Source organism: Gordonia sp. (in: high G+C Gram-positive bacteria) (genome assembly GCF_049647785.1).
GTDB lineage: Bacteria > Actinomycetota > Actinomycetes > Mycobacteriales > Mycobacteriaceae > Gordonia.
In genome coordinates, this window is sequence record NZ_JBARYI010000101.1 from 1 (window position 1) to 41979 (window position 41979).

Annotated in this window: 32 protein-coding genes, 1 tRNA gene and 2 pseudogenes; 15 read left to right on the forward strand and 20 right to left on the reverse strand. The window is 64.1% G+C overall.

All coding sequences use genetic code 11. From position 1 onward, the window contains the following. From WBA38_RS18220 to WBA38_RS18255, 8 genes and pseudogenes are all read right to left on the reverse strand, one after another. The coding region (locus WBA38_RS18220) for a hypothetical protein (RefSeq protein ID WP_424323262.1) at positions 1-398 on the reverse strand (398 nt) is incomplete at its 3' end. Further along, positions 395-1819 (reverse strand): Rep family protein, encoded by a 1425-nt coding sequence (locus tag WBA38_RS18225; RefSeq protein ID WP_077350339.1) that lies wholly within the window; start codon positions 1817-1819, stop codon positions 395-397. The genes WBA38_RS18225 and WBA38_RS18220, both read right to left, overlap by 4 nt. Further along, positions 1803-2150, reverse strand: a complete 348-nt coding sequence (locus WBA38_RS18230; RefSeq protein ID WP_424323263.1) for a hypothetical protein — start codon at positions 2148-2150, stop codon at positions 1803-1805. The genes WBA38_RS18225 and WBA38_RS18230 overlap by 17 nt, the downstream gene beginning before the upstream one ends. Continuing rightward, positions 2147-2395 carry a hypothetical protein gene (locus tag WBA38_RS18235; protein ID WP_077350343.1) on the reverse strand — a complete coding sequence of 83 codons (249 nt, stop codon included), beginning with the start codon at positions 2393-2395 and terminating at the stop codon, positions 2147-2149. The genes WBA38_RS18230 and WBA38_RS18235 overlap by 4 nt, the downstream gene beginning before the upstream one ends. After that, positions 2395-2607 (reverse strand): hypothetical protein, encoded by a 213-nt coding sequence (locus tag WBA38_RS18240; RefSeq protein ID WP_077350345.1) that lies wholly within the window; start codon positions 2605-2607, stop codon positions 2395-2397. The genes WBA38_RS18235 and WBA38_RS18240 overlap by 1 nt, the downstream gene beginning before the upstream one ends. Positions 2608-2788: 181 nt before the next feature. Then, positions 2789-4225, reverse strand: coding sequence for a recombinase family protein (locus tag WBA38_RS18245; protein WP_138572852.1), 1437 nt, complete (start codon positions 4223-4225; stop codon positions 2789-2791). A gap of 46 nt (positions 4226-4271) precedes the next feature. Further along, a pseudogene (locus WBA38_RS18250) lies at positions 4272-4520 on the reverse strand (LLM class flavin-dependent oxidoreductase); the annotation flags it as partial. Positions 4521-4560: 40 nt separating this feature from the next. Further along, a complete protein-coding gene (locus tag WBA38_RS18255) occupies positions 4561-5478 on the reverse strand; it encodes an alpha/beta fold hydrolase (protein ID WP_424293806.1) in 918 nt (305 codons plus the stop codon). Between the two features lie 126 nt (positions 5479-5604). Between WBA38_RS18255 and WBA38_RS18260 the strand changes: the two genes are divergently transcribed. Beyond that, positions 5605-6375 (forward strand): YggS family pyridoxal phosphate-dependent enzyme, encoded by a 771-nt coding sequence (locus WBA38_RS18260; RefSeq protein WP_424323264.1) that lies wholly within the window; start codon positions 5605-5607, stop codon positions 6373-6375. Positions 6376-6536: 161 nt separating this feature from the next. Here the strand turns inward: WBA38_RS18260 and WBA38_RS18265 are convergent, their stop codons facing one another. The 4 genes from WBA38_RS18265 to WBA38_RS18280 form a co-directional block, all read right to left on the reverse strand. Continuing rightward, on the reverse strand, positions 6537-7913 hold the full coding sequence (locus tag WBA38_RS18265) for a wax ester/triacylglycerol synthase domain-containing protein (RefSeq protein WP_424323271.1): 1377 nt from the start codon (positions 7911-7913) through the stop codon (positions 6537-6539). Positions 7914-7956: 43 nt separating this feature from the next. Further along, complete coding sequence (locus WBA38_RS18270; RefSeq protein ID WP_424293745.1) at positions 7957-9465, reverse strand: HAD-IB family hydrolase; 1509 nt, start codon at positions 9463-9465, stop codon at positions 7957-7959. Next, the gene (locus WBA38_RS18275) at positions 9465-11756 is read right to left on the reverse strand and encodes a glycerol-3-phosphate 1-O-acyltransferase (protein WP_424323265.1); all 2292 of its coding nucleotides are present in this window, start codon (positions 11754-11756) and stop codon (positions 9465-9467) included. Before WBA38_RS18275 ends, WBA38_RS18270 begins: the two co-directional genes overlap by 1 nt. Positions 11757-11854: 98 nt before the next feature. Then, positions 11855-12532: a hypothetical protein gene (locus tag WBA38_RS18280; protein WP_424293743.1), complete on the reverse strand. Its 678-nt coding sequence runs from the start codon at positions 12530-12532 to the stop codon at positions 11855-11857. Positions 12533-12642: 110 nt separating this feature from the next. Between WBA38_RS18280 and WBA38_RS18285 the strand changes: the two genes are divergently transcribed. Both WBA38_RS18285 and WBA38_RS18290 read left to right on the forward strand, forming a co-directional pair. Further along, complete coding sequence (locus WBA38_RS18285; RefSeq protein WP_424323266.1) at positions 12643-13971, forward strand: MFS transporter; 1329 nt, start codon at positions 12643-12645, stop codon at positions 13969-13971. Then, positions 13968-15479, forward strand: a complete 1512-nt coding sequence (locus WBA38_RS18290) for a pyridoxal phosphate-dependent decarboxylase family protein (protein WP_424293741.1) — start codon at positions 13968-13970, stop codon at positions 15477-15479. The genes WBA38_RS18285 and WBA38_RS18290 overlap by 4 nt, the downstream gene beginning before the upstream one ends. Before the next feature lie 120 nt (positions 15480-15599). On the opposite strand, the gene WBA38_RS18295 is transcribed toward WBA38_RS18290, so the two are convergent. The 3 genes from WBA38_RS18295 to WBA38_RS18305 form a co-directional block, all read right to left on the reverse strand. After that, positions 15600-16739, reverse strand: coding sequence for an acyl-CoA dehydrogenase family protein (locus WBA38_RS18295; protein WP_424293740.1), 1140 nt, complete (start codon positions 16737-16739; stop codon positions 15600-15602). A 203-nt stretch (positions 16740-16942) separates the two neighbouring features. After that, positions 16943-18151 (reverse strand): L,D-transpeptidase, encoded by a 1209-nt coding sequence (locus WBA38_RS18300; protein WP_424293739.1) that lies wholly within the window; start codon positions 18149-18151, stop codon positions 16943-16945. Positions 18152-18334: 183 nt separating this feature from the next. After that, positions 18335-19651, reverse strand: coding sequence for an NAD(P)/FAD-dependent oxidoreductase (locus WBA38_RS18305; protein ID WP_424293738.1), 1317 nt, complete (start codon positions 19649-19651; stop codon positions 18335-18337). A gap of 152 nt (positions 19652-19803) precedes the next feature. Between WBA38_RS18305 and WBA38_RS18310 the strand changes: the two genes are divergently transcribed. After that, positions 19804-20685: a LysR family transcriptional regulator gene (locus WBA38_RS18310; protein WP_424323267.1), complete on the forward strand. Its 882-nt coding sequence runs from the start codon at positions 19804-19806 to the stop codon at positions 20683-20685. A gap of 131 nt (positions 20686-20816) precedes the next feature. Beyond that, on the forward strand, positions 20817-21080 hold the full coding sequence (locus WBA38_RS18315) for a GlsB/YeaQ/YmgE family stress response membrane protein (RefSeq protein WP_424293736.1): 264 nt from the start codon (positions 20817-20819) through the stop codon (positions 21078-21080). Positions 21081-21192: 112 nt separating this feature from the next. Here WBA38_RS18315 and WBA38_RS18320 read toward each other — a convergent pair. Beyond that, a tRNA-Lys gene (locus WBA38_RS18320) sits at positions 21193-21265 on the reverse strand. Between the two features lie 134 nt (positions 21266-21399). Beyond that, entirely contained in the window at positions 21400-21621 is a 222-nt protein-coding gene (locus WBA38_RS18325) for a DUF3618 domain-containing protein (RefSeq protein ID WP_424294310.1), read from the reverse strand. Between the two features lie 137 nt (positions 21622-21758). On the opposite strand from WBA38_RS18325, the gene bcp reads away from it, so the two are divergent. Beyond that, entirely contained in the window at positions 21759-22232 is a 474-nt protein-coding gene (gene bcp / locus WBA38_RS18330) for a thioredoxin-dependent thiol peroxidase (RefSeq protein ID WP_424294311.1), read from the forward strand. A 23-nt stretch (positions 22233-22255) separates the two neighbouring features. After that, positions 22256-22909, forward strand: coding sequence for a TetR family transcriptional regulator (locus WBA38_RS18335; protein WP_424294312.1), 654 nt, complete (start codon positions 22256-22258; stop codon positions 22907-22909). A 161-nt stretch (positions 22910-23070) separates the two neighbouring features. Here the strand turns inward: WBA38_RS18335 and WBA38_RS18340 are convergent, their stop codons facing one another. Further along, positions 23071-23466: a holo-ACP synthase gene (locus tag WBA38_RS18340; RefSeq protein ID WP_424295117.1), complete on the reverse strand. Its 396-nt coding sequence runs from the start codon at positions 23464-23466 to the stop codon at positions 23071-23073. After that, the gene (locus WBA38_RS18345) at positions 23463-32708 is read right to left on the reverse strand and encodes a fatty acid synthase subunit beta domain-containing protein (protein WP_424323272.1); all 9246 of its coding nucleotides are present in this window, start codon (positions 32706-32708) and stop codon (positions 23463-23465) included. The genes WBA38_RS18340 and WBA38_RS18345 overlap by 4 nt, the downstream gene beginning before the upstream one ends. A 332-nt stretch (positions 32709-33040) precedes the next feature. Between WBA38_RS18345 and WBA38_RS18350 the strand changes: the two genes are divergently transcribed. From WBA38_RS18350 to WBA38_RS18365, 4 genes are all read left to right on the forward strand, one after another. Further along, positions 33041-33835 carry an LppX_LprAFG lipoprotein gene (locus WBA38_RS18350; RefSeq protein WP_424323268.1) on the forward strand — a complete coding sequence of 265 codons (795 nt, stop codon included), beginning with the start codon at positions 33041-33043 and terminating at the stop codon, positions 33833-33835. Positions 33836-33863: 28 nt separating this feature from the next. Continuing rightward, the gene (locus WBA38_RS18355; RefSeq protein ID WP_424293707.1) at positions 33864-34283 is read left to right on the forward strand and encodes a DUF4189 domain-containing protein; all 420 of its coding nucleotides are present in this window, start codon (positions 33864-33866) and stop codon (positions 34281-34283) included. Between the two features lie 84 nt (positions 34284-34367). Further along, the gene (locus WBA38_RS18360) at positions 34368-34793 is read left to right on the forward strand and encodes an HIT family protein (protein WP_424295305.1); all 426 of its coding nucleotides are present in this window, start codon (positions 34368-34370) and stop codon (positions 34791-34793) included. Then, complete coding sequence (locus WBA38_RS18365) at positions 34790-35539, forward strand: SIR2 family NAD-dependent protein deacylase (RefSeq protein ID WP_424295303.1); 750 nt, start codon at positions 34790-34792, stop codon at positions 35537-35539. The genes WBA38_RS18360 and WBA38_RS18365 overlap by 4 nt, the downstream gene beginning before the upstream one ends. Before the next feature lie 144 nt (positions 35540-35683). Here WBA38_RS18365 and WBA38_RS18370 read toward each other — a convergent pair whose 3' ends face one another. Beyond that, a complete protein-coding gene (locus WBA38_RS18370; protein WP_424295301.1) occupies positions 35684-37465 on the reverse strand; it encodes a DEAD/DEAH box helicase in 1782 nt (593 codons plus the stop codon). Positions 37466-37604: 139 nt separating this feature from the next. Here WBA38_RS18370 and WBA38_RS18375 point away from each other — a divergent pair, with 139 nt between their 5' ends. From WBA38_RS18375 to WBA38_RS18390, 4 genes and pseudogenes are all read left to right on the forward strand, one after another. Next, positions 37605-39392 carry an AMP-dependent synthetase/ligase gene (locus tag WBA38_RS18375; protein WP_424323269.1) on the forward strand — a complete coding sequence of 596 codons (1788 nt, stop codon included), beginning with the start codon at positions 37605-37607 and terminating at the stop codon, positions 39390-39392. 172 nt (positions 39393-39564) lie between these two features. Further along, a pseudogene (gene opgC, locus WBA38_RS18380) lies at positions 39565-39759 on the forward strand (OpgC domain-containing protein); the annotation flags it as partial. A gap of 49 nt (positions 39760-39808) precedes the next feature. Continuing rightward, positions 39809-40762 (forward strand): OpgC domain-containing protein, encoded by a 954-nt coding sequence (gene opgC, locus WBA38_RS18385; protein ID WP_424323270.1) that lies wholly within the window; start codon positions 39809-39811, stop codon positions 40760-40762. Further along, a complete protein-coding gene (locus WBA38_RS18390; protein WP_424323273.1) occupies positions 40680-41900 on the forward strand; it encodes a trans-sulfuration enzyme family protein in 1221 nt (406 codons plus the stop codon). Before opgC (WBA38_RS18385) ends, WBA38_RS18390 begins: the two co-directional genes overlap by 83 nt. Positions 41901-41979: the final 79 nt, after the last annotated feature.

Below are 41979 nucleotides of genomic sequence, written 5' to 3' on the forward strand. Positions count from 1 at the left end.
ACGCCGAGCAGGTGCGCGGCCACGGCGGCGTCCAGCTCCTCGCTCCGGGAGGCGTGCAGAGCATCGCGCACGACGCTCCGCACCCAGGTGCTCGGAGCCAGCCCGAGCCGCTCCGCACGAGTGCGCAGCGCCCCGAGCGTGGCCTCATCGAAGCGCGTATCAAGCCGCCCGCCGCCCCCACGACGACGCTTCGCGCCGCCGTGACTCTGGCGCACAGCCTCCGCATCAGCCCGACCGGTTTTCACCTGGGAGTCGGCCTGCTGCTCCACCTGTACGCCAGAGTGGCAAGCAGTAGGCCTGTCGGACACATCGCTGACGCTCGTGTCCTCCAGCCCTGCTTGCGAGGGGGCTCCGCCCCCTTCGATCCCCTGGAAGAGCGGGTGCTGATCGGCGCTCATGCCGCACCTCCGATCAGCGCCAGCGGCACGTCCGGGCTGCGCACCGCGAGCCCGCTCAGCAGTTCGACAACCGCGCTCTCGGCGTCGTGCTCCGCGGAGGTCTCCGGACCGTAGGTGAGCTCGCGCGACGGAGCCACCTGCTGGTGGTACGAGTTGCCGTTGACGCCCGGCGTGTGCGCGGCCGCCGGAAGGCTGCACTGATGCCACTCGTAGGGCTCGATCTTCCCGATGTGCTGCACGAGGTAGCGGTTGATATCGTCGGCGCGGAACACCTTCACGACCGATGCCAGGCGACGGATGAACTGGTCCAGCGCCTCGTCCACGTTGCCCTTCTGGCGGGCGTAGAAGAAGAACTCGACCGGCTCGATGGTGGCCGTGATGACGATCAGTCGCGGAGCCACCTCGCCCTTGTTCTTGTAACGCGCCTTCGCCGGGGAGGCGTTGTACGGATCGAGCAGCAACAGCCAGTCGTTCGCATCCATCGCCGAAGCCCGCAGATCGTCGAGCAGCAGAACCTCCTCCCCGCGCCAGTCATCGAGCGGGTTGCCCGTCGCGGCCCGGTAGACCTGCCACCGCTCGCCGTTCGCGTTCGCCGCGTCAATCGCCGCCATGATGAAGTCCGTTGCGAACCGCGTCTTGCCGATCCCGGCATCCCCGTGGACGAACACCACATGCGTTGAGAAATCACCGGCGCGGAGCTTCGCTGCCGCCCGATACGCGCGGCGCTGACCATAGGCCGACAGTGCGTCGTCGATCTCCCGCTGATGCCGCGAGTAGATGTCGAACAGGCCATCGGTGAGCATGATCTGATCGCGCGTGATCTCGCCCTGGAGCACCCGCTCGCGCATGTCCTCGAAGTTCTCGGCGACGACCTTCTTCTTCACGTGGGCGCGGCCCTTGAGCCACGTCTCCCGGCGCAGGGCGTCGATGCCGAGGTAGTCCGGCCCGCGCACCGTGGCGACCTCCGAAGGGGCGTACTGGTGCTTGTCCGCGTACTTCACGTGCGTCAGGTACGACAGCATGTTGTCGAAGGCGTAGCGTCCGCGACCGGGCTTCTCGACGTACTGCGGCTCGACGCCGATGCCGAACGCGAGCCGATCCAGCGGCGCGCTCTTCGAACGACTGGCGAACTTGATCACCGCGTGCAGGTGATCCGGCTTCGGCTCGACCACGAGTGCCTTCTCCGTGTCGCTCCAGACCTCGCGCTCGTCCTTGTCGTGCACGATGCCGTAGGCCTCGACGACTTCGCAGCCGACCGCCTCGAGCCGCTGCACGATGTAGGTGAGGATCGGCCCGGCCCCCTGCTGGAGCAGCGCGGCCCCGTTCGCATCCTCGGCAGCCCAGGTCCAGTACGACGGATCGAGGTACTGCGTGAGTCCGATGCTCGTGGGGTTGTTCTCCTGCTTAGCCACGGCGACCACCGCCCGCGACATCGTAAGGAGCGTGCGGCGCCTTAAATGACCCCCTATTGACCCCCAAATGAGACCCCAAATGATCCCGCGAGGTCACGCGGCGGTGCGAGGGCGGAACCGGCTCCTGACCAGGCATGTTGGTGCATGGCGCGGCAATCGACAAGCCCTTGCCGCGCCCGTAGGAACGAATGAAGCTCCCGAAACTCTTGGAGTGCGGAACACGGCTTCCGGCGGTCATCACGACGACGGGCAGCCCGCCTCCGGCGGGTGCCGGGGCAGGCCCTCCGGGCGGGGTCAGGTCGGCGGACACGAGGGCGCTGGTGCAGTCGGTGGTGCTCATCGGGCACCGCCCTTGCGGTAGCGCTTGATGACGGCCTGATGCGTGACGCCGAGGGCATCGCCGATCCTCGCCCAGGTCACCCCATCGGCGCGGGCGTCGGCGACGGCGATCTCGACGGCTTCTTCCAGCACGGAGCGGAGCACGCCGAGGTCGTAGAGATGCGCTTCCGCGTCGGCGAGAGTGGGATCGCCCAGACGCCAGCGGAAGCCGTTCACGTGGTCGAAGGCAGCGGAGTTGGCGCTCATCAGCGACCACCACCCATCACGGCGGCGACGGCGGCGCGCTGGCGCGGGGTCAGCGGCGTGCTGGTCAGGCGCTCACCGGCACGACGACCGGCGGCGAGGGCAACGGCGATGACGGGATCGAGCCCATCAGCTTGCGAAACGGGGATCAGGTCCTGGTCGAGCCCAGGACGGTCCAGCGCGGAGGCGCGGGGAGCGTCGATAACGACAGACATCGGAAGTCCTCAAACATGAGTGTGCTTCCGGTTCCCCGCCACGGTAGTTGGGCTGTTTGACCGGCTACTCATCCGGGAGTAGAACCCGCGCTTCTAAGTCGCGGCCCCGGTGGGATCTTCTTGTCTGCAACCATTCTCCCATGACTCGACTCACCAGTCCACTGACGAGTCGACTCGCGTGTCAGTCGCGACGCGGCTCTATTCGAATGAGGTCGGGGTCGAACTTCACGTGACCCGGCGCGATGGGTTCGATGGTCACCGTTACCAGCTCGTCCACGAGCATCCGGCGGCGGTCCATGTCCAAGGCCTTCCACTTCGACTCGACGACCTCCCGGCGCTCCATGGTGCCGAGCGACTCGTCCACGTCCCCCAGCAGCTTCGCCGCCACCGACACCGAGCGGTCGAGTATCTCCGCGTCGATCTGGTCGATGCGGGCCTTTCCGCCCCTGATCGCCTCCGTGATCTCCAGGACGGGCTGGCGCACGTCCAGCAGCAGCGGGCTCAGCTCCTTGACGCGCTCGACCAGAGCGTTCCGCTCGGTCAGCAGCGCCTCGCGGTCCGGCCCGTCGTCCTCCTGCGGCATCACGAGGTCGTGCACGTCCACCGACGACAGGCGGGTGAGCACCGCCTCGGTGACCATCGCATCGACGGGCTCGCGCTGGCGGGTGAGGTGGAACTGCTCGCCGCAGCGGTACGTCGGCTGCTTGCGGCTGTTGGTCCCCGAGACGAGCGTCGCGCCGCACTTCCCGCACAGGCCAATCGTGGACAGGAGGTACTTCGGCTGGTTGCCCTGCCTCGCCGACCTCCGCACGTTGTCCTCCAGCTTTGCCACCGCGGCCCGCCACGTCTGCTCGCCAACGATGGGCGGGAACGCGTCGCCCTGCACCGGGTACAGCTCGCCCGAGGCGTAGTGCTTGATGTAGCCAGCGTAGAGCGGGTTCGCCAGCAGGTACCGCACGGCATCGACGGAGAACGCCGACCCGCGCGCGGTCAGATGACCGGCGCTGTTCAGGTCCTCGCGGATGCGACGGATCGACAGCGACGGCTCGCCGAGGAACGCATCGAAGGCCCGCCGTACGGCGTCGGCCTCCGCCTCGATCAGCTCACCCTCCCTCGTCCAGCCGAACGCCTTCCAGGAGGACGCCGGGATGCCCTCGGCGCGGCGGCGCTCGTTCGACCTGATCTGACGCTCCGCCTTGCGGCGCGCCTCGAACCGCGCGAGAGCGGCGAGCATCGTCGCCCGGAACTCGCCGTCCGCCGTCGAGAGGTCGATCTCGCCGTCCACGGTGACGACGCGCAGGCCGAGGTCGATCAGCGTGTTCAGGTCCTTCGTGCTGCGCAGGAGGCGGTCCATGTCCACGGCGACGACCATCGAGAACCTGCCCGCGCGGGCGTCGTCCAGCATCTCGGCCCACCGGGTGCCAGCGCGGCGCTTCTTCGTCGCCGACACAGCGTTGTCGTCGTAGACCTCGACGACCTCCCAGTCCTTGGCCTCGGCGAGAGCCCTGATCTTCCGCAACTGGGTCTCGACCGTCCACCGGTCGCCCTTGCGATCCATCGAGGCGCGGACGTACGCGGCGACCTCGTTCGTCTTCCTCAGCGATACCAGTTCAACCATGCAACCAAGCTTACGTGAACGAGTGTTGCAACCGCGATATAAGCTAGCGCATGTCGATCACCCCGGTGCCGATCTCGATGCGAGAAGTCTTCGCGCCAATCGCGGATAGCAGCGGGAATGGCGACGCTAGTTGTTGTGCGAAGTGATGCACCCGAAAGTACGCGCCGTCGGCGCCCAGTTCTTCTGCGGCGACCGCCAGATCGATCGATTGCAAGAGCGCATCCGACGCTGAATTCACTTGGGAGCCAGGCGCATCAGACCAATGACCAAAGGATAGAAAGCCAATCTTCTTCATAGTCAGTCCAGCCCCCTTCGCTCCTGAAGTATTCCGCCGGTCACGAGTGCCTGCCCAAATGCTTGAGCATTTCATCGGCGACGACCGCCGGCTTCTCGGCATGCAAGAAGTGCCCGCATCCGGGCAAAAGCACGGCGTCGATCTGCGGATGCAGCTGATTCATTGCCGTATGGAACGCCGCGCTCATGCACCCGTCGTTCTCGCCCGCGAGTGACAAAGTCGGCACCTGCACCGGATAGTCGGCTTGCGCTAGGCGCATGAACTCACGCGTATAGGCACGGTTCGGGGTAAAGATCGATCGGTAGTAACGGGTCGTAGCCCAGCCACGTTCTTTGTCGACGAAAACTTCCCGCGTGGGCGCGAAGTCCGCGTCAGTGAAATCCCAAGTCGGCGACCATCGTCGCCATAGCCACCGCACAAACGCCGCATCGTTGCGGGCGAGGAGTCGCGGAGACAGGCCCGACTGCATCACCAACATGTACGACGACATCACCAGTTGACGCGGCACTGCCCGCAGGATGGCAGCGCTCATCGCTCGCCCACCCATCGGCGGCACGGCGAGCAAACTGACCGATCGCCAACGCTCGGGCGACTTCTTGACCGCGATAGTCGCCGCGACCGAACCCCAGTCGTGCCCGATCAAGTGCACCGGTTCTCCACCAGCCCACTCCTGCCAGGCGATGAGATCGCTGGCCACGGTCGGAATGTCGTAGCGAGCGTTGGGATTCACAGACTCAGCGGTGTAGCCCCGGAGCCACGGAACCACCACGCGATAGCCGCCAGCGACAAGCCTCGGCACGACGGCGTCCCAACTGTGCGGGGTGTCGGGAAAGCCGTGCACGAGCAGCGCGACCGGTGCTGCGGAGTCGCCGTAGACCCCTGCCCGCAAGATCAGGCCATCGCGTTCGAGGACCGCTTCGCTAACCGGACTGCCGTTGTTTTTCGCGGGACTACTCATCAAGGGCTCTCCACTCTCGGAATCTCACGGGCCTCACCCCACCCTAGGCAGTCGACGAAGGGGCGGACTGAAGTTCGCGGCCAGGCATCGCAGCTTTCCAATTTGCCAGCGCGGGATAATCGATACATGACCGATCCTGCTGCACCGTCGCATCCTGAATTCCGGACCGCCGTGGAGGTCGCCGACTTCCGCCGAAACATCGACGCCGTCCAGGCCAAGATTGATGCTGCGGCGCGTAAGGCTGGACGTGACCCGGCAGAGGTACGACTGCTGCCCGTCAGCAAGACGGTCCCGGAAGAACGGATCGTCAACGCCATTGCTGCGGGGTGTCATCAGTTGGGTGAGAACAAGGTTCAAGAAGCCAAGCGTAAGCACGGCAACCTCGCCGACCTCGACGTGTCGTGGTCGGTGATCGGCCACCTGCAGACCAACAAGGCCAAGGATGTCGCTGCTTTTGCCGACGAGTTCCAGGCCCTCGATAGTCTCCGCGTGGCCGAGGCGCTCGACCGTCGACTGCAGGCCGCCGGCCGCAGCATCGACGTCTACGTGCAGGTCAACACGTCTGATGAGGACAGCAAGTACGGTCTTGAGCCCAGCGAAGTGCGTGCACTGCTGGCCCAGCTGCCGAACTATTCATCGCTTCGCGTGCGCGGCCTCATGACATTGGCGCTCTTCTCCGACGACGTCGACCGCGTCCGCCCCTGCTTCCAACAACTCCGTACGCTGCGCGACCAGATCCGCGATGAGACTCCCGACCTGATTGGTGACGGCGGCCTGTCGATGGGCATGTCTGGCGACTACGAACTCGCCATCGAAGAGGGCTCCACCTGTGTCCGCGTGGGACAGGCCATCTTTGGTGCGCGAGCGACGCCGGACAGCATGTACTGGCCGGGTTAGAGCCAGATTGCGGACTTGGTGCGCACCTTCACAATGCTGGCGGTCGTGGCCACGCAAACCGCAGAACTGTGTGACCGCAGGTGGACGTCGATCGGATCACGCGGACCAATACGGTCCGAAACCGCGAGAAACTCACCCGCACCGCCCGTTGAGCGACGGCGTTAGATCACCCGCTCCAACCGTCCCGCACTCTCCCCCAATTCCAGCACTTCGTTGAACCCGTCGACGATGCAGTCGGCAAACAACTCGGATTCGGTGATGGCGGCGGCGTCGAAGTTGAGACCGAGGCAGGCCGTTTCGTTGTGGGTGATCATTGTCGCCATTACCGCGCAGCCCGGCAGCGGACCGAACGGGTACATGCGTTCCACCTTGGCACCGGCAACAAAGGTTTCCCACGGGATACCGGGCACGTTGCTGGCCTGCAGGTCGTTCTGCGAGGTAGTCGCGCTGAACTGGGTGAGAACCGGTCCCGGGATCCACGCAAGTACCGGGCCGATGGTGTTGAAAATGTCGACGGCCGGTTCTGATCGAGCCGCGCGAACCTGCTCGCGGATCGTCAGGACCCGCTCAAACGGATCGCGGATTCCCGTCGGACCTGACAGTCGTCCGACGGCGATCCGGTTGCCGCCCTCCGGGTCGTCGGGTTGGCGCACCGAAATGGGGATGGCGACCGGGATCGCTTCAACGGGTTGCCCCATCCGCTCGTGATACAGCCGGAACCCACCAATAAGCCCACCCAAGTAGACGTCGTTCACCGAAGCACCAGAGGCTTTACTGGCCGCGCGGATCGCGTCGAATGGCACTTCGAAGGCACTGAACCGCCACGAAACACTCCGCCCCGCCAGCAACGGCGACCCGGGCGGGCTGATCATTCCGGCAACCCGCGGAACCGAACGACCGTAGCGAAGTACCCTGCTCAACGCCTTCTTCGGATCGGTAAGCGCCTTGACGCCATCGAACGCCATGCCCGCGAGTCGAGGAATCCGCGCAATCTCTTCTTCTACCTGACGCGTCAGCACCCCCAGTGCCGACAGATCTTTCACCGGCGGGGCCGGTGGCTGCGGCTTACCCGGAATCGGATCCCGACTCTTGGAATGCAGCTGCGCCAGCACCAAAATGGCACCCATTCCATCGGTGAGCGCGTGGTGCGCCTTCAAGAAATACGCCGTTTTGCCATTGGCCAGACCATCAATGAGATAGCCCTCCCACGGCGGTCGTGCCGGATCGAGCGGAGTCATCGCGAGCTGCTCACACAGGGTAAACACCTCCCGCATCGAGCCGTCGCCAGCAACACGCACCCGGCGCACGTGATAGTGCAGGTCGAAGTCTGGATCCACCTGCCAGCTCGGTGTACCCGTACGCAACGGAGATTCGACGACCCGCTGCCGGAACCGCGGGGCCATCCGACTCCCCCAGTCGTGGGCCGCGATCAACCGGTTCCAATCGGGTTCGGTGTCGTACACCTCAAGCACACAGATCGTCGACCGCAGCCGCCGGTCGGAGTCACCGCGCCACATCACGGTGTCGACGGGACTCATTTCCAAGTCGCTGCCCCAGGCCAGCGGTTGATCCGCATCATTCTCATTCGTCACGAGCCGACTCCTGCCATTCAAAGATCCCCATCGTTCGCGTCATCTGACCGTCGGCGAAGGCAGTGACCGGCCAACTCTCCAGGGCCACAAGAAACTGCTGCCGCACTTGTTCGGCGTACTCTCCGGCACGTTCGGGCACCCACTCCGACGTGTCGATCGGGGGTAGGACCCGAACTTCGACGGTGCCCGGCTTCACCAATTGCGCACCGCGCCACATCAACTCGCCCACATTGCGGAGAACTACCGGAACGACGGGCACCCCGGCGGCCATCGCGATGTGGAAGGGCCCCTTCTTGAAAGTCCCAATCCGCGGCGTCGACGACCTCGTTCCCTCCGGTGCCACAACCAACGAATAGCCTTCCTCGTTGATCTTGCGGACAACGGGTCCAAGCTGTTCAATCGCGCGGTCGGAATTGCCGCGATCAATAAAGACCAGGCCGCCAGCATCGAGGATCTGACCCAACACCGGGAGCTGGCCGATTTCCTTCTTCGCCACCCCCGTCGCATGGTCGCGAATCAAATGAATAAGTACCGGGAGGTCAAGCTTGGATTGGTGATTGAAGACGAAAACGCACGGCCTTGCCGAGGTCAGGTACTCTTTCCCGTCAAGAACGGCCACGTCGATCCCGGCGAGCGATAGTCCCGCATCAACACCCGACGAGATCGCGTCCTGCATGGTCATCGTGTTGTCGTCACTCCACAGTGACCGCGCAAAGCCGGACGCTGCGCCACCCAAGAAGCTGCCGTACATGGCACTCGTGCGGACGATCATTCCGAGCTTGTTGTACGACGGATTGGTCATGTCGAGAATCGGCCAACCGCGCGACTCGGCGACAGCCCGCAGGCCGCGTTGCGGAGACACCGCCGCGGGGTTACCCACGGACTCCAAGTACGGGACGTCTTCATTGCCATCGCTATAGGCAAACGACCCCGCCAAGTCCATATCGTGCTCGGCCGCCAACCGTCGGACTGCGGCTGCCTTGCCCGGTCCCCACAGCGGACGCCCCAAGGTGCGGCCGGTAACGATCCCGTCAATCACTTCCACATCGGTCGCCAAGGCGTGATCGGCGTCGATCTCCTTCGCGATCGGCTCAATCTGAAAACGCGTGGCCGACGAGGCGATCACGATCCGGTGCCCACGAGCCCGATGGGCACGCAGGATCTGCCACATTTGGGGCCGCAATTTCGCAGCGGTGTCTTGCTTGAACAGTTGCTCGCCCATGGCCAGCAGTTCCACATAGGTCTTGCCTGCGAACGCTGGCCGGGTCGCTTCGAGCACCTCCGCATAGTCCTGCTCGGACTCGCACCCGCGCAGACCGATCATCAGCCCGTCCAGCAGCTCACCGGCCGTGAATTCCAGACTCTTTAGCCTGGCCCGAAGAATAGCCGTGGCCGAGAATCCCTCCAGCAACGTGCCGTCGTAGTCGAAAAACGCACCGATCTGTTTACCTTCGGGTGCCGATCTAATCTGCTGCAGTCGGTCGGTCAACGCGCCCATTACTTGCCGTCCCCCACTTGTGTGTCCATCTGATGGGCCGCAACCTGTTCGGCTTCAATAGCCGCCAGACGAATCAAGCGAGAACGCAGTTGCTGCACCTCGCCCAACCATCGCTGACGGTTCAGCGTCACCTGATCGGAAGAGTCCCCGTGAACCGCGCCGCGATTGTCGGCCAACTGGTAGGCAGCGTCGTAAAGCTCCCTCGATACCGAGTCCTTACTTTGGATCACGCCCTGCATCGACAGTTGTTTGCCCAAGCCAAGGCATTCGGTCAGCACGACGTCCTTATCCGGATTGTCGGACTCCGTGGAGACAAGGCACTGCGCGACAACGAGTTGAGCGTCGAAGAACGCTTGCAAAGTGCGGCGAGCCAGCAGCATCCCGGCACTCGAAAGAAGTGTCTGGTGAACCCATTCTTGGGTGTACTTCGTGGTACGCCAGTCGGGCGCAATCAGGTCTAACTCCCCACCCAAGCGATGAAGGAACTCAACCTTGGCGGGGAAAAAGAACTCAAACTTCAGCAGGTCACGGATGCGCAATGCTTCCTGTTGGGCCGGGCCCAGCAAGCCGTCGCCCTCCGAGGCAACCGCATCGGGGGCCGGAGCCCCTTGCACCACATCACCGTCGGAGATCGCCAGCATCCCAAGTTCAACGATCGCCCGATCCACGAAATGATGAATCGCCCCATTGCGGTAGTAGGCCGCGACCGCATGGTTGTCGGGGGCGATGGTCCACACCTGGTCCGGACCACCGTCGAAGGTCTCCAGCACGCCGGCATCGGTGAGTTCCCGCAAAGTTGTCAGCAAACCGGCACCGCGGCAAAGTGCCGGATCAGGTCCAGGGAGTTCCCGGGCCGCGATATACGTGAGCAGCGGCGCCAAAATAACTTCCACCTCGTGCGCCGTGTACGCGCGATCCTCAGCACCCAACAGCGCAAAACTCGCGAGCGAGGTGGCCGAAATCGGCGTCGCCGCATTGATCTCATCCATCACCTGGAAGGCGACTTTGTCGAGCCGCGAACGGCCGTCACCCGCTTTCGCCAGCGCCTCACGCAGCGAGAACGGCGCACCAAAGCGCACGCGCGCCTCTCCGCGGTATTCGCGCTGGCCCCGGGCGTATCCGAGCAGCCATTTCAGGTCCTCGGGCGTCTTGGTTCCGCTCGCCGACTCCCGCGCCATCGTCGTGATTTCGGGGAGTTGGTCGTACACGATAGACGTCGGTACCACCATCACATCGGCACCGTCGAGCGCCTCCACCGCATCGGCGACGTACGCCAGCAAACCCAGCATCGGCGGTCGCAGCTTTCCCGTGCGGCTGCGCCCGCCCTCGATATACCACTCGAGGTTGAATCGCTTGTCGACGATAAACGCCAAATACGCGCGCATCGCATACTTATAGACAGGATCGGAACCGAACTTCCGGCGAATAAAGATGGTGCCCGCACGTCGGGCAATTGGCCCCATCGGCCAGAAGGCCAGGTTCTCCCCGCCGAGCACCAAGTTGGGGGGAAAGTCGTGCTGATGCAACACGCTGGCCAGGATCAAGGAATCGACATACGACCGGTGTGACGGCAAAAAGACCAGGGAGCTGGACTTGTTGAGGGCCCGCAACTCGCCGAGGGTGTCGAGGTCGACGGATACCGACCATGCGCGCTCATACAGGCCACTGAAAGTGGAGGTAAAAATATCGCGCATCAACCGGCTCTGCGTGGCGACAAATGAACCCAGCTTGTCCGTCGCCTCCTGCAACACCGACGATGTGGTGCGGCCCAACTCCCCCGCCAATTGGGCGGCACCTGCTTGGAATCCGGCGGACGAGGTAATCTGCTCGGCCACCAAGCGCGGCACCTTGTATCGCGTACCCACCAACTCCAGTTCCGCGCGCTCAGCGGCAATGGACGCTTGCAACCCGACGAACGCCGACAACGTGGTGCCACTGGCCTGGCGCTCGCGATGCTGCACGCGAAGGTCGGCGACGGTAGCGGGTTCGCCTTCCACAACACGAACCCGGTCGGGCCCCAGCTTCCGAATCGCCGCCTGCCGAAACGCCGGTGGTCGACGGGGATTCGACAAAGCGATGACGTCGGCTAACGCGACCTTGCGCTCGCCGCGACGGACGGGTGGCAACCACACCACGCGCGCCGGAATCAGCAGCGTATCGGCATCAGTATCGTCGAAGTCGACCTCGTCGAGCGTGCGAATACTGACTCCGGGGTGGTGTTTAGCCGACCATTCGGAGAGAATCTCGTGCTCGATCGCGGTCCGCACATCGGCCAGGACAATCTCTCCCACCAATTCCACCCTCTAACGCGCTCGTCGTGCCTCACTGGTCCTCCGACCACCAGCACCAATTGTGGCCGACCCAGCACGCGCGGGTATCAGATTGGGGGTTATTGATCGGCCCGCGGTGCAGGCATCGGCGTACCCGAGTCCTGGCCTCGACCATTCGCCAACGTCTGCGCCACCGCAAAGGTGATCGCCAAGACCGCGATCACGGCCGCAATGACCGCCACCCACGTCGACTCGTCGGTGGTGAAATCGAGCATCCACGCGGTACCAACACCGGCCGCAATCGCCACGACGGCGCCGGGAATCAAAGCAATTGCTGTGGTCTGCAAGGTCTTTCGAACCTCGGCGACACCCGACAGGCGCAGCACCAGCCAAATCGCGGTGAGCGCCAACACATAGGCGAGAATCCCGCATGCGGCATAAATCGCGAGGACCCCGACCGTTCCCGGGTACCGGGATGACCCAAACGCGACTGCCACCGCAATTCCAACGCCAAGTCCCGAACCGGCGAGGCCTGCCAGCACCACCCGCGTTACCTTGTTGTTTAACGGTCCGGCCATCGTAAAGCCGAGGATGCGCAAGACCGCACCGGTCACAGCACCACCGAGCAGGCCGATCAGCGCAGTCTCGACCCAGGGGTTCATCCCCGACGCATCCGCCGAACCGGCGACGAAGCTCGCATTGACATACGACGTCCCCCAGTCCGATCGAGACGTCAGCGCCGAGGCCAACAGCGTTAGCCAACCTCCGAAAACCGCGAACCCCAAGATCTGCTTCATACCGTCTCCCCGCAGTCGCCCCACATTGCCGTCCAGCATAGGCAGCCGATTCCAGGACGCAGCACCCAAAACCGCGGCGGTGCCCACACCGCTGCAGTAGCGTCCGGCCAATGACCAGTCCCGTGCGCGTGTCCCGCCGCGTCACCGCAGGCTTTGCCGCAGGCAGCGTCGGTACCGGTGGATTCGGGGTGCTCCCCGGCCTGGTCCTCGCCTACTACCTCACCGACACCCTCGGCGTCGCCGCGCTGCTCGCGTCGTTCGTCGTCGTGATCCCAAAGCTGGTCGACGTCATCGTCAACCCCATAATCGGGGCCCGCAGCGACCGTCAATCTCGACGCAGCGGTAGTCGTACCGGATTGATGTGGATCGGCACCACAGCGCTGCTGCCCGCGTTTATCCTCATCTTCTCCGCCCCGGCCAACGCGTCGCCCTGGGTGGGAGCGGCGTGGGTGCTGGTCTTCTTCACCATTGCCGCTGTCGCCTACGCATGCTTCCAGGTCCCGTATATCGCCATTCCCACCGACTTGACAGCCGACTACCACGAACGGACCCGGCTGATCGGTACCCGGATCGCCGTACTGGCATTGACCATCCTGATCATCGGCGCCGGAGCCCCCGCGCTGCGCGACGCCTTCGGCGGTGGCCCCCTCGGCTACGCGGTTATGGCAACTGCCGCCGCCCTCATCATTGCGGCCGGCATGGCCGTCGCCACCCACATCGCGGGGACCGCCGCCCGTCATGCTCCCCTCGCCATCCACGACGACGAAGAACCTGGCAGTCACCGCGACGCCTTCGACGCCTTCCGTCAACAACGGCGGTACCGCATCCTGCTATCGGTGTATGTGATTCAAGCGCTGGCCACGGCCGTGATGCTGGCAGGCGCGCAATACGTGGCAACGTACGTCCTCGACAACAAGGGTGCGCTGACACCGCTGTTCATCGCGTTGGTGGCTCCGGCGCTAATCGTGACTCCCGTGTGGGTGCGGATCGGGAAAGCGGGCAAGACCCGCGGCCTCGTGCTCGCGTCGACCCTGTTTGGTGCCGCTGCGCTGGGGCTGTCGTTCGCGATGGTGACGCCGGGGGCCTGGATCTTCGGGGCCGTCGCCGTGGCAGGCATCGGCTATGCGGGCATGCAGACCTTCCCGCTCGCGATGCTTCCCGATCTGATTGATGAACGGAGTACCGCCCACGGCCGTGATCAAGGCGGCGCCATGTCGGGACTGTGGACGGCCGGCGAAACCCTCGGCCTGGCGTTGGGCCCGGGCTGCTACCTGCTAGTCCTCGCGGCCACGGGATTCGTTTCGTCATCCGGCGAGAGCGTTGCGCAGTCATCGCTGGCGACTGCCGGAATCGCCGGCGGCTTCTCACTGTTACCGGCAGCCTTGGTTGCCCTCAGCATCATCCTTCTCCGCGGTTACAACAAAGAGGTCCCTGCATGACGCCTTCCACCCCAAGTTCGCCAACGTCATTGCGCGGCAACGCTGCTGGCGTCCTCTCCACACTCGCCGACCTGCGCGCCACCGATTCACCGACACACGGCGGTGAAATCCTGTCGTACGTTTATGACTCCGGAATCGCCGAACTCGACGCCCTCGTCGCCAATGCAGCTGAACTCGTCCGGCCCGTCAACGGACTGGATCCGACGGTGTTTGGATCGGTCGCCGCTTTGGAACGCGACCTCATCGCGTTCACCCGGACGGTCTTCGGCGACCCCACCGCCGTCGGCTCCGTCACCTCTGGCGGCACTGAGAGTTGCATTCTGGCGGTCAAAGCGGCACGCGATCACGCCGGGGTGCATCCCGGGACCGGCAGCATCGTTCTCCCGTCGACAGCGCACGCCGCCTTCGATAAGGCGGCCCGACTTCTCGGGGCCACCCCAATTCGTGTCCCGGTGGACCCGTCGAAATCTCAGGTCACGGCCGCCGCGATGGCTGCCGCGCTGCGCGACGACACGTTCCTCATTGTGGCGTCGGCCCCCGATTACCCGACCGGCGGCCTCGACCCGATCGGCGAACTGGGGGCGCTCGCACTCATGCACGACCTTCCGCTGCATGTCGATGCATGCCTCGGCGGATTTGTCCTCCCGTGGTGGCCAGAACCGTTACCGGAGTGGGATCTTCGCGTCCCGGGCGTCACCAGTCTCTCCGCCGACTTCCACAAGTACGGGTACGCACCGAAAGGCGCGTCGATCATCCTGCACACCGATCGCGATCGACACCGTGCAGGCTACTTCGCCACCACCGATTGGCCCGGCTATCCGATCGTGAATCCCACGCTCCTTGGATCCCGGACCGCCTCCGGCCTCGCCGCGGCATGGGCCATCACCCAATACCTGGGTCATGAGGGCTTCCGCGACCTCGTCGCCGATATCTATCGTGCGACCGGCCCCCTGCGCGCCGTCGTCGAAGAAATCGACGGATTGCGCCTGGTCGGCAGTCCTATCGGTCCGGTGTTTGCCGTCGCGGCCGACCTGGAATCAGCATCGCCCGTCGACCCGCACCGATGGGCCGGGGCCGTCGCAGAGGCGGGTTTCACGTTGCAGGCTCAGCCGCGATTTACCCAAACCGATGGCACCGACCTGCCCTCCAGCACTCACCTCACCGTGACCCCGGTGACCGCGGCGGTCGTAGATCGGCTGGTCGAGACTATGCGGACGGCAGCCGATGCGGTGCGCGGAATGCCGGCGGCTGATCCACCCGCGGCCCTCGCCGACCTCGCCGGAGCTCTCAACGATGGCGTGCTCAGCGTCGATGACGCCCTAGCGATCGGTTCGGAAGCAACCGAGCAGGTACTGATCGGCGCGGGGATTGATCCCCGTGTCGCGCCCGGCGACGCCTCCGATTCGTTGGATATGGCGGCGGTTGTCGCCGCGATCGAGACCTTGCCGCGGCCGGTAACTGCAAAGATGCTCACCGAGTTCCTCGCCGCGTTCACCAACCCCGGCTAGCGCCGTCGCGCTTTTCTGTCGCGATTCAACCAAACCATCACCGAGCAAGGCATTCGGTGACGGTTTGGCAGACGCACGGACCTCAAATGTGGCAGAAAAGGAGGAGGCGGCGACTCGTGGTTAGAGCGAACGCGAAATGACTTCCTTCATGATTTCGTTTGTGCCGCCGTAAATCAGCTGGACGCGGTTGTCGGCCCACAGGCGAGCGATCGGGTATTCGTTCATGTAGCCGTAGCCGCCGAAAAGTTGCAGACAGGTGTCGGCCACTTGCATCGCCCGGTCGGTGGTCCACCATTTGGCCATGGCGACGGTGGGGATATCGAGTTCGCCGCGCAGGTGCTTCTCAATGCAGTCGTCAAGGAAGACCCGCGCAATATGCGTCTCAGTTGCTACCTCGGCGAGCTTGAACTTGGTGTTCTGGAAGCCGAACACCGGCTTACCGAACGCGGTGCGTTCCTTCGTGTACGCCAGGGTCTTCTCCAAGGCCACTTCCATGCCTGCTACTGCGGCAACAGCAATGATCAGTCGCTCCTGCGGAAGCTGGGTCATCAACTGGATGAAGCCGAGACCCTCTTGGTCACCCAACAGATTCGACTGCGGAACGCGGACACCGGTGAAGTTCAGTTCGGCCGTGTCCTGACCGCGCATACCGACCTTGTCGAGGATTCGGCCCCGACTAAACCCTTCGCGCTCTGTCTCCACAAGGATCAGCGAGATTCCCTTGGCGCCTGCGGTGCTGTCCGTCTTCGCGACGACGATCACCAGGTCCGCTTGACCACCGTTGGTGATGAAGGTCTTTGAACCGTCGATGAGGTAGTCGTCGCCCTCCTTGACAGCCTTGGTCTTCACGTTCTGGAGGTCGCTGCCGGTGCCCGGTTCCGTCATCGCGATAGCGCCAACAACTTCACCCGATGCCAGCTTCGGCAACCAGTGCTTCTTCTGTTCCTCGGATCCGTAGGCGAGGATGTAGTGCGCGATGATCCCGTTGTGCAGACTCGAACCCCACGAGGAATCGACGACGCGTGCCTGCTCCTCAATCAGAACCGCCTCGTGGGCGAACGTGCCGCCGCCACCGCCGTACTCCTCCGGGATCGACATGCACAGCAGGCCAACCTCGCCAGCCTTGTTCCAGAGTTCACGGTCGACGTGATGCTGCTCGATGAAACGCTCGGTATTGGGCGCGATTTCCTTCTCGCAGAATGCGCGGGCCATTTCGCGCAGTGCAGTCAGGTCTTCTGTCTCCCACGAAGGACGTGCCATGAGTCGGTTACCTATCTTGCTAGCGTCTCGCCACCGGGTGGCTATACAGACGTATTGGATTCGATTTCGTCCGCTAGCTTAACAGTGCCCGTTGGCACCTTCGACGGAGCGCCAACCCAGTGCCCTCCGGACCGGCCACACAAGACGAAAGGCGCCCGGAACCATGAGGTTCCAGGCGTCTTTCTTAAGCTCTTCAGTGCAGGTCAGGCATTACCCTTCGACCATGTCGACCACGGAATATTCCAGTCTCCGAGGCCATCGGTGCCAGAAAGTTCTGGGCCGACAGTGTTCGTGACCGTGACAGGATCGCCTCGCAGCGTATTGCGAACCACCCAGAGAGCGTCGTCGGGGCTCAAGTTAAGGCAGCCGTGGCTGGTGTTCGTGCTGCCCTGCGCCCACACCGACCACGGTGCCGAGTGCAGGTAGATGCCGCTGTACGACATTTGCGTTGCGTAGTCGACGGGGGTGCGGTAGCCGTCGGCCGAATTGATCGGCACACCGTACGTCGAGGAATCCATGATGATGTGGTCAAGGCGGTCACCGATGATGTAGACACCGTTATCGGTGGGTGCGGCATCCTTGCCCATCGAGGTCGGCATACTGCGGATGACCTTGCCGTCACGCTTGACGACAACCATCTTGGTGTTGTCGTCGGCGAAGAGTTCCAACTGGCGTCCCACGGTGAACGACGACGAGACATTCTCGTCACCGAACAGGCCGTCGCCGAGGTCAATGCCGAAGGTATTGACCTTCACGCTGACCTTGGTTCCCGGCTTCCAGTAGTTCTCGGGGCGCCAGCGAACTTCAGTGTCGCTGATCCAGTAGAAGGCACCCTTGACACTCGGGTTCGCGGTGATCTTGATGGCGTTCTGTGCCGCCTTGCGGTCCGGGATCGACTCGTCAAAGCGAACGCCGACCGTCTGCGCAACGCCGACCGTCTCACCCGCGGGCGGGCTGATGTAAGCGTGCGTGACGTTGTTCGGCTCGCGAGTCACGAAGCTGCTCTTGGTGACGGTCTTGCCGCCGACGCCAATCGCGTCAGCAGTGACCGTGTACTTCTTGCCGTATCCAAAAGGCTGCGTGCTGGTCCACTTGGTGCCGTCTTCGCTGAACTCACCCTTGATCGGCGAGCCATCAGCGGTCGGAATGGTGACCGCACTAATGGTGCCTTCGGTGGCGGTCACAACGATCGGCTCACCCGGCTGCACACCAACCGCACCCTTGGTCAGCGGCTTGCCCGCTTCGTCGGTGACCGCAATAGCCGGCTTGATCATGTCGCTGAACTCGCCGCTAGCGTTGACCTCGGTGGCATAACTGCTGCACGACGACAGCATCAGAACTGCTACCAAGAACGAGAAAAGGGCCGCGACCTTAGCTCCCAGCCGACGGTCACGATTCCGACGAAAACGCATTGTGCTCCCAGCGAATAACTCGGGGTCCGCGAAAACGGCCCCTGCTCCGGATGCCCACTATACGAGAGGTATGGGGCTTGCTCCACATCCACCCATGCCGAGGACTGCATACTTCATTCAACCGTCTGACGCGGCATCGTCCGTCGGTGTGTACTTCGCCGACAAAAGCCCACGCGATCGCAGCTAGGCAGCCGTTTCGGCCATGTCCGGTTGCGTGTCCCCAGCACTCCGACGACCGCCGCGCGGTTTGTCACCGTCATGCTCAGGTTGAGCAACCGCTGACTCGCTAATTTCGGCAAATCCAGGGCGGGCTTTACCAGCGAACGACCGGAACCACGACAGGACCGCACCCACGCGATTGCGGAACCCGACCAGATAGAAGAGGTGAACGCCGAGCCACGTCAGCCAGCCGACGAAGCCGGTCAGCTTGACACCCATCGGCGCGTCGACCACTGCATTGTGGCGATTGACGACGGCCATGCTGCCCTTGTCGATGTAGGCGAATCTCGTCCCCCGCACCGTTGCGCCGCGAATCATGTCCGCGGCGTGGCGCCCCTGCTGCATGGCTACCGGACTCTGCCCCGGCAGGTTGTTCAGGCTCGTCATATCGCCGATGGCGAAGATGTCGGCCCGACCGCCAACCGTCAGATCGGGGTTGATGAGAAGGCGACCCGCGCGGTCGGTGTCGCAACCGGTTGCGTCGGCGATCACCTGGGCCAGCGGTGTCGCTTTGACGCCGGCCGACCACACGATGGTCCTAGAGCGGAGTGTGCGCTCAGTGCCATCTGCGGCGCGAACCGTCACGTTTTCACCGTCGATGTCAGTTACGAAGGTCTCGGTCAGGACATCAATTCCGGTGCCCTCCAGCGTCTTCCGAGCGAAGTCCGAGAGCTTTCCGCCATAGACGGGCAGCAGGTTGCCCGCACCTTCAACGAGGTGCACGGTCGCCGGCGCTTCGGTGAAGTACCGCAATCCCAGTTCCCGGATTTGGCCGGCGATCTCAACACCGGTTGCGCCGCCACCGACAACAACAAACGTGTGCGCGGCTTCGTCGTTCGCTGGCGCCGCAAAGCAGTCCTTCAAGTGCGCACGGAGCGCTACCGCGTCGTCGAGCGTCTTGAGCGAGAAGGTCTTGTCGGCCCATTCGTCGTGACCGAAGTAGCCCTGCGCGGCACCGGCGGCGACGATTAGGTACTGATATCCGATCTGCTCATCGCCATCGGTGGTCGTATAGGTGAGGATTTTGGCCTTGGCGTCGACGGCGGTGACAAGCCCTTCGATGACGCTGATCGACTCCTTGTTTTCCAGGACTTCGGCGATCGGCGGGGCAATCTCGTCTGTGGTCAGCACGCCGGTGGCGACCTGGTACAGCAACGGCTGGAATAGGTGTTCTCGAGTGGCCGAGATCAGGACCGTTTCGACGTTCGACTTCGCGAGCTGCTTCGCGGCGGCGAGCCCACCGAATCCCGAGCCAACCACCACAACCTGTGTGTGACGCATGTGTCTGCGATCCCTCCACCCGCACCCGTAGATACGGTCATCTCCGTTGATGTTCTTGGTGATTACTCTGGCAAATGACTGGATCTCTACTCAACCGCGTCAACCACCGGTTTGGATATGTCATTGATCTGTTTTGTTCATATAATGCTGGAATGGAGTTCCGTCAGCTCGAATATCTCGCCGCCGTCGCCGAAACCGGCGGCTTCTCCAAGGCCGCGACGCGCTGCTTCGTCTCACAGTCGGCGATCAGTCATCAAATAGCCTCGCTCGAACGCGAACTTGGCACCGAACTGTTCGATCGGTCCACCCGGCACGTCGAACTGACCGAGGCTGGCAAAGTACTCCTCCCCCGGGCTCGCGAACTCCTGACTTTGCGAGATGACGCGATTGCTGCCGTCCTCCCGCGACCGAACCAAGTCCGTATAGCCGCCAACATGTCCTTCGCCGGGGCGGCCCTGGCTGCGGTGTCCTCGATTCACGACCGCCATCCCGATGCCGAAGTCGACTTCCTCATCAAACCCTTCAATCAGCGCATCGCAGCCGTCGTATCGGGAGACGCCGACCTGGCGTTGGTGCGCGGCAAACTCCCCGTCGACAATCCCGACGCGAGTCAGCTGTACTTGGACCCCCTCTGGATTGAGCAACCGGTCGTGGCTTTTAGCCCACGTCACCCACTCGCCAAACTAGGTCGGCCACCATCGCCCACCGAACTTGCCGAGTACCCCTTACTACTTCCACCCGTCGACAAGCAGGTCCTCTTGCACCGCCTAACCGAACGGGTCTTCACCAAGGCTGGCGTTACCGGAACGCTCGGCCCCGAGATCCGCGACGGCCACCCGGTCTCATTCGACCTCGTCAATCAACCCGAGTCCTGGACAATCCTCTACGACGACCTCAAGCAGCCCGGAATCATGTGCCGGCACAATCCGGCCTTCACCCTGACGGTATCGGCAGCGCTGCGCAGCGACGCTGCCCCCAACCCCCTCGTCGCGGACCTGCTCACCGAATTGTCTGGCGGCTACCGACGTTCGTGACCAGTCATCGCCCGACAATCGCAAATCGCGCAGCGAAACTGTGTCCGATCCAAACAAATATGCGGCAGGATGGCGCGTGTGGGGATTGGCCCCACCGGGTCCACACGGGCTCTTGAGAGAAGGGCGAAACTATGTTGCCACTCGGATTCTTGGGTTGGATCATTATCGGCGGACTTGCGGGCTGGGCCGGCAGCAAGATCATGGGCACCGACGAGCAGCAGGGCATCCTGATGAATATCGTCGTCGGTGTTCTCGGCGGCCTCGTCGGCGGCATGATCTTGGGCTTGCTCTTGGACGTCAATTCCGGAGGCTGGATCTTTAGCTTCGTCACGTGCTTGCTAGGCGCAATCCTGCTCCTCTGGATTTACAAGGCAGTCAAGGGCCGTACCACCTAGGCCAATCTCCGGCGCACGCAATCATGCGTTCTGGGAACTCCCAGATTGTTGACATCAAGCGCTCCAGCGACGAAAAATCCCCTCCCGAATTATCGGGAGGGGATTTCTCTTGTGCGCCATCAGGGACTCGAACCCCGAACCCGCTGATTAAGAGTCAGCTGCTCTGCCAATTGAGCTAATGGCGCCTGGCCTTGCTGCATGCCGCGGCGACGTGGTCGCTGCGGCCTTGCGGGGAAAACATTAACACCAAGTTGACCGAGATGAAAAATCGGCTGGTCGCAGGCGCTTTTGCTGGTCCCGCTAAGCAGACAGGCGTCCGTCAGCGGAAGATCTTGCGAACCACCACCAGCGCGACGAGTACGCCAACTCCCACCAAGCTGTACTTCACCGGCGGCGTACTAACGAGAGCGACAGCCTTGACCTTGGCGTCGTCGGCCAACCGCTGCGGGTTTGCCCGATCAACCAGCTGATCAAGCGTTCCCGCCAGCTCTTCGCGAGCCTTCGCGATTTCCTGCTCGATGCGATCGGTTTCATTAGCCACTGCAAGTCCTCCGTCTTCGTCCAGCCTGTCCACAGGCGGTCACTTACGTGCGTGCGGCACCGCTAAAGCACCGGACACAACACAACGGTCTGAGCCTACAGAGTCGCGACGGGTTCCGAATCCGATAGCCTGGCCATATGTCTGCAGATGGACGACTTTCGGTCGGAGACAAGGCCCCCTCATTCACCCTTCCCGATGCATCGGGCAATCCCGTGTCGCTCGCTGACTATGCGGGCCGCAAGGTGATCGTGTACTTCTACCCCGCCGCGATGACGCCCGGCTGCACCAAGCAGGCGTGCGACTTCCGCGACAACCTCGCCGAACTCAACGGGCAAGGCATCGATGTCATCGGCATCTCCCCCGATAAGCCCGCCAAGCTGACCAAGTTTGTCGAGCGCGACGAACTGACCTTTCCGCTCCTTTCCGACCCGGACAAGGAAGTCCTCACCGCGTGGGGAGCGTTCGGCGAAAAGAAGCTGTACGGGAAGATCGTTAACGGCGTCATCCGGTCGACGTTCCTGGTGAACGAGGACGGCACCATCGGTGCCGCGCAATACAACGTGCGCGCCACCGGTCACGTGGCCAAGCTGCGCCGCGACTTGTCGATCTGACCCGGTAGATACCTCACCCGCACATGACCGATACCAATTCGGCCGAGCCACTCGTTCCGCGCAAGCGTCCCACGCAGGAACGCAGTCGGCGAACCTTCGACTCGATTTTGAACGCGGCACGCGAGGTGCTGATCGACGTCGGATTTGAATCGCTGACGTGCGAGCAGATCGCGACGCGCGCCGAATTGCCCATCGGCACGATCTATCAGTACTTCGCCAACAAGTACGTCGTCGTGTGCGAATTGGATCGGCAGGATTCCAGCACGGTTCGCGATGAGTTAACGGCGTTCGCGTCGGAGATTCCGTCGCTCGAATGGCCGCAGTTGCTTGAGAAGTTTCTCGATCACTTGGCCGAACTGTGGCAGAACGACCCGTCTCGTCGTGCCGTGTGGCTGGCCGTGCAGTCAACGCCAGCCACACGTGCGACAGCGTCGATCAACGAACGGATCCTCGCCGAACAGGTGGGCCGGGTGCTGGCGCCGCTGACGCCGGATCAGCGGGAACGTCGGGCCATGATGGCGCAGTTCCTGGTCCACACGGCGTTCTCACTGCTCAGTTTCTCCGTGCAAGATGGTCACGATCATGACGAGATCGTCCAAGAACTCAAGCGCATGCTCGGCCGGTATTTGCTCCTTGAAGAGACACCCCGGACGCACCCGTCGGTCGAAGGACCTTAACAGTCGCCCAGGACGGTCGGCCCTAAAGTGGCATCTTTTGCTCGTCGGATCGCCACTTTTCTGTCACAAAGCGTCGTCGAACGTCGACCAGACCGTCACCGATCGCAGTGATCGGTGACGGTCTGGTCGAATCGTGACAGAAAAGGGGAACTTGGGCGGACCTAGTTTCGGTCCTCGAGGATGGCGACGGCCGCGGCCATGTCGCCGTCGTGGGTGAGGGAGACATGGATGTCCAGGCCGGACAAGGCCTGGGCTATGTCGCCGTGCAGCCTAATCCGTGGCCGACCGTGTGCGTCGGTCTGGACTTCGACGTCGTGAACGGCCGTCTCCGGCAGTAGCGGCGCCAAACCGAACCGGCTCGACGACCATGCCTTAATCACCGCTTCACGGGCCGCCCAGCGGGCCGCAAGGTGCCTGGCCTCATCGCCGGTCCGCTCCGCCGAGTCCCGACGCTCGCCCACACTGAAGTGCGCGCCAAACGTCGAGCCCGGGGTGCGGAGCTGCTCGGCGAACTCAGTCACCGACACCAAATCAATCCCGACTCCGACAACGCTCACAGAGCGCAACCGTTCGCCCGATACTCACCGTTGACACCCAAGCGGCTGTTCGGATCCAGCAGCAGACCAGCCTCGACATCGTGCTCGTCGCCGTCACCCAGACGACGATCTGCCGGACGCTGGTACACGGCGTCGCCACCGCACATGGCCTCCAGCAGACGCTGGCGGCCATCACGCAGACGCGTCGCGCTGCGCTCACGGTAGATCTCACGCTCGGACTCGCTGAGCGTTGCGATGAACGCCTCCGGGTGGACCACGGCGATGAGACCCGACACGTGACCGAAGCCCAGCGACGTCAGCAGACCGGCCTTGAGCGGGAACCGCTCCCCCATCCGCAGGGTTTCACGCGGCCACACCAGGTGCGGGTACTCGCGCATCTTCTCATCGACACAATCGAGGCTGCGGTTCGGCGGAATCACGCCATCGCGGAGCACCTGGCACAGGCCAATCAGCTGGAAGGCAGCGGCACCACCCTTAGCGTGACCGGTCAACGACTTCTGCGAGACAACGAACAACGGGGCACCCGTGTTGCGTCCAATCGCCTCAGCAAGACGCTCGTGCAGTTCCGACTCGTTCGGGTCGTTGGCGCGCGTCGAAGTGTCGTGCTTGGAAACCACGGCGACGTCGTCGGGGCTCACACCCAGCGCCGACAGCGAGGTAGCCAGCGGCGATGCCTTCTGACCGCGAGCCGCGCCCAGGGCACCCAGACCCGGTGCCGGGATGGACGTGTGGACGCCGTCGCCGAAGCTCTGGGCCCATGCGACCACGCCGAGAACGGGCAAGCCCAGTTCCGCGGCGACATCGCCGCGAGCCAGCAGCACGGTGCCGCCACCGGCCGATTCGACGAAGCCACCACGACGACGATCGTTGGCGCGGGAGAAGCGACGGTCGTCGATCCCCTTGGCCGTCATCTTCGCCGAGTCGGCAGTGGCCGACATGTCGCCGAAGCCGACGATGCCTTCGATGCCGAGGTCGTCGAAGCCGCCAGCCACTGCGAACAGTGCCTTGCCGAGACGGATCTTGTCGACGCCCTCCTCCACCGAAACGGCGGCGGTTGCGCAAGCGGCGACCGGGTGAATCATGGCGCCGTAGCTACCGATGTACGACTGCACGACGTGCGCGGCAACCACATTCGGCAGGGCTTCCTGCAGGATGTCGTTGGCCTTCGACTCGCCGAGCAGCGTGTCGACGTACAGGGACCGCATGGACGTCATGCCACCCATGCCGGTGCCCTGCGTGTTGGCAACCAGACCGGGGTGCACCCAGCGCATAAGCTCCGACGGCGAGAAGCCGGCGGTGACGAAGGCGTCAACGGTGGCGACCAGGTTCCAGAGCGCGACGCGGTCGACGGACTCGGCCATGTCGGGCGAGACACCCCAGCGGACGGGGTCGAAGCCGGTCGGAATCTGGCCACCGACGGTGCGCGAGAGGCTAAAGCGGCGCGGGACGCGGATCTCGGTGCCCGCCAGACGGGTGACCGTCCAATCGCCGGTTTCGGCGTTCGGTGCGATCCGGGTGCGGTCCGGGTCCGACGAGATGAACTCGCGGGCGGCGGCCTCGTTCGGCACGGTGAAGGTGAGGTCCTTGTCCAGGAACACCGACTCCAGCAGCGGCGACGTGGCCTCAACCATGGCGCCCTCGTCGGCATAGCGGCGGATGCCGCAGCGTTCGACGACGGTGTCGTGGTAGCGGTCGGCGATCTCCGATTCGGCGACGGGGTCACCGGACTCAACGTCGTACCAGCCTGCCTTGGGCGTCTCTTCCCAAGTGATCAGGCCGATGCTCCATGCGAGCTCCAGCACACCTGCGGCCGAAAGCTTCTCGTCGACCTCCATCTCGAAGCGGGTGCGCGATGAACCGTAGGGGCCCACCTCACCCGCACCGACGATGACAACGAGGTCTTCGGGACGCGAATCCAGCTCGGGCCATGCGTGTGCGAGGGCAACATCGGCGCGGGCCGGGGCAGGCAGCGCGGCGACGGTGACGCCGTCTGCGGCCTCGAGAATCTCCTCGGCCTCTTCGACAACCTCCAAGGCTTCCGCAGCAGCGGCCGCCTCGGCAGCCAGCGCACGCAGGTCGATGGTCTCCGGGTCCAGCCCTGCCGTCAGGTCAGCAATCAACGGTTCACTCACCGCAGCGGCTCGAGCGTCGTTAGAGCAGAGGTTGACCAGTGCCTCGGCCATCTCGGGGGTGCTCCACGTCTTGACGCCTGCAGCCTCAACCGCGTCGACGAGACCGTCGTTGTGGCCCATGAGACCGGTACCGCGCACCCATCCGATGAGTGCGTGGGCGAGGGTGGTGCGCTGGTTCCACGACTCCTCGGCACCCCAGCGGGTGACGAGGGCGTCGAGCGCGGCCTTCGCTTCGCCGTAGGCACCGTCGCCGCCGAACATGCCGCGGTTCGGCGAACCGGGCAGCACCACGTGCAGGCGGGCGGCAATGTCGTGATCGGCACCGATACCTGAAAGACCGGCGATCAACCGCTCCACCGACCACAGCAGCACCTTCATTTCCAGTTCAGCGCGCGAACCGGCGTCGGTGAGGTCACCGGCGACGCGGGGTGCAGCGAACGGGAAGAGGATGGTCGGCCGCATGACCGGCTTCACCACCGCGGTGCTGGCACCGAGGTTTTCGGTCTGCTCGCTACCGAGCCAGTCGACGATGCCGTCAACGTCGCCGTAGGAGGCGAGGTTGGCCGGGATCACCCAGAGTGCGGCGTCATGCCGAGCGTGCGTGCGGTAAAGCTCCTTGTAGAACGCGAGGCGGTCGTCATTCAGACGCGACGTGGTCGCGACGACGGTCGCACCGCCAGCCAGCAGTCGACCGACCACCGATGCGGCGATCGAGCCCTTGGAGGCACCGGTGACGACAGCGATGTCGTCGGCGAACTCGCCGGGCTCGGGCTGCTGCGCCGAGTGCGCGATCGCCGCGTAGACACCTGCGTGCTGGTGCATCCCGAGCGCGAGTGCCTTGCCCTGCCACCAGGTGGCGTGCTCAGCAACTTGCTCTCCCGCACCGGCCATCATCGTGGACAGTTCCTCGTGGCGTGCGTGAACGTCGTCTTCCGCCTCGAGCCACAGCCGTGCCAAGTCTTCGCGGGCGCTGGCCCACCGGTCGTCGAGCAGCACTGCGCGTTCCTCGTCGAAGGCCGGTGCTACGGTCCGCTGCCAGTCCGAGCCGAGTTCACTGCTGACCAGGTCCGCCAGGGCGGCGTTCGGGTCCTCGTCCACGCCGGAGGCGTCGACGATGTCGGTGAGGCCGAGCTTGCCGAGGATGGTGTGCGCGGCCTGCGCCAACACACCATCGGGGCCGGTGATCTGGTCGGTGAATTCGCCGAGCGCGGCAGCATCGACAGTGCCGCCGGCCGCCGAGGCGGCAGCGGGCAGTTCCACGGCGATACCGCGGGCTCCACCGACGCTGCGGACAGCGCGGTCAATCAAAGCATCGAAATCGGCTGCCGAGCCAACGCCACCGTCGAGGAGGTCACCGAGGTCACCGCCGCGAACGCTGACGCCTTCGCGGGACCCGAGGGCCACCGCGACCAGCGTGTGCTTGGCCCAGCCGTCACCGAGTTGCCACGCGTCGGTGACGCGATCGGTGATGTACGAAGCGCGCTTGCCGATTGGTCCGACGACCTTGCGAATCTGGTCGCTGACGGCGTCGGTGAGCACCTCGCCGAAGGGCTTGTAGCCGCGTGCCAGCGTGTTGACGGTTCCGGCGAGGGCACCCATGTCAGCTTCGGCTGCACCGTCGATGGCACCCAATCCGAGTTCGGTACCGACGTCGAGCAACAGCTGGTTGCGGCGTGAGGACACGCCGTCGCACAGCGACTCGATGGTGTCGGCGGGGCCGATCTGCGCGGGCGTCATCTTGGTCCACAGGGAGATGACTGCGCGGACCGCGTCGGCCGGGCCGAAGGCGATGTCATCCGGGCGTGGGCCGGCGGCCGCTGCCGGGGCCGGGGCGGCGGCGACGGGGGCTGCCTGGGCTGCGGCCTGATCGGCTGCTGCGGGCGCTTCCTCGACGACGTCATCCTCGACCGGCTCGGGTGCGGAGTCTTCTGCGCGCAGCACCGCGGCATCGGACTCGACGTTCAGCACCTCGGCTGCGGCCGCCTCGTAGTTGGGCAGTTTCAGTGTGTTGCGAGCCAGACCGCACAGGGTCGGCGCGTTCTTGACACCCACTTCCACGAACCGGTCCATGCCCAAACCGCCGTCGGCGACCGGCGTGAACAGCAGGTCCTGCGTCTCGATCCAGCGGACCGGGCTGGCGAACTGCCAGGCCAAGAGCTCGATGAGGAGAACGCGGGTCAGCTCGGACGGTCGTGCCGCCCAGGCGTCCCATTCGGCCAGAACCGCGTCGAGCGGATCGGAGGGCACGAGGCCGGCGATCTCGGCGACGAAGTCACGGCTGAGATTGAACAGGCGCGGGACCAGGTTGGGAATGTAGCGGCCGACCAAAATTTCGGGGTCGATATCGGCGGGCAACAGGTCTTCGAGCTTGCCGCGGAACTCCGGCACGCCTGCACGCAGAACGGTGGAGTGGAACGGCACGTCGATGCCCGGGATCACGATGAAGGCGCGCTTGCCACCAAATGCGGCGACGCGTTCGACGATCTCGGCTTCGAGGAGTTCAAGGCCGCGGACGGTGCCTGCGATGGCGTACTGCGAGCCGAGGAGGTTCAGGTTGACGACCTCCAGGAACTCGCCCGACTCGGCCATAATCCCGCCGACGAAATCCTCGACGTCGGCGTCTTTGAGTCCGAACTGACTCGGCCGGATTGCGGCCAGGCGGTAGTCGGAGCGTCCGTTGCTGTCACGCGGGACCAGGTGGTGCATGGCCGAACCGCGCTGGAAGACGACCTCGAGGACGGCTTCCAATGGCAGCACTCCAGCGCAAGCAGCGAGGGCGTTGTACTCACCGACCGAGTGGCCACAGGTGATGGAGTCTTCAACAAACGAACCGGATTCGCGAAGTTCGGCGACCTGCGCGACGCCGAGCGTCGCCATCGCGACCTGGGTGAACTGTGTCAGGAACAGCACCCCGTCCGGGTGGTGATAGGTGACGCCGTCGGCGATCAGCGTGGTCGGGTTGTCGCGCACGACAGCCAGAATCGAGAAGCCGAGAGCCTCACGGGTGTGCTTGTCAGCGCGGTCCCAGATCTCGCGGGCGGCCGCTGAACGCGACCTGGCCTCCAGGCCCATCCCCTTGTGCTGGATACCCTGACCTGGGAACGCGTACACGGTCCGCGGTGCGGCAAGCAATGCCGTTGCAGCCATGACCAGTTCGCCATCGACCTTGGCGGTCAGTTCGACGGTCTCACGACCGTTATCCATACCAACGCGATCGATGCGAATGTCGACGGTGTCGCCGAGGCGCACCATGCCGAGGTATCGAGCGGTCCAGCCGATGATGGCACGCGGTGCGGGCACCGGGTTCTCCGCGTCTGCGGCAGCGACGATCTGCTGGGCGGCGGCTGAGAGCCACATGCCGTGGACGATCGGGTCGCCGAGGCCAGCGAGACGGGCGGCCATCGCGTCGGTGTGAATGGGGTTGCGGTCGCCGGAGACAACGGCGAAGCCGTTCATCCGTGCGGGCGCGGTGATGGTGGCGGCGCGCAGGAACTTACGAGTTCCGGCGTGCTCGTTGGCAGCGGCACCGCCGGCGCGGCTCGGATCGGTCAGCGAGGCGCTGCCGGTGCGGCCACGGATAGCGAAGCGTTCGCGGAGCACAGCGATGGCGGTCTCTGCCGAGTTGACCTGAACCTCAACGTCGACAACGCGACCCACGTCGGCGTCGGTAACACCCATCAGACGTGCCGTCACCGTGAGTTCGGTGTCGGTGGCGGGGATGGTGCCGAGCAATTCGACAGCGTGATCGAGGTGGACGAGGTCCAGAAGTCCCTCGACGACGGGCAAACCATCGGCGGTACGAGCGGCACCGATGACGCTGAAGACGCTGGGCCAGCACGCCACGACGAGCGTGTCGGGAATGGCAAAACCGTTCGGCGAGGCGGGGGTGGTCGCGATCAGCGAACCGGGCAGACCGGCGGCGGTGGCACCGCTGTGGTCGGCGACCGAGTCGGCCTTCCAGGCAACGGTCGAGGTCACGACACCTTCGACGGGCTCGGCGAGCGCACCGCCAGCAGCGACGGTGAGGAGCTCACGCATTGCATCGGCAGCACCGGCAGTCGTGATCCGCGGGCTACCGCCGTCGACGGCGCGGAGGTCACCGGTGAACGGAATGCGGAGGATCGATCCCGAAACCGGAACAACCAGGTCGAGCCGGATTTCGTCGTCGGCCGTCTCGGCCTCCGGAACGAACGCGATCATCGCGCCGCTGGAATGCTCGGCGTACTCGCCGTCGAAGATGTTCCAGGCATCGCGATCACCCAACAGTGCGATCGGATTGCGGACCTGGCGGCCAGCCCAGAGCACGTCTTCGGCCTCAATGAGGACGCTCAGCGGTCCGGCGGAAGGCACCAGGTCGCGGTTGCGACGCGCAGCGACCACCTGTGCCTGCTCGCCGGCGGCGCGCAGATCGGAAGTGACCTTGGCTTCGAAGCGATTCAGCAGATCGCCGACCGGTTCGTCGACCTCGGTGATTCCCGCGACGGCCACGGTGCCCGGAATAATGCACACCTGATCGGCGGTGTAGCGCGAGTCATGCGCCTGCCACAGCGAATCGCTGCGGTACCAACGACGAACGTCCTTGTCGATGACGGGGACAAAGTTGACCGGCTTGCCGGGCGTGCGGCACTGGTCGAGGAAGAAGGCGACGTCTGCCGGGTGCAGGATGTCGACCTCGATGGCGGGATAGAGCTCCGCCAATTCGGCGATCGTGGCGTGCGGGTTCGGGAAGTCGACGCCGAATGCGGACGTGAAATCACCTGAGTCGAGATCATTCATGCGGGCTTCAGTGCGGCGCAGAAGTTCGACGAAACGCTGCTCCCAGGTGATGTCGGCCCACGGCAGCGGAGCCTGCTCCTCACCGACGGACAGGTCGGCGAAGCGATCAAGCCATGCACGGTAGGTCATGGTGGCGACATCGCCGAAGTAGGGCTTGGCGGTGCCATCCAATGCGGCGATGATTTCGTCGCGACGTTCAGCGACAGCCTCCGCGTCGCCCGCGACCTCGTCGAGGAGGCGACCGGTACGGGATGCGGTGTTGTCGATCTCGTGGATGTCGGCACCCAGCTGGCTGCGGCCCGAGGCCATGCCCGCCTCGGCGTGACCGGCACCAATCCAGGTATCGCAGCCCTCGGTGTCGACCAGCATCTGCTTTACCTCGGGAGCCGTGGTCGCTTCGAGGGTGGCCATGGCTGCGGTGCCGACCAGGATGCCGTCAAGGGGCATGAGTGGGTAGCCGTGCTTGGTGGCCCATCCACCGATCAGGTATTCGCTGGCGCGCTCGGGAGTGCCGATACCGCCACCAACGCACAGCACGACGTTCGGGCGATCGCGCAGCTCGGCGTAGGTAGCCAGCAGCAGGTCATCGAGGTCTTCCCACGAGTGGTGGCCGCCTGCGCGACCGCCTTCAACCTGCACGATGACCGGGAAGTCCGGGACCTGCAGGGCAATGCGCACTACCTGGCGGATCTGATCGACCGTGCCGGGCTTGAAGGCCACGTAGTGCAGACCGGCCTCGGTGAATTCATGGACCAGGTCGACGGCCTCATCGAGTTCGGGGATGCCTGCGGTGATGATGACGCCATCGAACGGCGCACCCTTGGCGCGGGCCTTCTGCACCAGCTTCTTGCCGCCGAGCTGCAGTTTCCACAGGTACGGATCCAGGAACAGGGAGTTGAACTGCACCTGGCGGCCAGCGTCGAGGAGTTCCTCCAGTCGGGCGATATTGTCGGCGAAGATTTCCTCGGTGACCTGACCGCCGCCAGCCAACTCGGCCCAGTGGCCGGCATTGGCTGCAGCCGCGACAATCGCGGGATCGACGGTGGTCGGCGTCATGCCTGCCAGCAACATCGGCGAGCGGCCGGTGAGACGAGTAAAGGCAGTGTCGACCACGGTACGACCGTTGGGCAGACTAACCAGTCGAGGAGCGAAGACCGACCACGGGCGCGGCACGTCAGGTGTCGACCCGGGGACGAACAGGTTGCGCTGACCGCCACGGGTCGCAGCGGCAATCATGCCGACGCCCTGGCCGCGGAGAGTCGGGGCCGACAAGCGGGAAGACAGGTCGGAGGGGCCGAGATCGATGAGCCAGCGGGCACCCGAGCTGACGACGTCACCCACGTACTCCACCCAGTTCACCGGGTCAACGAGGGTGGCTGAGGCGTAGCGGCGAACAAACTCGACGTCGAGTCCGCAACGCTGCGCCCAGTCGGCGGCGAGTTCAACGGCCGGTGCCAAGTCGGGGTGGTGGAACGGGATGGTGACATTGAGGTCTTCGATGACCGGGGAGAAGGGGCTGCCGCCGGTGACCTTGCGCTTGCGCTCATCGGCCTCGGCTGCGGCACGCAGTTCGGCGAGAGCGGCGAAGCCAGCCAGGTGACGGGGCGAACCGGAAACGACAACGCTACGGCGAGAGTTGATGATCGCGACGGTCGGCAGGCCCGTGGCGTCTGCCGGGCGCGCGGCGTTGTACTCGGCGACCAGGTCGGCGACGGCCGCAACACTGGCACCGGAGACCGAGATCATGGGTGACGCGTCACGGGTGCCGAGAAGGCCACCGCGACGGGCAACGACAGTCGCGGCGGCGCCGATCAGTTGGGCGACGGCGACGAGGTCCGCTTCAGCAACGGTCGGGAACTGACCATCGCAGGCGACAGCTTCGGAGGCGATGATGCCCTGCGAGTGACCGATCACGGCGCTCGGCGGCAGAACCGTGGTGTCTAGCCCCTGCTTGCCGAGGTTAGCGACGGCGGCGAGCTGGGTCAGCAGGATGCCGGGCAGCGATACCAGCGCGTCGGCGAGCGCGGCCTCACTGGGGGTTTCGAGGTCTTCGTCGTACGCGCGGATCCACTCCAGCGGCGCGAAGCGGTCGCTGCCTGCGGCGGCGAGCTCATCTGAAACCGGAGCCAGCGTCTCCTGTGCGCGCGAGACGATTGCCGCGATCGACTGACTGAGATCTGCGTCGGTCACCAATTCGGTGAGGGTCGGCAACCATGCGCCACCCTGGCCGCCGAAGCAAATTGCGTAGCTTTCGCCAGCCGCGAGGCTGTCGAGCAAACTGCCGGAATCGTTCGTGTCTGTCTTTTGGCCGGTGCGGTGCTGGTCGAGGGTCACATGCTCTCCTGTCGATGCGTCGCGTCGGTCGAGACCGTCGCTGGAACTAGCCAATTCTGACACAGAAACGTGAGGCTTCCCTCATGTTTACCCTGACGCCCGGGTATACCCGCTGGTAGACCAGGAGGTAACAGCCCCAGCCAGCGGTGAAAGAATTTTTCGTGAGGGTCGTCACAGTGTTTTCACGGAGGGCTCGTCATCTACTTAATCGACGATTTCCACGCATATCTCGGATTCCACGGTAAGTTTCCGACCAGGGAAAACGCGACAGTAAATTTCGGGCATACCCCGAAGCAGCACTGGAGCGAGGACAACCAGGAGGAACCCTTTTCATGAAACGTTCAAAGCGATTCGCGATCGCCTCAGCAGCCGCTGTCGTCGCCGCCGCCGTCGCCCTGACGGGATGCTCCAGCAGCGACGACAGCAGCACCGGTACCCCGGCATCCGACTCCGGTGCCACCAGCACCTTGAATGCCGCGGCCGATGCCACGGCCAACCTGACCGGAGCCCATCTGGTCATTAACGTCGAAGGTTCGCTTCAGGGACTCAACGCCTCGGAAGTGACCGCCGATATCTCGACCAAGCCCGAACTCGTCGGCGAGGGCACCGCCGTTCTCAACATGGGCAACAAGAAGGTCGACGCACCGTTCGTCTTCGTCGATGGCCACATGTACGCCAACGTCGACGACAAGGGCTTCCTCGACTATGGCGAAGGCCGTTCGATCTACGACATCTCCAAGGTTCTCGACGCCGAATCAGGTGTTCCGTTCATCTTGCGCAACATCAAGGGCGCCAAGGAAGCCGGTTCGGAAAACATCGACGGTACTGACACCACCAAAATTACCGGCACCATCGAGGCCAAGGATCTCTCCGGCCTGACCGGCACCTCACCGCAGGCCAAGGGCCTGGACTCGGAAATCCCGGTGACCGTCTGGATCACGAAGGACGGCAAAAACAACGTCGCCCGGGTTTCCTCGGAACCCGCCGAAGGTGCGTCGCTCACGATCAACCTCAGCGAGTGGGGCAAGACCGTGACCGTTAAGAAGCCGGCCGACATTAAGTCGCCGAGCCAGAAGCCGTCGCAGGCACCGAAGTCCGGCGAACCGACCCGCAACCCGGTCGGCTAAGTCGCCACCCATCAGAGAAGAGAAGACCATGAAGATTCGTTCAAGCAAGAACGGCGCTAACCGAATTCGACGCTCTCTCGCGACCATTGCACTGGTGGGCGCGGGCCTCGGAGCCGCATTGACGGTCCCGTCGGCGATTTCCCCGGCCCCGGCCAATGCCGCCAACTATTACGGTGCGATCGCCCTGTCGCCGAGCACCGGCGCAACCGGCCGCGCACTCGACTACCCCGACTACTCGAGTGCATCTAACGCAGCACTGTCGTGGTGCGGCTACACCGACTGCAAGGTGGTCGTACAGATGCGCAATGCCTGCGGCGCTATCGCCAAGGGTTCCGCATACTGGGGTTACGGGTGGGCCGCGGACCTGTACACCGCGCAGTCCAACGCCCTGTACTACTCGGGCGGCGGCTACGTCTACGACTGGGCTTGCACCTCCGGCCACCAGTAGGCCAGCGGCAACCAGAACCGGAACGCCGGGTCACCGAAAGGTGACCCGGCGTTCTTGTTGCGTCGCGTATTAGGCTCTTGAGTCATGTCCGACTGCATCTTCTGCGCCATCGTCGAGGGCACCGGTCCCGCCCACATCGTGTACTCCGACGACGACGTCGTCGCGTTCCTCGACATCTCCCCCGTCACGAGCGGCCATACCCTCGTGGTGCCCCGTCGCCATTCCTCGGGATTAGCGGACTTGGACCCCGCCATTGGCGGCAAGGTGTTTGCCGTAGGACAGCGGATCGCTGCGGCGATGCGGTCGGGGGCCATCGGTGCCGACGGGGTCAACCTCGCGATGAACGATGGTCGTGCGGCCTTTCAGAGCGTTTTTCATTCGCATCTGCATGTGGTTCCTCGCCACACTGGTGACAAGGTTAGTTTTGTGAAGGGCTTCCTGACCCGACGCGCCCGCGACCTCGAGACGGTGGCCGCGAGCCTTCGCGAGGCCGTTGAGTCGCAGCCGTGACAGTCCGCCCGAGCCGCGCCGACGTCGCCCGCGCCGCAGAACTGATTCGCGACGCCGAGCATGTCTGCTTCTTTTCGGGTGCTGGGATGTCCGCCGAGAGCGGCATCCCCACCTTTCGCGATGGCCTCACCGGGCTCTGGGAAAACTACCGTCCCGAAGACCTCGCCACCCCCGAAGGCTGGCACCGCGACCCGGACCTGGTGTGGGGTTGGTACCGCGATCGCGCTACCCGCCTCCGAACCGTGCAGCCGAATGCTGGCCATCAAGCGATCGCCGAACTTGGGCGCCGGATGAGGGCCGACGGCCGCCGGGTCAGCATTGTCACCCAGAATGTCGATGACCTCCACGAGCGTGCCGGGTCAATGGTTGATGCACATTTGCACGGCAGCCTTCTCGGACCGCGCTGTGAATTCTGCCCCTACCGCGGCGAGCCAGACCTGTCGCTCGCTGCCGTGCGACCCTCGTGCCCCAAGTGCTCAAGCAGTCTGCGCCCGAACGTGGTGTGGTTTGGCGAAGTGCTGCCCGAGAACGAATGGACTGCCGCGTCCGCCGCAATCGAAGGCTGCTCCCTGCTGGTGATCATCGGAACCAGCGGTGTCGTTCATCCGGCGGCAGGGCTGCCGATGCTCGCGGCCGACGCCGGAACCCCCATCGTTGAAGTGAATCCCGTCCGTTCAGCACTGACCGACCTGGCGACCGTACATTTGCCTTCCACCGCCGCCGCCGCACTTCCCGACATCATCTGACCACGCACCGAACTCGGCAGTTAACGAACTGCCAACGCTTGGCTCGCTCGTCGACTTGGAACAGCCGTCCCGGAGCGGTAGTGCCGCCAGAGAGTAGAACGGCTCCCGATACCGAAGCATCGGGAGCCATTCCTTGTGCGATTTCTAGCGACCGTCGCGTCCGCGACCGGCAACGCGCGAGGAGCGCTTACCGAAGTTGTCGCCACCACTCTTGCGGTAGCCGCCCTTCCGACGCTCGTCGGTCCGGTTGCTCCCGCCACGACCGCGCGGTGAGCCCAGGTCGGGGCGCAAGTCGATCGGATTGCGACCGATCTTGGTGTGCTTGAGCATCGCGAGGGTGCCTGCATCAAGATCGTTGGGCAGTTCGACGAGGCTGAACTCGTCGCGGATGCTGATGTTACCGAAGTCGCCTCGTGAAAGGCCACCTTCGTTGGCAATCGCGCCAACGATCGCTCCCGGCGACACCTTGTGCTTGCGACCAACTGCAATTCGGTAGGTCGCAAAGTGTCCGCCCTTGCTTCCGCGCGGTGCGCGCTCGCGATGGTCATCGCGTTCACGTCGTGCGCCGGCTGGCGGATCGGGCGACATTAGGAAGCCGCCATCGCGCGTCTCGAGTGCGAGTGCCGCGGCAATATCGGCCATCGCGACGTCGTTCTCCCGGGCGTAGCTCTCCACCAGGCCGCGGAACAGGTCCAGGTTGTCCGACGCCAGGTTCGAGGTGATCGAATCGGCAAATTTGGCCACGCGCTGGGCGTTGACGTCGTCGACGCTCGGCAGGTCGATCTCGGTGAGGTCCTGGCGGTTATGACGCTCGATCGATCGCAGGAGGTGCCGCTCACGCGGTGAGACAAACAGCAGCGCGGTTCCCGAGCGGCCAGCGCGACCGGTACGGCCGATGCGGTGAACGTACGACTCGACGTCGTGGGGAATGTCGTAGTTCACGACATGGCTGATGCGATCGACATCGAGGCCACGAGCGGCGACGTCGGTAGCGACGAGGATGTCGAGCGAGCCGTCCTTGAGCTGGTTGATGGTCCGCTCACGCTGGGCCTGCACCATGTCGCCGTTGATGGCCATCGCGCTGAGACCGCGCGAACGCAACTTCTCGGCCAGCTCTTCGGTGGCCGACTTGGTCCGGACGAAAACGATCATCCCGTCGAAGTCTTCAACCTCAAGGACGCGCGTCAGCGCATCAAGCTTCCGCTGGTGCGAAACCTGCAGGTACTTCTGGGTGATGTTCTGCGCGGTCGCCGTCTTGGCCTTAACGGTGACTTCTTGCGGGTTATTCAGGTACTTACGTGCCAGACGGCCAATCGCCGCAGGCATCGTCGCCGAGAACAGTGCGACCTGCTTTTCATCCGGGGTGTCGGCGAGAATCCGCTCGACATCCTCGGCGAAGCCCATGGTCAGCATCTCGTCCGCCTCGTCAAGGACAAGGTATTCCAGTTCTGACAGGTCGAGGGTGCCCTTGTCGAGGTGGTCGATCACGCGACCCGGAGTACCCACGATCACCTGCGCACCGCGACGCAGTCCGTTGAGCTGAATTCCGTAGCTCTGGCCACCGTAGATCGGCAGGACCTTCACCTCTGGCATGTGCACCGAGTAGCTTCCAAAAGCTTCGGCGACCTGCAGTGCCAGCTCACGAGTCGGAGCCAGCACGAGTGCCTGAGGCTTTCGCGCTTTGGTGTTGAGCCTGGTCAAGATCGGGATGGCAAACGCGGCCGTCTTACCGGTGCCGGTCTGCGCCAGGCCGACGACGTCGCGGCCTTCCATCAAGGGAGGAATCGTGGCCGCCTGGATGGGCGAAGGCGATTCGTAGCCCAGGCCATCAATCGCCTTGAGCACTCGAGAATCGATTCCGAGACCGTCGAATCCCGGAACGTCGACGGAATTCTCGGCGGAACTGCTGTTGTCTGATTCGCTCATCGGCGAACATTCATAGTCATCGGCTGTAGATAGTACCCCGTTTAGGCCCTGTGATGCTGCTCACTGAACCGTGGGGTAGGGTTTCGATAGCCCGGGCAGTTAGACGAATCTGGGAATCCGTATCTAAAGGGGCCGCACCATGCAGGAGTTCACGACTCCATCAGTCAAGTCCGTCGACGAGAACGCCACCACCATCACGGCGGTTCAAAATTATCGGAAAAACCGTCCAACGATGCCGCTATTGCGCCGTCGCACGGAATCCGGTCAATGGGTCAACGTCACCGCCGCAACCTTCGCCGAAGAGATCGATGCGCTGGCCAAGGGGCTAATCGCGTCGGGAGTCAATCCAGGCGACCGCGTTGGCCTCCTGTCGTCCACGCGCTACGAGTGGACGATGTTCGACTACGCAATCTGGCGGGCGGGGGCTGTCACCGTCGCGATCTACGAGACCTCCTCCCCTGATCAGGTGGAGTGGATCCTCACCGATTCCGGCGCGACGATGCTCATCGTCGAAACCCCGGCAAACGCGGCGACGCACGCCGAAGTGATTTCGAACGCACCGGCGCTCAAAGAGACGCTGGCAATCGAAGATGGCGCGGTAAACGAGCTCCGCAAGCGCGGCGCGGACGTTCCGGATTCGGCTCTCGACGAGCGCGAGGCCAATTCGCGAGCAAGTGACCCGGCAACGCTGATTTACACCTCGGGCACCACCGGCCGCCCGAAGGGTGTGGTCCTGACGCACGAGAACTTCCTGGCCGAGACCATCGCCAGTGCAGTCGCCGTCGGCAACGGCCTGGAGGAAGGCAAGTCGACGCTGCTGTTCCTGCCGCTGGCACACGTGTTTGCGCGCGTCGTCGCCGTCGGTTGCATTGAGACAGGCGTGATCCTCGGACACACCAACGACATCGCGAACCTGATCCCCGACCTGGCTGTGTTTAAGCCGAACTATGTCCTGTCGGTCCCGCGCGTGTTCGAAAAGGTTTACAACACTGCCGAACAGAACGCGAGCGACGGCGGCAAGGGCAAGATCTTCGCGAAGGCGGTCGAAACGTCCATCGCGTACAGCCAAGGTATCGAGTCCGGCAACATCGGTTTGGGCCTGAAGCTGAAGCACTTCGTGTTCGACAAGCTCGTCTACACGAAGCTGCGTGCGGCACTCGGCGGCAACTGCGAAGGCGCCATCTCCGGTGGCGCACCGCTCGGTGCGCGCTTGGGCCATTTCTTCCGCGGCGCGGGCATCCCGATCTTCGAGGGCTACGGCCTGTCGGAGACGACTGCTGCCGTCACTGCGAACAACGAGCAGCACAGTCGTATCGGCTCGGTCGGTCAGCCGGTTCCCGGCGTCACCATCCGAATCGCCGACGACGGCGAGGTTCTCCTCAAGGGCCCGATGATCTTTAGCGGGTACTGGCAGAACGAAGCGGCGACTGTCGATTCCATCCGCGATGGATGGTTCCACACGGGCGACATAGGTCGCCTTGAGGATGGATTCCTGTTCATCACCGGGCGCAAGAAGGAAATCATCGTGACGGCGGGCGGCAAGAACGTGTCGCCTTCGCAGCTCGAAGACACCATCCGTGCGCACCCAATGGTCAGCCAGTGCCTGGTTGTCGGCGACAAGAAGCCATTCATCGCCGCGCTCATCACGATCGACGCCGAAGCTGTCCCGGGCTGGTTGGAGCGTCATTCGCTGCCTGCTTCCACCCCAATTTCGGAGTTGCTCAACAACGCGGAGTTGCGGGCCGAGATCGACGAGGCAATTGCGGGTGCCAATGCGACCGTGTCGAAGGCCGAGGCAATCAAGAAGTATGAAATCCTCGATACCGACTTCACGATTGAAACTGGTGAACTGACGCCGACGTTGAAGCTGAAGCGAAACGTGATTCACGAGACGTACCAGCAGGCAATCGCCAGCCTGTACACGTAAGGCCCCGGGAGGTGAGAAGGCAATCATTCCTTCGCATCTCTCCTACGACGGCGCATCGGACCTCGGTTCGGTGCGCCGTCGTTCTCGTTTAGCTCCGCGGAGGCCAACGGGGGCGCTGTCGGGGGGTCGCGACCTCGCGGTCGACGCCACTCGCGGTGTCGCCATCTGGAGCATGATCAGCCTGCATTTTTCGGCGGGCACCATCGCCGCCCGGCCAACTCATCTCTTTCCGTATGTCGACGGCATGAGCGCCTTTGTGCTGCTGTCGGGGCTGGTTCTTGGGATCGTCTACCAGCGGTGGATCGGTCGGTTCGGACTCGGCTACGCCTATCGCCGGATCGGAAAGCGGCTGTTTGTCCTGTACCTGTGTCAGCTTCTGATTTCGCTGGCCGCGGTGGCGGCGTCATACCTCGTCGATGCCCGGACATTTCGTCGGCTCGCCATCTTGCCGCCGGGCCCATCACTTGGGGACCAAACTCGAGTGGTCGTTCACGCTCCGGTACCTGCCCAGCGGCGGCAACATTCTGCTGCTGTATCTGATCCTGATGGGTCTGGCTGCGCTGATTTTGCCGATCATGGCTCGACGGCTGTGGCCGTTGGTCCTCGGTGCGTCGTTGGTCCTGTTCGCCGCGACGATGATCTGGCCGACCGGCACCCACGGGACCGGCCCAACAACCATCCAGTCATTTCCGGGCGGACCGCCAATTCAGAATTGGGCGGCCTGGCAGGTGCTGTTCATTCCTGCGCTCGTCATCGGCTGGAAATGGGATGCGTGGCGCGTCCCTGAACGCATCGATCGCTTCCTCGCCCCGTTGCTGATGGTCACCCTCATCGTCGGTATCACCGTCGAGGATCTGATGATGATGCCGTCGCTCCGACCGCACTTGGTGCTGCTGGTCGACAAGGTCGACCTCGGGCCCGTTCGCGCCGTGCTGGCATTCCTGGTGGTGACCTGCGTGTACGGCGTCTTCCGGGTCGTCCTACGCTGGTTACGTCGCGACCTGCTGCGGCCGCTGGTAGCCACCGGTGCCCGCAGTCTCGACTCCTACGTGTTGCAGGCGCTGTGCTTGCTCGCCGTCCCGACGTTGATCGTCGACCGCCCGTGGAAGCCGTCTCTGGCCGTTGCCATAGCGGTGGCAGTGTTCGCGGCGTGCTGGGTGTGGGCGGAGATCCGAACCCGGCTGGGCGTCGACAAGTTGCATCGCGCGCCGATGCTGCTGGCCGCGTCCGTCCAACACGCGTGGGTATCGTCCCGGAACGGAGGCCTTAAAGATGGCGAGCAGCGAGATGAACCGGCCGGACAAGCTCAGGCCGGAATCGATCGGCGAACGGACGTTGAGCGTTCACGGCGGGAATCACGCCGAGGGTGAAGGCGCGGCGATCCGAGTGCCGATCATCATGGCGAACTCCTATCACCTGCCGCCGGACCCGTCGACGATGGACTGGTCGAATCCCGAGCACCTGACGTACACCCGAAACACCGGGATCAATCAGATCGCATTGCAGGACAAACTATGCGCCCTCGAGCACGGTGAGGACGCGGTGGCGTTGGCATCCGGGGTGGCCGGATTGCACGCGGTGTTTTTCGGGCATGTGTCGGTCGGCGATCACGTGGTGGTCTCTGACACCACTTACGAAGCGACCTACAAGTTGTGGACGTCCCTGCTGCCGCGCAAATATGGGATCGAGGCAACGTTCGTCGACATCACCGACCACGAGGCGGTGGTCGCCGCTATTCGTCCCAACACCGCACTCATTGCCACCGAGGTGATTGCGAATCCGACCACGAAGGTCGCCGACATTGCGGCACTGGCCGCGATCGCCGATGAGCACAACATCATCTTGATGGTCGACTCAACATTTACCCCTCCTCCCCTGTACCGCCCGCTCGACGACGGCGCGGGCCTCGTCGTGCATTCGTTGACGAAGTACATCAACGGTCACGGCGACGCGATGGGCGGCGCGGTAATCGGTAGCGCCAAGCTCGTCGATCCGATCCGGTCGGAGGCGATGGTCGACGTCGGCGGCGTGATTTCGCCGTTCAATGCGTGGCTGATTATGCGCGGTTCGGTGACTCTCCCCCTACGCTTGCGGCAGCACCAGGAGTCGGCGTTGGAGTTGGCTCGATTCTTGGAGGCTGACGACCGAATCGCGTACGTCGCCTATCCGGGACTGGAGTCGCATCCACAGCACGAGTTGGCCAAACGCCAGTTTGGCGACGGTTCGCGCGGCATGGGTGGCTACGGCGGCATCATGGCGTTTGCGCTGAAGGGCGATCCCGCGCTGCAGAACCGCTTCGTCAACGACTTGAAGGTCATCACCTCGGCGGTATCCGTCGGACACGACGAGTCGCTGATTGTGCACGTCGGTACCACTGGTCCCCGCGTCGCTGCCTACCCCGAAGGTTTCCGCACCTATGGCCACTTGCGCTTCTCCGTCGGCCTAGAGGACGTCGAAGACCTGAAAGCCGACCTCGCCGCCGCCCTCGACTCCGCCACCGGGCGTTAGCCCCCCAACCCCCACCCCCGGCCCCGGCCCCGGCACCGGCGCGTTCTCGCATGATGCGTCGATTCCCGCACTATGTCAG

Bases quoted from the DNA above. Each gene is read 5' to 3' on its own strand.
- WBA38_RS18230 (WP_424323263.1), bottom strand. From the start codon at position 2,150: ATGAGCACCACCGACTGCACCAGCGCCCTCGTGTCCGCCGACCTGACC.
- WBA38_RS18235 (WP_077350343.1), bottom strand. From the start codon at position 2,395: ATGAGCGCCAACTCCGCTGCCTTCGACCACGTGAACGGCTTCCGCTGG.
- WBA38_RS18240 (WP_077350345.1), bottom strand. From the start codon at position 2,607: ATGTCTGTCGTTATCGACGCTCCCCGCGCCTCCGCGCTGGACCGTCCT.
- WBA38_RS18245 (WP_138572852.1), bottom strand. From the start codon at position 4,225: ATGGTTGAACTGGTATCGCTGAGGAAGACGAACGAGGTCGCCGCGTAC.
- WBA38_RS18255 (WP_424293806.1), bottom strand. From the start codon at position 5,478: ATGAGTAGTCCCGCGAAAAACAACGGCAGTCCGGTTAGCGAAGCGGTC.
- WBA38_RS18260 (WP_424323264.1), top strand. From the start codon at position 5,605: ATGACCGATCCTGCTGCACCGTCGCATCCTGAATTCCGGACCGCCGTG.
- WBA38_RS18265 (WP_424323271.1), bottom strand. From the start codon at position 7,913: ATGAGTCCCGTCGACACCGTGATGTGGCGCGGTGACTCCGACCGGCGG.
- WBA38_RS18270 (WP_424293745.1), bottom strand. From the start codon at position 9,465: ATGGGCGCGTTGACCGACCGACTGCAGCAGATTAGATCGGCACCCGAA.
- WBA38_RS18280 (WP_424293743.1), bottom strand. From the start codon at position 12,532: ATGAAGCAGATCTTGGGGTTCGCGGTTTTCGGAGGTTGGCTAACGCTG.
- WBA38_RS18285 (WP_424323266.1), top strand. From the start codon at position 12,643: ATGACCAGTCCCGTGCGCGTGTCCCGCCGCGTCACCGCAGGCTTTGCC.
- WBA38_RS18290 (WP_424293741.1), top strand. From the start codon at position 13,968: ATGACGCCTTCCACCCCAAGTTCGCCAACGTCATTGCGCGGCAACGCT.
- WBA38_RS18295 (WP_424293740.1), bottom strand. From the start codon at position 16,739: ATGGCACGTCCTTCGTGGGAGACAGAAGACCTGACTGCACTGCGCGAA.
- WBA38_RS18300 (WP_424293739.1), bottom strand. From the start codon at position 18,151: ATGCGTTTTCGTCGGAATCGTGACCGTCGGCTGGGAGCTAAGGTCGCG.
- WBA38_RS18305 (WP_424293738.1), bottom strand. From the start codon at position 19,651: ATGCGTCACACACAGGTTGTGGTGGTTGGCTCGGGATTCGGTGGGCTC.
- WBA38_RS18310 (WP_424323267.1), top strand. From the start codon at position 19,804: ATGGAGTTCCGTCAGCTCGAATATCTCGCCGCCGTCGCCGAAACCGGC.
- WBA38_RS18315 (WP_424293736.1), top strand. From the start codon at position 20,817: ATGTTGCCACTCGGATTCTTGGGTTGGATCATTATCGGCGGACTTGCG.
- bcp (WP_424294311.1), top strand. From the start codon at position 21,759: ATGTCTGCAGATGGACGACTTTCGGTCGGAGACAAGGCCCCCTCATTC.
- WBA38_RS18335 (WP_424294312.1), top strand. From the start codon at position 22,256: ATGACCGATACCAATTCGGCCGAGCCACTCGTTCCGCGCAAGCGTCCC.
- WBA38_RS18350 (WP_424323268.1), top strand. From the start codon at position 33,041: ATGAAACGTTCAAAGCGATTCGCGATCGCCTCAGCAGCCGCTGTCGTC.
- WBA38_RS18355 (WP_424293707.1), top strand. From the start codon at position 33,864: ATGAAGATTCGTTCAAGCAAGAACGGCGCTAACCGAATTCGACGCTCT.
- WBA38_RS18360 (WP_424295305.1), top strand. From the start codon at position 34,368: ATGTCCGACTGCATCTTCTGCGCCATCGTCGAGGGCACCGGTCCCGCC.
- WBA38_RS18370 (WP_424295301.1), bottom strand. From the start codon at position 37,465: ATGAGCGAATCAGACAACAGCAGTTCCGCCGAGAATTCCGTCGACGTT.
- WBA38_RS18375 (WP_424323269.1), top strand. From the start codon at position 37,605: ATGCAGGAGTTCACGACTCCATCAGTCAAGTCCGTCGACGAGAACGCC.
- opgC (WP_424323270.1), top strand. From the start codon at position 39,809: ATGCCCGGACATTTCGTCGGCTCGCCATCTTGCCGCCGGGCCCATCAC.
- WBA38_RS18390 (WP_424323273.1), top strand. From the start codon at position 40,680: ATGAACCGGCCGGACAAGCTCAGGCCGGAATCGATCGGCGAACGGACG.